Here is a 57,671-nt window from a genome sequence, read left to right as displayed (position 1 = left end):
AGGGAGTATAGCAGTTGCTTGAAAGCTTCGATTGCGGGCGTGAGTTCCTCGCCTGTAATGTCAGGGTTAGCCATCGCCGCCTTCAAGGCTGCTGTTGCTGTTTCGGCTTCGGCTTTGAGGTCGTCGCCCAGCAATTGCGCGTTGGTTTTCAAAGTGACACCACAATTATAGACCAGGGTGTCGGCTTGATTTTTGAGTTCGACGACTTGAGCGCGCTTGATGTCCTCGTCGGCATAAAGTTCGGCTTCTTGCCGCATTCGCTCGACTTCGGTTTCGGTCAATCCTCCTGTATTGGAGATTTGGATGCTTTGTTCTTTGCCGGTTCCCTTGTCTTCTGCGGCTACTTTGAGAATGCCGTTGGCATCGATTTCAAAGGTAACTTCGATTTGAGGTACACCACGGGGGGCTGCGGGAATGCCTTTGAGCAGGAATTTGCCGAGACTTTTGTTGTCTTTAACTAATGCGCGCTCGCCTTGGAGGACGTGAATTTCTACGGAGGTTTGTCCGTCTGCGGCGGTGCTGTACATTTGCGATCGACTGGTGGGGATAGTTGTATTGCGATCGATCACTTTTGTGAACACACCGCCCAAGGTTTCGAGTCCCAAGGAAAGTGGCGTCACGTCTAGCAGCAGCAAATCTTTGACTTCGCCGCCCAACACTCCGGCTTGAATTGCCGCGCCTACGGCTACAGCTTCGTCGGGATTCACCGATTTATCGGGAGAAGCGCCGCCAAAATACTTGCTAATTGCCTCTTGAACTGCCGGAATTCGGGTTGAGCCTCCGACTAAAATAATCCTGTCTATATCTTTAGGGGTAAGACTTGCGTCTTTGAGGGCTTGAGTCACCGGATCTATCGTCGCCTGCACCAAATGACCGACAAGTTTTTCAAACTGAGCCTTGGAGAGATCCATTTCCAAGTGCTTCGGCCCTTTTTCATCAGAAGAGATGAAGGGCAAATTAATGGATGTGGATTGCGAGAGAGAGAGTTCAATTTTCGCCTTTTCCGCAGCTTCTCGGAGGCGCTGCAAGGCCATTTTGTCTATTGAGAGGTCACTGCCTTCTTGAGTTCGGAAAGCTTCTACCAGCCACTGAACTATGCAGTCGTCAAAGTCATCTCCTCCGAGATGGTTGTTACCTGCGGTGGCGTTGACTTCAAAAATTCCGTCTCCCAGTTGCAGGATCGAAACGTCGAAAGTACCACCGCCGAGGTCAAAGACCAAGATTTTTTGTTCGATATTTTGCTTGTCCAGCCCGTAGGAAAGGGCGGCCGCCGTCGGTTCATTGACAATCCGCAGGACTTCTAAACCTGCGATCGTACCTGCGTCTTTAGTAGCTTGGCGCTGAGCATCTGTGAAGTATGCCGGCACTGTAATTACGGCTTGGGTAACAGCTTGTCCCAAATAAGCTTCAGCATCTTGCTTGAGCTTTTGGAGTACCATTGCCGAGATTTCTTGAGGGGTGTGAACCTTGTTCCGAATTTGGACGTTAACGGTGTCGTCTTTGCCTTTGATGCAGGTATAGGGAGTGCGGGATCGTTCTTCTTCCGTGTCGTCCCACCTGCGCCCGATAAATCGTTTGATACTGTAAACAGTATTTACAGCATTAGTTACAGCTTGCCGCTTGGCTAGTTGACCGACTAAGCGATCGCCCCCCTTGCCAAATCCTACAATGCTCGGAGTTGTGCGGCCGCCCTCAGAATTGGCGATCACGACTGGTTTACCGCCCTCCAATACAGCTACACAACTGTTGGTCGTGCCTAAGTCAATTCCAATAATTTTTCCCATAGCGCCTCATAAAACTTTGTGGGATGTTTGGAAACTTCCAACTACAAATTGGGGGATCAAAAACGACTCAGCTTGTTTTAACAAGCATCACCTGACTAGATTTTTAGGAAACCAACTTGATATCTTAATCCAATATCAAAGACGGGCAAGTCGATTTTAGATTTTAGATTTTAGATTGACTCCCAAAGATGAATCTGGGATCTTAAACTTTGGTCTAAAATTTTGGGAGCATCCACGACTTAAGTCGGGGGTTTGTACCCATTTTTGGACGGGTTAAAGCATTTTTCAGAATTTGTTGAGAAAGCGCTGACCAGAAAGAATTGGTTTAAAGCCGGAACCCTGATCGGGAGAAATTAAAATCAGACTATTCATTACTCCAATCCTCTTCCTTCTAGGTAAAGGTCGCTGTCCCAGGTCAACTGTCAACTGTCAACTGAATGACCTGCTTTTAGTCCTGAATTAAGAAGTTGGTCAGTCTGCCACCTTGGGGCCCCCGAATTCTCTTCGGGGGTCAGTGACTTCTCAGAATGCAGTAGCTTGTATCCCGATTAACTTTCCGAACTATCGGGATTTTCATCTGAGGCTACCACAGATATCCCAGGCGCTGCAACTTTCACTTTGGCGTGCCGCAAGACGCGATCGCCCAGAATGTACCCGCGTTCTAGTTCTTGGATGATTGTGCCTTCCTCATGTTCGTCTGTGGGCTCGCTGAGGAGAGCTTCGTGGAGGTTGGGATCAAACTGTTCACCTTCGGGGCGCATCGGAGAAACCCCGATTTGTTTGAGGCCATCTACCATTTGCTTGTAAACGCTTTGGTAGCTTTTGTGAATGTTCATCTCACCGTCGTTTTGTGGCTTGATGTGCGATCGAGCGCGCTCGAAATTGTCGATCACCGGCAACAGGGCTTTGATCGTGATACACCTTGCCTGTAAATCTAACTCTTCTTTTTCCTTTTGGGTGCGCCTGCGGAAGTTGTCAAAATCTGCTGCTAGGCGGAGATTTTGATTTTTCAGGTCTTCTAGTTGAGCGGATGTGGCTTGCAACTGAGTTTTTAAAGCCTCTTTTTCATCGGTTACAGAGGCTAGTTCCCTCTGCCACGACTCAGCCGCGTCTGCTGTCGGGCTGTTGGTGGAACTGCCTGTAACAGTATCCCCGGATGCGTTTGCTCTCTTGCGATCGGGCTGAGCGCTTTGATAAGCTTGAGCAAGTTCGAGCTCCCAATCGGCAGATCCGTTCGAGTTTGCTGGTGCCGGCGGAGTTTCGCTTGCCATTGGCGAACCCTCTGGGGTTTCCCCAGTTGAGTTAGGATCTAGATCTTGCTGTTTTTCCTCGTCAATCATAAAAGCTGCGCGACAGAACCCTATCAATTCTAGCAGATACAGTTAACCGGGTAAATCTAGAAAACTAGAATTTACTGTTTATGGCACTATCTCATTCAGAGGATATTTCCTGCCTTTGTGGAGGAATGCCTCAAAGCTTTCAATAAAATATTAAAATGGTCGTTTATATCTATACCGATAGTATGAGCCAGCAAAAAGCTTTGGTTGGCTGCTTGTTGGGGACTAAATATATCGGCAGAGCTTTCCGGCTCGCACTTCTAAAAAATGCTTTTTATCAAACTGAGATACTCTCTGATTCTGATGCAAGCGTCAAGGATTTAATTCATACTAAAGTCGCTTGAAGTCTTGATTTTGGGTAATTCAAATCAGACAAATTAGCGGGTCTTGCGGACTTACTAATCAGTTAGGACACCAGCGTAGAATTATATTAATATTTCCAGACTCAAAAGTAGAGCTGCTCAAAATCTGCGCGCTCGGACTCCGGCTGGACGATCGGGCTGTGCGCGATCGCACATAATTAATCAAAATATATCTCAAAAGACCGATCGACGCTTTAGTCAAAGCTATGATCATCAAAGATCGCATAGCGGATCTTTAACCTAGTGATGCACCGCGCCAGCAGGGGCACTGTAATTTGACCAAACAATTTGCGAATATAGAACGATCGTGGAAAGGCGACACACCCCTACGGTGCAAATCCCCAAGTGATGTGCCATGAGGCTATAACGAGAGTATCTCGCAGGTCGATCGGCTAAGTAGGCAACGATCGCACTCAACGAACAAGATCTGATTTCAAGCATCCGCAACTCCCTCCAACGTCTCGTCAATTTGTAGACGAAAATTAGAGGAGACTACGAGCTTACACTTGACATATAGGGATCGAGCCAGAACATGATAGCTCATCCATAAGCAAAGAAGACGGGGGTTAAAAGCCCGCGTTAGTTTTCCTCTCAGTTCCCACCTATTGAGTGTTTTTATGACTAACACACCCCAGGGGTTTCGCTCCACCACATCGCTAGTTGCTGTAAGCAAATTTACTCCGGCTCTCAACAAGATGATTCAGTCGGGTTACGTCAACGGAGACCAACTGAATCAAGCTCAAATTGAAAGCCGGAAGTCGGGCAAGCGGTTGACGGAGGTATTAGAAGCACTTACCGGCCAGCAGTTGCCCCCAGAATTGCTGCGGCTTTACAAGAAGCAGCAGATGTTTGAACGGAAGATAGTCTACGGGGTGGAAGCGTATGACCCAGAAATGAGCGAAATGTCGAACGAGCAACTCGGAATTATGCTCGATGGGCTGAAAATTTCGATCGACATTTGTCACCAAGGTCGTTTTTTACCCGTAGCGAAGACTGAAACTGAGCCTCCAGCGGTTTTAGTGGCAATGGTAGACCCCGACAACCTCAACGCCATAGAAGATTTGCGGCGGATTTTACAGCCTCACGGCTTGGCTTTGCAGCGACGGGTGATTACGCCAGACGACTATCAGGACATAACTTCGACCTATCAAGACGATCAAGTTAAGGTAGCAGCCAAAATAGCAGAAGCCGAAAAGCAGAGAAAGCTGGAGTTAGGGGACGGAGATTTTGGCGAACTCTCGCTGGAAGAGGTGAGTTCCGACCAAGAAGACTTAGCGAACACCATAGACGATGCTGGGGCGGCTCCGGTAATTAAGGCTGTCAACATCATTTTGGCTAAAGCTTTGTCGGAAAAGGTGTCTGACATCCACGTAGAACCTCAAGAAGAGTTTATGCGGATACGGATGCGGAAGGATGGGGTGCTGCAAGAGTATTTCCGGTTTCCCAAGCAGGTAGTGCAAGCGATTACGGCTCGTTTCAAGATTATTGCCAACCTAGACATTGCCGAACGCCGACAAGCTCAAGATGGTCGCATCCGCCGGATGTTTGAGGGACGCACGGTGGATTTCCGGGTGAACAGCTTGCCTTCGCGGTACGGAGAAAAAATCGTGCTGCGGATTTTGGACAGTTCCAGCACTCAGTTGGGTTTGGGTTTGTTGATCTCGGATCAAGAAACTCTGGCTTTGGTGCGAGAGACTGCTAGCCGTCCGTTTGGACTGATTTTGGTGACGGGGCCGACGGGTTCTGGTAAGTCAACTTCTCTGTACTCGATTCTGGCGGAACGGAATGATCCGGGAGTTAATATCAGTACGGCGGAAGACCCGATCGAATATGCTTTGCCAGGAATTACCCAATGTCAAGTAATTCGGGAAAAAGACTTGAGTTTTTCCAACCTGCTGCGGGCGTTTTTGCGGCAAGATCCTGACGTGATTCTGGTGGGAGAAACCCGGGACAGGGAAACGGCCAAAACAGCTTTGGAAGCTGCCTTGACAGGACACTTAGTGCTGACTACGCTGCACACGAATGACGCGGCTGGGGCGATCGCCCGTTTGGACGAAATGGGCGTAGAACCATTCATGGTGTCGGCCGCTTTGTTGGGTGTGTTAGCTCAGCGTCTGATGCGGCGCGTTTGCGACCAATGCTGCATTCCTTACCAGCCTACCGCTCAAGAACTCGGTCGCTATGGTCTGTCGGCTTCTCAAGAAATTGATCTGACTGTTAATAAAGCCAACACCATACCGGTGGAGGAAAGGAAGGAACTAGCAGAACGCGAGCAACTTTGTCGCAAGTGCGGCGGCTTAGGCTACAAAGGACGGGTAGGGGTTTACGAGTTCCTGAAAAATACTGAGCGGCTTCAAACTCTGATCACTCAAGGGGCTCCCACAGAGCAACTTAAGGAAGCAGCAGTAGAAGAAGGGATGAAAACGTTGTTGGCTTACAGCTTGCAGTTGGTGCGGGAAGGCGCGACTACCTTTGAAGAAGTCGAGCGGGTGACGTTTACTGACTCCGGGCTGGAGGCGGAACTGAAAGCCAAACGCAAGCAGGGACTTACCTGCAAAACTTGTCGGGCGGAATTGAAGCCGGAGATGCTGGATTGTCCGTATTGCTTGACACCGCGCTTTTTGGATTGATTGAGCAGTTGACAGTTGACAGTTGACAGTTGACAGTTGACGGTTGACAGTTGACGGTTGACTGCTAACTGTTAAATGTATCTGAGTTAGATTGGTCAATAACTATCAACTCGATCAAGAAGAGGTATCTATGGGTCTGATGATTGAAGACGTACTGGAGTCCCTGGTAGAGCAAGGGGGTTCGGACATACACATCCAGGCGGGCGCGCCTATCTTCTTCCGCGTCAGCGGGAAACTAACTCCTCAGCCGCAATACGGCGACATTCTGGCTGCCGAGGAAGTGCAGATCCTAATTTTCCAAATGCTCAACAATATGCAGCGCAAGCACTTGGAAATGGAGTGGGAACTCGACTGCGCCTACGGGGTGAAGGGATTGGCTCGGTTCCGGGTGAATGTCTACCGGGAGCGGGGTTGCTGGGCGGCTTGTATGCGGGCTCTGGCTTCTAAGATTCCTAACGCAGATGCTTTAGGTGTGCCGCAGGTTTTGCGGGATCTGACGGAGAGACCCAGAGGTATGCTGTTGGTGACGGGACAAACGGGTTCCGGGAAAACTACTACGATGGCGGCTTTGTTGGATCTGGTCAACCGGACGCGGTCAGAACATATTCTGACAGTTGAAGACCCGATCGAATATGTGTTTCCGAATATCAAGAGTTTGTTTCACCAGCGTCAAAAGGGCGAAGATACTAAGAGCTTTTCTAATGCGCTGAGAGCTGCTCTACGGGAAGATCCTGACGTGATTCTAGTGGGGGAAATGCGCGACTTGGAAACGATCGGTCTGGCAATTTCGGCTGCGGAAACGGGTCACATGGTCATGGGAACGCTGCACACGAATTCTGCGGGTGCAACGGTCGATCGGATTTTGGACGTGTTCCCGCCCATTCAACAACCCCAGGTTCGCGCCCAGGTGTCGAACTCTTTGGTGGGAATTGCCAGCCAAAATTTGGTCATGAAAATTGGGGGTGGCCGCTGCTGCGCTATGGAAATCATGCTGAATACTCCAGCTATGGCTAACTTGATCCGGGAGGGTAAAACTCCAATGATTTACTCCCAAATCCAAATGGGAGCGAAGTTGGGTATGAGGACGATGGAAATGGCTCTAGCTGAACTTTACAAGACCGGTAAAATCACTTGGGAATCGGGAATGGGCAAGGCTTCTAAGCCTGATGAACTCGAACGCTTGATCGGCCCGGCACCTGTTGGTGGTGGCGGTAAGGGAGGGGCTCATTAATTCGGTCAGCAGTCATTAGTCATGAGTTCGCAAAAATAGTTCATGACTGATGATTGATGACTGATGACAACTAACTTTTAATAAATTTTCAGAGGCAATATATGGCTACCAACGTTATCCGTCAAAAACCGAAAGGTGGCTTTGATTTCAGTGCGATTCAAGAGCAACTAGAGTATAACCTTACCAGTCTTACGGTTAAGGATATGGCTATTTTTGCTCGTCAGTTTGCGGCTATGTTTAATGCCGGGGTGGCGATCGTGAGATGCCTTTCCGTGCTGCATGAGCAGTGTTCTAATGCTAAGTTGAAGCGAGCGCTCAGGAGCATGAATGCTGACGTGCAGGAGGGTATCAACTTGGCAGAGGCGATGGCGAAGTTTCCTGATGTTTTTGACCAACTGTTTATCAGTATGGTGGCGGCGGGAGAGGTCGGCGGTGTGCTAGATGAAACCCTAGATCGTCTGGCTCTGATGATGGAAAAAAATCACAAGACGGAGGCTGAAATTAATTCGGCGATGTCTTATCCGAAGACTGTGTTCTCCATCGCGATCGTGATTTTTTTCGCAATGACCATATTCTTGCTGCCAACTTTCGCTAAAATCTTTAAGGATATTGGTGCAGATTTGCCTGCTTTTACGCTGTTTATGTTGGCAATTAGTGCATTTTGTACGGCTTGGCCTCCGATCCAACAAATAACTGTTATTGGGGTGATTATAGCGCTCAAATTTGCCTTTGATATGTACTACAAAACTCCAATGGGCCACCTGCAAATTGATCGGATTGCGATGAAGTTACCGATTTTTGGAGATTTGATCGAAAAATCTGCTGTGGCTCGGTTTTGCGTGATATTTGGGTCGCTGACGCGATCGGGCGTGCCGATTCTCAATTCTTTGGAAATTGTGCGAGATGTGGCGGGGAATCAGGCGATATCGAATGCGATCGAATATGCCAGACAGGAAATTCAAAGTGGCGGCATGATCAGTATTGCTTTGCAAGAACAGCAAGTTTTCCCGTCTTTGGCAATTCAAATGATGGCAATTGGTGAGGAGACTGGGGAACTTGACAAGATGCTGATGAAAGTTGGCGCTTTCTATGAAACGGAAGTTGAAGAAGCAGTCAAAGGGCTTACCAGTATGCTAGAACCTCTGATGATTGTTGTCGTCGGTGGTATCGTAGGTTCGATTTTGTTGTCGATGTATCTGCCGATGTTCGCAGTGTTTCAGAAGCTGTAAGAAATCAGTTGTCAGTTGACAGTTGTCAGTTGACAGTTGACAGTTGTCAGTTGACAGTTGACAGTTGTCAGTTGACAGTTGTCAGTTGACAGTTGTCAGTTGTTAGTTGACAGTTGACAGTTGTCAGTTGTCAGTTGTCATTGGCTTTGTTTGAGTTGTTCATAATGTTCAGTCAGTGATATGGTTTTGGCTAATTTTTCAATAATAATCAATGACCAATTGTTTCCAACTAATGACTAATTGCCAATTACAAGTTGCCAATTACAAGTTGCCAATTACAACTATCAACTGTCAACCGTCAACTGTCAACTAACAACTGTCAACTGACTAATTAATTATTAATTGATTTAAAATGTCTGTCAAACAATTACATTACGAGGCTTTACTAGCTCAGTACAGCGAATTTTCGGCAGCGATCGCCCTGCTGAAAAAATATCGGCTGTACATGGAGATGATTCCGAGTATTCGCCGCGCTAACGAAAGTTTAATTACCATTCCATTGCCCATTGCGCGCTTGCGGGAGGGGGTCTCCTATGCTGGAAGCGGGGGGACTAGCATATCGCCCGGACAGGCAGTTTGTTTGCCCTGCGATTTGGTGATTTTGATGTGCGATCCAGAGTGGAAAGTTAAAATTGGGGTGGAAATTTTGGTTTTTATTCACCGCCCTGGTGAAGATTTTTCTGATTTGTTGGGCCGCTGGCGACAGTGCCAGGTTTGGCTGGATAAAAGTTACGAGTGGGTGATGCCGTACCGCTATAAGCATATTTTCAGCGATGAAGCTGAGGCTGTTCATCCGCTATTTGTTTTGTTTGACGAAACGTCCGATCGCATTCAGCGCGGTTTGATGGCTGCTGGTTTGCCATTTGTTGTTGAAAGTTTTGATTTGGCGGTTGAGGAAGCAGAGGATGAAGAGTTTATGGGTAGGCGAGAATTGGGGAATATGGGTGAAGAAAGTTATGAGTTGTAGGCTGGTGGTGCGATCAATAATCAGGTCTGTTTTTTCAGTTGACAGCTTTTCAGTTGACAGTTGACAGCTTTTCAGTTGACAGCCACCTCTACCTGGAAGTCCGAGGATTGGAGTAATGAATAGTCGGATTTTAATTTCTCCTCGATCAGGATTCCGGCTTTAAACCAATTCTTTCTGGTAATGGTAAAGGGTAATTGGTAATCAGTGTGTTATATTTTGTTAATTAAATTTGATTTGAATATTTAATTAACAAAATTAACCGCAGAGAACGCAGAGGGCGCAGAGGGGAGAGAAAGAGTAAATTAGAAATTTATTTAGATGAGTACAATTTTTTATTAAACAGGAGCTATTGAGATGAGGTTGTTAAAATCTTGGCGTTTAGTTTTATTAGCTCTAGTTTTTGGGATGGCTGTAATTCTATCAAATTGCAGCACTAATTCAAACACGGTTAGCAATAATTCTCCAACTCCGACAACTCCCGCCGCGGTTCCACCGGGCGCTTTAGTGTACGGTGCGGGCGGGCCGCCTGTCAATCTGGAACCGGGAAATATTACTGATGGTAATTCGGTGATTGCGATCGACCAAATCTACAATCGCTTAACTGATTTCAAACCGGGAACGGTGGAACTCGCACCGAGTCTGGCGACTGAATGGTCGAGTTCGACGGATGGCAAAACTTGGACTTTTAAATTGCGATCGGGTGTCAAGTTTCACGATGGCACGGATTTTGACGCGGATGCTGTTAAGTTTAATGTCGATCGCTGGTGGGATGCCAAAAATCCTCAAGGTTATCGAGATTCGGGGAAAACTTATCAAATTTGGAAAGAATTTTTTGCTGGATTTAAGGGCGATAAAGATTCCCTGGTAAAGGATGTTACCGTTGTGGATAAGTCTACGATTAAGTTTGTGTTAAATCGGCCTTTTGCTGCCTTTCCTTCAGCGATTGGGTCGGGTTATTTTGGGATTGCGAGTCCGGTGGCGGTGAAAAAAGCGGGTGCTAAATACGGTACTCCGGGGTCGCTGGCGGTGGGTACGGGGCCTTTTGTGTTTAAGGAATGGCGATCGGGCGATCGCATTATTTTAGAAAAAAATCCCAATTATTGGAAAGCAGGAACACCGAAAGTAAATCAGTTGGTACTTCGTTTTGTTGACGATCCGGCGGCGAGACTGGCTCAATTGCGGGCCGGTCAACTTGATTTTACTGTGGATTTAACGCCGGATCAATTGAAAGAAGTGCAGGCGGATGCTAATTTAGAAACTGTTTTGCGACCTTCTTTTAATGTGGGTTATTTAGCGTTAAATCCGAGTTACGCGCCTTTGTCGAAACCGGAGGTGCGGCGGGCGATCGCCCAAACAATCAACAAACAAGCCATCGTCAAGGCTTTCTGGGGAGAACTTGGCAAATATGACTCGCAATTTGTTCCGCCGGCGGTGAATTTGGCGCAGTCTGACAAAGTTAAAGATTACGAATTTAACCCGCAGCAAGCTAAAGCAATCCTGGCGAAAGCCGGTTATCCGAACGGTTTTGATTTGGATTTGTGGTATATGCCGGTCAGCCGTCCCTATTTTCCCACGCCGAAGCCGATTGCTGAGGCTTTGGCGGCGGATTTGAGCGCGATCGGGATTCGGGTAAAGTTGCTGACGAAGGATTGGTCTGCTTATTTGGCCGATCGACTAAAACCTCCAGGATTTCAATCTTTTATGATGGGTTGGACTGGAGATTATGGCGATCCAGACAATTTTTATTATCCTCACTTCGGGCCTGGTTCCACAGCGGATTTAGGAAATTGGAAAAATCCCAAAGTTTTGGAACTTTTGGATCGGGGGAGGGCGAGTGGGGATAAAGCAGCTAGGGCGAAAATTTATGCAGAAGTTAGCGAGATTTTGCATGGGGAAGCTGTGCGTTTGCCGATCGTACATTCGCAGCCACTTTTAGGGAAACGCAAGAATATTCAAGGTTGGATTCCGAGTCCTTTGGGATCTGAGTCTTTTGAGGATGTTAGTAAGTCTTGAGAATTCCTGCATAGATAAGACGGCGGTTGAAACCGCGCCTACACAGACAAAACCCGCCTCCGCGGGTTGAAGACAATAATGGAGATGAAAATGCGACAAAATACGATATCATCAGTTGCGAATTACTACTTATAAAAATGGCTAAATATATTCTTAAACGTTTGCTGGGAATATTGCCAGTTTTGTTCGGAATCACGCTGCTGGTATTTGCTTTTTTGCATTTGATACCGGGAGACCCGGCGACTGTACTTTTGGGAGAACGGGGAACTCCCGAACAAGTAGAAATTTTGAGAGCTAGGTTGGGTTTAAATCAGCCTTTACCTTTGCAATATTTGGCTTTTTTAGGGAGTTTGCTCCGCTTTGACTTGGGAAATAGCATTATTAGCGGAATTCCGATAGTTGATGAAATTAAAATTCGCTGGCCGGCTACTTTAGAACTTTCGGTGGCGGCGATATTGGTGGCAGTTTTTATCGGAATTCCGGCGGGAATTTTGGCTGCTGTTCGGAAAAATAGCTGGCTCGATAATCTAACCATGAGCGGTTCCTTAATAGGCGTATCTTTGCCGGTGTATTGGTTGGGTTTGATGTTGATTTATTTGTTTGCTGTTTATCTAAAATGGCTACCTCCCAGCGGCAGAATTAGTGTAGATTTGGGGTTTAGTTTTAAGTCGATTACTGGTGTTTATGTTTTGGATTCTTTGCTGAGGTGGGATTTGGTGGCTTTCCGGGATGCGATCGCCCATCTCATCCTCCCAGCCTTGACTTTAGGAACAATCCCTCTGGCGATTATCGCTCGCATCACCCGTGCTGCTATGCTGGAAGTGATGCAGCAAGATTATATCCGCACGGCGCGGGCTAAGGGTTTGCCGGAATTTTGGGTGATTTTGAGACACGCTTTAAAAAATGCGTTTTTGCCGATCGTCACAACTATTGGTTTACAGTTTGGCACGCTTTTAAGCGGCGCGATTCTGACAGAAACGATTTTCTCGTGGCCGGGAATTGGTTCCTGGATTTACAGCGGTATTCTGGCGCGGGATTACCCAATTGTTCAAGGTGGAGTAATTTTTGTGGCTGTGACTTTTGTACTAATTAATCTGGCGGTTGATATTTCCTATGCTTTTTTTGATCCGAGGATTCAGTACCGTTAATTAAAGTAGATCAGATTCGGCGATTAAAATCGCATCTACACAAACAAAGATCGGATTCGGCGATTGAAATCGCATCTACACAAACAAAGTCCGCCTGCGCGGACTGAAAGAGTAGGTATAAATTAAACAGAAAATGCTTGTTTAACATCCGGCTGTAGCAGGTAGTAAATGCTAGCGATCGCAAAACCAAGAGATAGAAAATTGACTGCTGCACCTGCGCTACCAAACATTTTGGCAATTTGCGTGACGACGGCGATTACATGGATCATTAATGTTCCAGTCCAAGCCCATTTTTTTAGTTGAAACAAACCCCATGTTAAGATTAAGGAAATAATTCCGATAATTATCGCGATCGCCGAAAAAATTGCAATGAACCCGCCGATGACAGTGCCAACTTTGGCACCGAATCCCACCGCGCCGAGACCGCCCAAAACGCCTGCAAAAAGTAAGATGAACAAGCCGTCAAGGAGACTGAAGATGCCACTAATTAACTGTAAGATTGCCAGAACTGTAACGCTTTGAGGACGATTCATTTTTGGGCTTTTCCATTTTTAACGGATTTGCAAAATATTTTAACCTGTTGTGGGCACAGAGCCGATCGATATTCAGGATTTGACCACCTTGCGATCGCCAAACCGGGTTTATGAGAGTCAGCGTCTTAATATTGTGTGGTTTTATGCCCAAAGTGCGATCGCCCAAACAACTCACAACCTAGTTGAGTAGGTGTCGCCGCCCCAGGTAAGCCTCTGCTGAGAGTGAGTTTCGCGCGATCAAAGTTTGGGCCCACCACTTTAGGCTGAAAAAACTTAACATTATTTAATAATTGGCAAAGATTAGCTATAATTGTTGATAGGTGCAGGTTGGGGAACTTTTTTTAAATCACCCGATCGGATGAGTCTCAAAGACGATGCCAAGCATCAAAAAAAATTTTACTTTTAAGTTAATCCTGAGATTTAAATTAGGTAAGTCGGTATGATCGTTAGCCCCAAAAAAGAAACTGCTCAGGTTAAGGTGGAAGATACTCAGACAGCAGACACCAAGGCCCCAGAGACTAAAATTGCAGATAATAAAACCGCCCAAAAGCAGTCTCCGAAGAAACCGGCGCGGAAGATGTCGCGGTGGGCTATTGGTTTAGCCGCCGCCGGGTTGCTAGCTGTACCGACTACCATATATATAGCAAAAAGTCGATCGCAACCGAAAGTAGATGCGATCGCCGCGATGACAGTGCCGGTAGAAGCCCAAAACCTCACAGTGCGAATCACATCTAGCGGTACGGTGCAGCCGGTACAGCGCGTGAATCTCAGCCCCAAAGGCTCAGGGCGCATCGCAGAATTATTTGTCGAACAGGGCGATAAAGTTGAAGCAGGACAAATCGTGGCCCGCATGGAAAGCCGCGATGTAGAAGCTCAACTGGCTCAAGCTAAAGCCCGCGAGGCCAGCGTGCGAGCCAAACTTGCCAAAATCGAAGCCGGAAATCGATCGGAAGACATCGCCAGCGCCAGAGCGCGCTTAGAGCAAGCCGAAGCCTCTCTCGCTCAACTCCAAGCCGGCAGTCGCGTAGAAGAAGTTGCAGGAGCCAGAGCCCGCTTGCAGCAAACTCAAGCTAACTTGCAGCAACTGCGGGCCGGCAGTCGTGTAGAAGAAGTAAACCAAGGGCGAGCTCGTTTAGCCCAAGCTCAAGCTCGTTTAGCAGACGCTCAAACCGGCAGTGTTAAACAAGAAATTGCCCAAGCACAAACGCAAATTGAATCGAGCAAAGCCCAAGCTGAACTAACAGCTAAGCGGGTGGAACGTAACCGCTCGTTAGTACAAGAAGGTGCCCTTGCTCAAGATAAACTCGATGAATTGATCAAAGAAAATCGCACTGCTCAAGCTAAATTAACAGAATCCCAAAAACGCCTGCAACAACTGCAAGAAAGCCGGAAATCGCAAATCAAGCAACTGCAAGCTGCTGTGGATGTCGAACAGCAAGCATTCAAGCAGTTACAAAACGGTACGCGATCAGAAGGAATTACCAAAGCTGAGGCAGAAGTTGCCGAAGCTAAAAGCAAATTAGCACAATTTGAAAACGGCAACCGTCCCGAAGAAATTGCTAAAGCCGAAGCAGCAGTTGCTGAAGCAAAAAGCCAATTAGCTGTCCAAGAAAACGGCGCTCGCCCGGAAGAAATAGCTTCCGCGAAAGCTGATTTAGCCGAAGCTCAGGCTCAAGTCCGCTTTCAAGAAGTACAATTAGGAGATACAAAAGTTCGCGCTCCTTTTGCGGGAGTTATTACCCAAAGATACGCGATTGAAGGAGCTTTTGTAACTCCGGCAACTTCGGCATCGGAAGCGACTTCGGCAACTTCGACATCGATTGTCGCTTTGGCTAGAGATGTGGAAGTTTTGGCGAAAGTGCCGGAAGCAGATATCAGTCAAATTAAACCGGGTCAAATAGTTGAAATCGTGGCTGATGCTTATCCCGATAAAGTGTTTAAAGGTCGCGTTAAATTGATTGCACCGGAAGCTGTTAAGGAACGGGATGTGACTTTGTTTCAAGTGCGCGTGGCCATTGACTCTGGCAAGGATTTTTTGCAGTCGGGAATGAATGTTGATTTGAGATTTGTCGGTGAAAAGCTCAGTAATGCTTTGGTTGTCCCGACGGTGGCAATTGTGACGAATAAAGGTCAAACAGGTGTGCTAGTGCCAGATGAGAAGCAGCAGCCGAAGTTTCAGCCTGTGACTGTGGGTTCGACTATTGGTAACAAGATTCAGATTTTGGAAGGTGCTAAGGCGGGCGATCGGGTTTTTACTGAACTTCCTGCTGGTAAAAAGTTGGAGGATATTATTAAGAATCAGAAATAGTCATTAGTCATTAGTCATTAATTTGTAGGGTGTGCACTGCGCACCGGTTGACTAAGCTTATTCCAGACAATTTTCCTTGCTTTAAGCATGACTAATCCGAACGTGAAATAGCGGTTTAAGGCGTCTTATATGCCTCAGATTTAAGACATTGACTTTCTCTGGCATTGCGCACGCAAAATGATTAGGTGGTAAGTCCTGATTTTCTGAAATTTAGTCAACCCATGCTTATTGCTTACCCGACAAACTTAACTGGTGCGCATTGCGCACCCTACAAACTAATAAAATCGACCTATGGATATTTTTGAAAGTGTCAAAATGGCTGTCACAACTTTGACAGCAAATAAGTTACGCAGTAGCTTGACCATGTTAGGAATTATCATCGGTAATGCTTCTGTAATTTCGATGATTGGTATCGGTGAAGGTGCTCAGACGTTTATTGCGGGACAAGTTAACTCTCTGGGGTCAAATTTGCTGTTTATCATTCCCGGAAGTCCTGAAGCCCAAAGCCGCCCGGTGATTCCGCCTCAGACTTTGGTGTTGGAAGATGCAGAGGCGATCGCCTCTCAAGTTGCTTCTGTCCAAGAAGTTGCACCAACTCTCAACGACAGTCAACTTGTTACTTACCGCAATAAAAACGTTTCATCTTCCATTGTGGGAACTACTCCCGAATTTCTGACAGTCAGAAGCTTTGATGTTGGTCAAGGTCGATTTTTAAACAAATTAGATTTAGAAAGACAGGAAAATGTAGTTACTTTGGGATCCGAAGCTGCGGAACAATTGTTTGGCAATACACAGCCTATCGGTCAATATGTTCGCATCAAAAATTCGACTTTTCAGGTGATTGGAGTGATGCAGTCAAAGGGTTCGACTTTTGGCGACAATCAAGATATGAATGTTTATTTACCGCTGACAACGATGGCTAATCGGATTGTAGGCCGCTCGTCTCCCTACGGTACTAAGGTAACATTTATTTCTGTGTCTGTGAAAGATGAAAAGTTGATGCGGGCGGCGCAATTTCAGATTGAAAATTTGCTCAGATTGCGCCACAATATTACTAAGGAAGATGATTTTACTGTCCGAAATCAGAAGGATTTAATGAATACTTTGGGGAGTATAACTGGTGCTTTGACTCTGATGCTGGCTTTTGTGGCGGCGATTTCGCTGTTTGTGGGCGGCATTGGGATTATGAATATTATGCTGGTTTCTGTGACGGAACGTACTAAGGAAATTGGGCTGAGAAAGGCGATCGGTGCTTCGGGGCAGGATATCTTGATTCAGTTTATAATTGAGGCTGTGATTTTGTCTGCTGCTGGTGGTGCGATCGGTACTGGATTCGGTATCGGCGGTGTGCTTTTAGTGTCTGCTTTTACTCCTTTGCAAGCTAGCGTGTCTCCAGTGGCGATCGCCCTTGCGGTTGGCGTTTCTGGCAGCATTGGCTTATTTTTCGGCATTGTACCAGCAAAACAAGCTGCTAAATTAGACCCGATTGTCGCACTTAGAAGTGCTTAATTAGTTTGTTGACGGTTGACGGTTGACTGTTGACTGTTGACGGTTGACGGTTGACTGTTGACTGTTGACTGTTGACTGTTGACTGTTATAAAAATAACTCATAACCAATAACCAATAACCAATTTATGAATTTTATTGAAAGTGTTAAAATGGCTGGTCAAACACTGCTAGCAAACAAAACTCGCAGCAGTTTAACGATGATTGGCATGATTATCGGAAACGCTTCGGTAATTGCGATGATTGGTATTGGACAGGGAGCACAAAAATTTGTCAGCGGACAAGTTCAATCCCTGGGCACAAATGTATTGATCGTGAGGCCAGGAGTACCCAATGCTAGGCGAAGTTCGATCGCAAGTGCGCCTCAAACATTGATAGTAGAGGATGGTCAGGCGATCGCCTCTCAAGTCCCTTCCGTCCAAGGTGTCTCTGCAGAACTCAACAGTTCAGAGATTGTTCGCTACGGTAACAAAAATGTTTCGTCTCTAATTTTTGGTACGATTCCAGAATTTCTCACCGTCAGAAATTTTGAAATGGCTAAAGGGCGATTTTTGACTCAACTCGATGTTAAGCAAAACAATCAAGTTGTAGTGCTAGGTTCAGAATTGGCCGAGAAACTGTTTGACAATGCTAACCCCCTCGGCGAACAAGTGCGAGTCAAAAATGTCAGTATGAAAGTAATTGGAGTATTAGCGCCCAAAGGCACATCTTTTGGTACGAATTATGATAACTCGGCTGTTGTGCCGATCGCCACAATGGCCAACCGCATTGTCGGGCGCAAGTCTCCCTACGGTTTAGCTGTCACTTCGCTGTTTATTTCTATTCAAGATGAGTCGAAAATGGACGCGGCTCAATTTCAGGTAGAAAACTTGCTCAGACTGCGGCACAAAATTAGCACAGAAGATGACTTTACGGTCAGAAATCAGAAAGATTTAATGGCGACATTGGACTCGATTTCCGGGGCCCTGACACTGCTGTTAACTGCTGTTGCTAGCATTTCTTTGTTGGTTGGCGGGATTGGAATTATGAACATTATGCTAGTGTCTGTGAGCGAGCGGACTCAAGAAATCGGGCTGAGAAAGGCGATCGGGGCTTCCCAACAAGATATATTGTTTCAATTTATCGTCGAAGCTATAATTTTATCGGCTGCTGGAGGGATAGTAGGTACTTGCGTAGGTGTCGGCGGTATTTTGCTCGTAGGTAATTTTACGCCCTTGCAAGCTGGTATTTCCCCTATGGCGATCGCCCTTGCTGTCAGCGTGTCCGGCACAGTGGGCCTCTTCTTCGGCGTTGTCCCCGCGCGTCAAGCCTCCAAACTCGACCCGATCGCAGCATTAAGAAGTGCTTAACTAATAATCACACATATAATATACTTAAGTAAATACCGAGATCAGTAAATACCTAATGTTACAGTTTGATTCTAACCGCGATATATATATCTTTAAATATTAATAAAACCAGTGGGATTGTACATAGTGAGCAAAATTCATGTATGAGAAATTACAAATAAATCCGGAAACTTTATAAAAATGAGTGAAATATTAAAGATTCAATAAAGTTGTAGTCCGGGTATTTACGTAGTAAGCGGAAAGTCTAATAATATAAATGAGAAGCAAACAGACATGAGCACTTATCAATGCTATGATTCTTTGCTATAATTTAATGAAAAATATCACATAAATACCAATGGCTTCTATTACCAGTAGTCCTAAATTCGACTTTCTCGAAGGAACTTCAGCAGCAGACACAATTAGCGGCTTGGATGGCAACGACATAATTTATGCCAAGGGCGGAGATGACTTTCTTGAAGGCGATCGAGGTAAAGACAAAATCTGCGGCGACCAAGGCAACGATACAATTGTCGGCGGCGCAGACGAGGATATCATCTGGGGTGGCAAAGGCAACGACCTAATTTCGGGCGACTCTGGCAACGATACAATTGTCGGCGGCGCGGGTAGCGATACAATGGCCGGCGGCCCGGGCGATGACATTTTTGCGATCGCGAAATTGAACGGTGGCCCAACGGTAGCAACAGCCGACTACATCACCGACTTCGGCAGCGGCAACGATAAAATTCAATTGCTAGACGGCCTGACATTTAACGACTTAAACATCCAGCAAGGCACAGACGCCAACAGCAACAGCACGGTAATTCAAGATAAACTCACGGGGGAATATTTAGCAGTATTGCCAGGAGTTAACAGCAGCAGTGTCAACCGCGACAACTTCACAACTCAACTATCGGCAAATCCCGTCAGAGAGTGGAACGCAATAATTCTAGAAGCAGTGCAGACAAATAATACCGCGCCTCCGGCAGCCGCCCGCAACATGGCAATCATGCACGCAGCCATTTACGACTCGGTAAACTCGATTAGCAAAAAATACAGCCCTTACCGCGTCAGCATAGATGCACCAGCAGGCACATCAGAAGAAGCTGCCACAGCAGCAGCAGCCCACCGCGCCTTAGTCAACCTTTACCCAGCACAAGCAGGTAAATTCGACGCAGCATTGCAATCATCTTTAGCAACAATTCCCGACGGCAAAGCCAAAACAGACGGCATCGCCCTCGGACAACAAGTTGCCGACCAAATTATCAGTTGGCGCAGTACAGACGGCGCGGACAAAACAGTCACGTACCAGGGCAAAACAGACCCCGGCAGTTGGATACCGACTCCCCCAGCCTTTGCAGCGGCGTTGCTGCCCCAGTGGCCGAATGTGACTCCCTTTGCCATGACTAGCGGTTCCCAGTTCCGCCCGCCCGGTCCCCCCGCCCTCGACAGCGCCAAGTATGCAGAGGAGGTCAACTTCGTTAAAGAATTCGGCAAAGTTGACAGTCTGACGCGAACACCAGACCAAACAGCGATCGCCAAATTCTGGGCCAACGGCGCAGGGACGTTTACTCCCCCGGGCCACTGGAACCAAATCGCCCAAGAATCATCGGCCCTCGCCAGCACATCTTTGGAAGATAGCGCCCGCTTGTTCGCCCTGCTAAATATTGCTTCGGCAGATGCAGCTATTAGCTGCTGGGATGGCAAGTATGATTACAACTTCTGGCGGCCGATGACAGCTATTCAGCAAGCTGACAGAGACAACAATCCCAACACGACAGCCGACCCCCTGTGGACGCCGCTGCTGCCAACTCCGCCCTTCCCGGAGTATACGTCAGGACACAGTACCTTTAGCGGTGCAGCCGATGCGGTTATGAGCTCTGTATTTGGTTCGGATTTTGGGTTTGCCGATCGGGGAGACAAATCTATCAACAGTTTGCGAACCTTTGAAAACTTCAGCCAAGCGGCCGAGGAATCGGGGATGAGCCGCCTTTACGCAGGGATTCATTTCATGAGTTCTAACATGGACGGTTTGAGTTCCGGTAGAAATGTGGGGAATTATGTTGTCCAGAATTTCTTAGTTTAGGACAGTGGTGAGTCGATCGGGAAATGGAAAATGGAAAACTTGTTATTTTCTATTTTCTAAGTGGGTGCATCTCTAATTTTGCAAATAAAAGAAAAAAGCATTGCACACCTTACCGCTACAAGTAGCGCGTCAAGCCACGCTTTGCGTCCAAGACTTACTATTCGAGCAATTCTACAGTGCCGAGATATCCGTCTACCCGTACTTTTTGACCGTCTCGAAAGCGCGTTGTAGCTTCAGCAACATTCATGACTGCGGGAATTTTGTATTCGCGAGCGATAATTGCTCCGTGAGAGAGTTGGCCGCCAACTTCGGCGATAATTGCTGTTGCTCCTAATAATAGCGGTGCCCAACCTGCATCGGTGTAGGGTACGACAACGATCGCACTTTCGCCTAAATCTGTGGTGACACTCCGGCAAATCTTGACAAAACCTTCGACGCAGCCGATACTTGCGGGGATTCCCTGCACGATAGCGGTTGTTGATGTTGCGAGGTCGATCGCCCTTTTGGAAGAATTTGGCAGCAAATTGCCGTAGACTACAGGCGGAATCGGGCGATCGCGATCGGCTAACAGGCGATCGCGCCTTTGGCTAATCGTATCTTGAAAACAAACATTTGCAGCACTGCGAATCCACTGCTGAATCTCCCCAAATTCCAGATAAAAAATATCCCCAGGTTCCTCAAATACCTGCATTTCCAACCCGCAAGCTTCAATCTCCAGAAAAGTCCAGCGTAGGTGAGCCAACAAACGAGCGTAAACTTCGCTAATTTGGCTTTTAACTATAGCTCGCTCCTGACATTTATTTAAGCGCCATTTTTGAGCAAAAGTCAAGCTTAACTTACCCGTTGCTGCCAAATTAGCAACAGCAGGTTTTTGAGCCAGAGTTAACAGCAACTTTCGGTAAAATTCCGGCTGTTCCCGCCAAGTAGGAACAGCAATATCCGTTCCCACTTCGCTCAAATATCCGTAAGTATTAAGCCACTGTTCAAAGTCTGCTTGTAAAGCCGGAGTTTCAGCAAAAAATTGTGCTAACTGTGGGGTTGAAACAGTTTCGCCCAATTGCAAAATAGCAGTTGTTCGCAACTTTTCAGCCAACTGCTGTAAAGCTCGCACCGAAGCGATTTCAGGAGCAGTATTATTGTCAAGCCATTCATCGTCAACCTGAAAAATTGCTTTACGAATTGCCAGCCCGATCGGCCCTAAGATATTGTAGTAAGTAATCGGCTTCAGCCACTCCTGAATTTGCTCAGCTCTGGCCAACAATTCCGACAAATACTGATAATTGGGCATTGGGCATTGGGCATTGGGCATTGGGCATTGGGAATCGGGAATTGGGCATTGGGCATTGTTACTATTATCAACTGCCAACTGCCTACTATCAACTGACTTCTCCAGACTTTGGAGTGCGGGGATAAAAACAGAAGTGCGATCGCCCTCAAAATCTGCATTTAGCGCCCGCTCCCGCTGCAACAAACGCCACAAACCGGGCAAATTGGGCAAAATCTTCCCCAAAGGCGGCTTACCCATCTTCTGCCCTCTGAGCAAAAATTCCAAACCCTGCTCCGGCAATCCCATCATCCGAAAAATTTCGCCCAACAAAGTCGCGTTAAAATAGGCGTGGGAACCAAGCAAAGTTGCTGTTTCATTAAAATTTAGATTGGCAGCTCTTTCCCCTAAAACAACCTTAAATATTTCTCCCCAAACCCCGCAAGTCAGCGGCCGATTAATCGACCAAGTTAGCGGGCGAATTGCACCGGGAATCACTTCTGCCGCAATAGTCCGCGTCCAAAACGGCTGCAAATTAGTAATCGGGCGGCTTTGCAAAATCCAAACTTTTTCCCCATCCCAACTCCACTCAATATCCTGCGGGATGCCATGAAAAAAGGCTTCGATGGCTTGCGCTTGTTTGACTAATTCTGCGATATTTTTTTTATCAATAATTGAACTAAATTCTAGGGCGCTTAAATTTTGATCTAAAGTTTCAGGTTGACTAAAATCCACTTCCAAATGAACCGGAGTAAGTTGCCCGCCGACAACAGATGCAGCACCTGCCGGCAAAGCTTCAATAATGATTTGAGAACCGCCATCTAAAGGATTGCGGCTGAACATAACTCCGGCAATTTGGCTTTCAATGTAAGGCTGAATCAAGACAGCCATTTGAGTGTCGGGGAGTTGTCGCTGGCGGCGGTAAGCCACAGCTTCGGAAGTCCAATAAGACTGGCGGCAGCAATTAATGCCGTTGAGCAATTCTGCTTCAGTCAAAACAGGCCCGATGGTTTGATATTGTCCGGCGGCGGAACTAAAATCGCCATCTTCTCCCGCAGCAGAAGATCGCACAATTATGCGGTTGGGGATTTTAGCTTTGAGGTTTTGAATGACAGAATTACTGATTGAAGGGCGATCGGCATTTTCCTCATTCCCTCTTCCCTCTTCCTTCTTCCCTCTTCCTTCTTCCTTCTTCCCTCTTCCTTCTTCCTTCTTCCCTCTTCCTTCTTCCTTCTTCCTTCTTCCTTCTTCCTTCAAATATGGCAAAATCCAGCCCGAAGGAACATTAAAACCAGCGCGTTTTAGTTGAGACAACTTAGCAGCCTTATCGCCACAGATTGTAGCATCCAATGAGTCATCGAGAGAAAACAATTGTTCCGATTTAGATAAAGCCATATCATCACCCTGACGGATATTAATCGCTGCTAATAAAACTCCCAATCCGGCTGCTGCTAAAAATTCGGGCATTGATTGACGCCACACCCAAACCCAGAGAGGAGTGCACAGACAGCCGCAGCGGGAAGCAAATAGTCTCGCCCGATCGCCATTTTGCCACCACCGCCGTGCCAAAGCCCACACCAGCAGCCCCCAGATGCCCGACGAGACAGCCACCGGCGGCGAAAATACTAAAAGACCCCAAACTGCATTAGTGACACCTCCACCTCCGGCGATCGCATATCTAGCAGCGACTAGAGGAATCAACAGGGCGATCGCAATTTGCGGTGCATCCGGGAAGTAAAATCGGCCCGCCAAAACCGGTAAAATACCCCTGCCAACTTCCGCCAACACCGCAGCAATCCCCGCCAATTTCCCGCCGTGAATGAAAGCAGCCGAAACACCAACATTCCCCGTACCCAACCGCCTCAAATCACCGCCGCCCAACAGTCGCACCGCCCAGCTAGTAAGCGGCAAAGCACCGAGGGCAAAACTGGCAGCTAACAGCAATGCCATTGTCAACAGCGACATAAAATTAGCCCCAAAATTCCCATATCTAAGTATTATGGCCACAATTCACTCACTTTTTCAGCCTTCCGATATATTGCGCGATCGCTCAAACCACATAAAATGATTAAAGAAGTAGAGTAAATAAGGATTTAAACCTAATGGCAGAACCCAACTTAATTATTCCCATCTCAGTTCTTGGTGTTGGATTTGTAGCTGCGGTTAGTATCGGCTCCATTGCGTGGTACAACTCCAAGCGTCCCCCCGGCTGGGAATCCAAAGAACGGCCTGATTTTGTACCGAAAGTTGACAAAGACGATTTGATTGCTGATGTTTCTGATTCCAAAGGTAAGTAAAACAAAGTTTTTTTAGACAATACATAGCGACAGTTTCATTGCTGACCGATATGTAGCTAGAAACCCGGTTTCTACGAGTTTTGTGTTTGGTAACGAACAATCACGCAAGAAACCGGGTTTCTGAAGTTGCCAGTTTCAGTTTGACTTTTCGGGCGCTGCTAAAATCCCACCTACAAAAGTTTAGAAAAACAGGATTGTTAAAATTAGATACGCGCCAGCTTGTAGCCTGGGAATGAGAAAAAATGCCAAAAAAGCTCGATCGCCCGCTACAATAAATAAGAGCCGGCACCGCCTTTTGCAATGAATCCAGAATCAACTCTCGCCAGACTACAAGCTACACTTCCCGACGGAAAACTGCCTTCTAGCTACGGGGTTTACTTCAAAAACACCCTAGTAGCCCTGTGTCACGCCCTAGAAGACCACATCTTGCAAACCAGCGGGGGGGAGGACGATCTCGCACTCAAACCACTGGTATTGGTGACATTTCAGCAGGGAAAATGGTATTTGCAAGAAGCCGATCGCTACCTGGATATTGCTAATGCCTCGCGGCGCGTCGTCATCGGTGCAGTAGCCGACAGCGGCTTCGCTACCCACAAAACCGGTCAATTAGAAAATGTATCTTTAATAGAACTCGATGAGATCGATCCCATCATCCAAGAATGGAATTTAATCATCCTCGCCCCGACTTATAAAGCAATGGTGCTTTGTCGCGAACTTTCAGACGAGGAATATTTGCCAGAGGGCAAGCCAGAAGTTGATACAGAGCGAAAATTCTACGGTTTGTGGTCGTTTGACCAGTCTTTAGTGTCGGCGTCTGCAGAAATTTTTATAGAACAAACACGACATTATAATTCTTCCCTAGCCGACAGTTTGCTAGAAATTCACCATGAAATTCTCGCCACCAAAGGCCCGCCCTTAGCAGACATTAGCGGCGTAGTATCGCGGATTGTCACTTACCTACAAAGTTCTCAGCAGCAAATGGTAGCAATTAACCGCCAAACCCGCGATTTGTGGGAATTGGAAGGTCAAGCTTTGCGCGTCAGCCGCAATTTGAACGCCAACAAACTGCAAGCTTTTCTGCGGATGGCCCAGCGCGTGGACGAACGCGATAGTTCAAATCCCGCAGCTTCTTTGCAGGTAGCGGCGCTGTCAGAAACTTTGGGGCAATTGCTGGATTTACCGGCTTTGCAGTTGCGTCGTCTACGGTTGGCCGGATTGCTGTTTCGAGTCGGCTTGGTTTCGGCCCCAAATGAAGTATTCGATCGCACTCCCGATCAATTCGACCAATCAACTCTATCATTTTGGCGCGATCGCAGTTTCATCGGTTGCCAACTTTTGCAAGCAATGCCGGAGATAGCACCAGTAGCCGAAATTGTCAAGCACGAACTCGAAAAATGGGACGGCAGCGGCAGACCCGAAGGTTTGCGAGGCGAAGAAATACCTATAGCATCGCGGATTTTGGGATTGGTAGCTTATTATCAAGAACTGACTCAACCGCGGGGCGATCGTCAGGCTTTAAGTTTGAGCGCAGCTTTGGAACAGTGCCGCGAACAGTCTGGTACTCGTTTCGATCCGGCTTTGGTGGAAACTCTCAGTAACGTCGTCAGACTCACAGAAATGGGTTTGATGGAGTTACCGAGCCGCCCCAGCCAATTGCCGAATGTCTGGTTGGAAGAATCGGGCGATCGAACGACCGCCGCCGTCCCGGCATTATAGTATCACTGGACTGTTGACTGTTGACTGTTGACTGTTGACTGTTGACTGTTGACTGTTAACCAACAACTGACAACCCACAACTGACAACTGACTAATGACTAACGACCTCGAAGCCATACGCAAAGGCAAAATTCTCATGTTGGCCGGCAGAGATTTAGCCGGCACAGACTTAGCGGGAGCCAATCTCGCCGGCGCCGACTTGTCTCAAGCCAACTTAGCAGGAGCTAATCTCGCGGGCGCTAACTTGCAGCGGGCGGTACTGCGAGCAAACCTCCGCGGCGCTGACTTGAGTGGTGCAGATTTGCGGGGCGCAGATTTTCGGAATGCCGATTTGCGCGGAGCTTCTTTTGCTAATGCTTTAGTGCGCGAGGCAAGTTTTGGCGGTGCTTTTTTGACAGGCGCTTCGATCGGCAATTTGGATTTGAGCGGTGTCGATTTGCGCGGGGCAGATTTGCGGGGCGCAGCTTTGGCTAGGGCAATTTTGCAATCCGCCGATTTGAGCCATGCTAATTTGTCCGGTGCTGATTTGTCCGGCGCTGACTTGGAAGAAGCCATCTTGAATGGAGCCGTACTGCGCGGCGCTAACCTAACGGGGGCTAATTTGCTCTGTGCTGCGATCGAACAAACCCTTTGGGATGGAGCGTTGCTCGATCGCGCCTGTCTCCAAGGCACTCCCCTGAACCCTTAAATTTCAAAAATATTCCTTTCTAGGCATACCCAAAATAACATCACCTTATAAAGTGAATAAGCACAAGCTATTTTAACATTTCTTAATGGGAGGTTATAATGGCGACTGTAGATCAGCAAACGCATAAATGGTAGCAGCTTTGTTTAGCGGTACATCCTTTCAAGGTCAAAATGGCGATCGCCTTGTCAGCAAAGTAGCAGGAGCTGCGATCGCGGCCTTATTCAAAAGTTCGGAAAAGGCCGAAGCCAACATCCGAGTCGAACCAGTAGCCAAACTCTTGCAGGGAAGCATCGACGGTTTCGACTTCATTGGCAAAGGTATGTTGATGTACAACGGCCTTCGCATAGAAGTGATGGAACTCTACCTGCAAGCACTCTCCATTGATTTTGGGGCGATTTTTGCAGGAAGCGTGAAATTGCGGCAGCCTACCCAGGCAAATATGCGAGTAGTTTTAAGTCGATCGGATTTAACCACCTCATTCAACACACCTTTTGTAGTTGAAAAACTCCAGAAGCTGAAATACCAAGAGCAATCTCTGCACTTTCAAAACACAGAAGTCAGCTTCGGAACAGACAAATCAATTCGGCTTCAGTCTGAAATTGCCGTAGGCGATGCCAGCGAACCCGTCAACATAGATATTACAGCTCAATTGCAAGTAGAAGACCGACGCAAAATCCAATTTGTCAGCGTTACATACGGAGGCGACCAGCAAGCAGTAGACTTGGGTCAAGCTATAATTGCCCACGTAAATAACCTGCTAGACTTAGACAAATTTGCCTTAGAAGGCACTCAACTGCGAGTAGACCGCTGCCGAGTTCAAAACGACGAGCTAGTTTTTTACGGTTGGGCTGGCATCGAACAGTTCCCCAAAGGCAAGCGTTAAGCCTCAGCCTGCTCAGCTTTGCCCAACAATCTAGTTGGGAAAGAGAAAATTTTTTAGTTAGCAAACAACCCGCGGATGCGGGTTTTGCTTTGGATTTTAGATTGGAGGAAAAATTTCAGATCTAAAATCTAACATCTAACGTCGATCGACTCAAAATCAGCACTGAGGTTGATTCGATCTGGCAAATTATTTTGATACATTTAAACGATCGATTAAATCACCCCTCAAGAATAAAGATGCTCGGATTTTATTTGTTTTGTATCTACGTAGCAGTTTTGTCCGTGCTTGCTAGACCCAGCCACAGCGGGTCTGAGAAATGGTGGGTAGAAATTGTCACCGATTTGCCCCACTGTACCTACTATTTTGGCCCCTTCGACACCGAGAAAGAAGCTTCCAGCAATACTCCGGGCTACATCGAAGACTTGGAAAGCGAAGGAGCCAAAAGGGTTAGCATCCGCATCAAACGGTGTCAGCCTTCCGAGCTCACCATTTGTGATGAATTCTCAGAAGGTGTCGCTGCTTAAGAATTTTGATATTCCTGACCACAGAAACCGCGTTTTTTGACGAAAATACTCCGTCTATCGCGAGGGGTATCGGTTAAACAACCTGGTTTCTGAGCGTCAAGAGTGCGTAAGTTCTGTGTTAGTTTTTCATTAACTGAAGCCTCAACAATAATATTAAGCATCATCTTGTCCTAGTCCTTACCGTGCGGACTTTGTATTTGTAGTGGTGGTTTAAAAGTCGGCTTCTTCTCCACCAAAATGCTGATTGTAAGCAGAATTAACTGTCAAAAATTACCAGGGCTAAATCAGCACAGAGTACGATCCGATCGATCCCGTTGCGTTGATAAATTGAGATAGAACAGTAAAAACTACTTAAATCTTCCCAGAGGTAAATATGTTTGAGCTCTCTATGTTCGGTATGTTTTTCACTGCCTTTTGGGTGCTAACTCAACCTGCTAGCAGCACTCGACCTAGCGAATGGTGGGTAGAAGTTGATACAGATTCGCCAAAGCGTACCCATTACTTTGGCCCCTATGACAGCAGACAGGAAGCTTCTAACAGGTCGAACGGCTACATCCGAGACCTGGAGAACAAAGGAGCTAAAAAAATTAGCATCAACATCAAACAAGGTAGCCAACCTACTCAGCTAAGAGCTAGCGAAGAGTCTTGAGAAGTTGGGAAACTGCCAATTACGGGCGAATAAAATTTGACTTGTTAACAGGTTTTTTTTCAAATGAGATCGCGCTTTCATACAGGAGGGACACAGCATGGTTGTGTCCCTTTAAAATTTTTAAGAACTGGTATTATTTGCGCCCGGTAAATGCAAGTTTTTTCAAGGGAGCATTTGGTTGAGATTACTGCGAGGATTAAAAGTACGATTGGCTTTGATTTTCTCGTAAAACTCTCGTTCCTCAGCGGTGAGTTCTTTCGGCGGGACGATCGCAATTTTGACCAACAAATCAGTCCGTTCATCCTTCTTCGGTTTCGGCCATCCTTTCCCGCGCAACCGCAAAGACTGACCCGATCGCATCCCGGCTGGAAATTTTACAGTTATCATACCTTCAGGCGCCGGCACTTCAATCGAAGCTCCCAACACCGCTTCATCGGGAGTTATCGGCACTTCGCAGACCAAATTTTCTCCCTCAAACTGGAAGAAAGCGTGGGGTAAAACTTCTAACTTTAAGTACAAATCTCCCTGCTGCTTCGTGTACGGGTCAACTTGACCTTTGCCTTTTACCCGAATTTTGCTGCCAGTTTTCACTCCCGCAGGAATCGAAACTTCGCCCGTGGCGACTCGCTTGGAAGTTCCCCGAAATGCTTCCCCCAGAGTCAGGGAAATCGTCACCTCAGTGTCGCGAGTGCCCCCTGCGCTGCGGTTTTCGTACCCCGCAAAATCTTCAAATCCGCCAAAACCGGTCGGCCCGCCGGCGCTGGTGCGCTGGTTGCTATAATTCCACTTGCTGCTACGGCTACTACTACCACCCGCACCACTGGCCGCGCGCCCCAGCAAGGCATTGATAAATTCGTCAAAACTACCGTACTGGCTGAAGTCAACACCACCAAAGTCTACATTCGTGGCGCCCCCTCCTGGCCATCCGCTGGGAGTTGCAGCCGCTTGCTTCCAGTATTGACCGTATTGGTCGTATTTTTGGCGTTTTTCTGGGTCGGAAAGCACTTCGTAAGCTTCGTTTACTTCTTTAAAACGAGCTTCGGCTTCTTTGTTCCCTGGATTCATATCCGGGTGATATTTGCGGGCTAGTTTGCGGAAAGTTTTTTTAATTTCATCAGCGCTGGTGGTTTTGTTGAGTCCCAAAATAGCGTAATAGTCTTTAAAATCTGTTGCAGCCATTAAGTAATCCTCTCTTTATTAGTTATTAGTTGTTAGTTGTTAGTTGTTAGTTGTTAGTTGTTAGTTGCTAGTTGTTAGTTGTTAGTTGTTAGTTGTTAGTTGTTAGTTGTTAGTTGTTAGAAAGAATAAATCCCAAATTAGCAGGATGGCGAATTATAGCAACCGCACCCGACAGTAAGGACGTTCTCGCGTTGCACCTCTTCCTTCTTCCCTCTTCCCTCTTCCTTCTTCCTTCTTCCTTCTTCAAATTATAGGTTATCAAAGGTTTGGACTCGATCGAGTTCGGTTGTTGCTTTGCGGGACATCGCAATTTCCGCACCCCGCTGCTGTTGGAGATTTTGACGAGTTGTGCGTCTTCGCGATTTTGGTGTGGCTGCGAGATTAGATGAGAGTTGAGGCGGGCCGGAGAAAGCTGCTGCGGTTGTGCGATCGCCCGTTGGGTTGACTGGCCCTGGCGATCGATCTTTTTTTGGGGTGCGCGGTGCGATCGAACTTTTCTTCTCTAGCTTTTCACCCAATGCAAATCCTAGCACGTTCTCATCAGCAACTCCAGTCCAATCTGCTACCTAAATTTTGACTCAATTATACCCTAAAGTGCGCAGTAATTCAACAACCCTTCGAGATATCTTTTCCTCCCCAGACTGGTGCTATACTATTTATTTTGAAAGCCTCTGCATAGATTTATGTCACAAAAATATAACATAATCTCTCTGCTTTTTGTTAACTAGAACACACACTTTTAGAAAAATTAAGATAGGATGGTAGCTCAATAAGTTATTAACGTTACGAGAGTGCAGCTACCATGAATTATTTGCTAAGTTGGCCTTGCGGCTGCTGCGACGATTGGAAAGAAAATTCCGAGAGTTGTGTTGTACTCAGAAACGGGCAGCGCATTTGTCAGTCGTGCTACGATCGCAAATACAATAATCAGAAGCTATCGGCCCGACGCAGGCGATCGAACATATCTGTATCACCGCAGACCGTAACAGAGACTGTCCCTTATTAATGCGCCTGAGTTTGAATAAAGCCAAGTATTTCGACAGCCTTGCACCAGCAGTTGCCATTAATAAGCTGTTCTACATTTAAATTGTGTGTGAAAAATTAATAAAACTCTTGTGGTACGTTGCTCCGACGCCGTTCCAAATATACCATTCAAATGCGCGACAGCTTAATGAACTCAAAAAATAATTGCGTCATCAGTCATCAGTCATCAGTCATCAGTCATCGGTAATCTGCCACTAATTTAGTTATTTATCATCAGTCACTTGAAAAGCAGGTAACAGATTTTAACTTAAAAAACTAATGACTGACAACTAATGACGAATGACTAATAACTAAATGATAGTTCCATCAGGAATCGTGGCATTTTTCAGGACTACGACAATGCCGCTGCGGATATAAAAACCTTGGTTTTCGCGGTTAGCTTCTTCCACTCGGTCTTTATTAATGATTTGAACATTGCGGCCGATGCGGGCATTTTTATCCACAATCGCGCGGCGAATTGTAGTATCTGGGCCGATACCGAGGGGAACTCCGCCATTGTCTAAACTCGAATGCCGTTCAGCGTCTGGTTCGTAGAAGTCAGCACCCATAACCAGGGTATCTTGAATCGTACATCCAGCTTCAATGCGCGATCGAACTCCCAACACAGAATGGTCGATCCGGCACTGTTTGAGAATGCAGCCTTCAGCAATAATCGATTCCGTCACATGAGTATCTAAAAGCTTAGTCGGCGGCAAGAAACGCGGGCGAGTGTAAATCGGCGCATTTTCATCGTAGAAACTGAAAGGCGGCTGAGGCTGTTTTGTCAGCGCCAAGTTAGCATCATAAAAAGCCTCAATGGTTCCGATATCTTCCCAGTAATCGTCAAACAAATAAGCTTGAACGTTGTGGTCTTTTGCAGAATTCGGAATAATCTCTTTACCAAAATCCGTTTGGTTGGGAGATTCTTTCAGGAGTTTAATCAAAACTTCTTTTTTGAAGACGTAAATCCCCATCGAAGCAATGTAAGGACTTTCCTGAGCCTGCTGCGGTGTCAGTCCCAGTTTAGTCGTATCCACCTGCATTTGTTTGAGCGCATCACCTTTTGGCTTTTCGCTGAAAGAAGTAATGCGGCCGTTGTCGTCGATTTTTGTCAAACCAAAATCCGAGGCCCGCTTCTCGTCCATTGGCAAAACCGAGAGGGTGATATCGGCTTTGGTTTCGCGGTGTCTCTCCACAAACTTCTGGTAGTCCATGCGGTAGAGGTGGTCGCCTGAGAGAATCAAGTATTCGTCAACGTCCCACTGTTCTAGCAGCGAGAGATATTGGCGAACTGCGTCGGCTGTCCCTTGAAACCAGTTGGGGTTTTCCTGAGTTTGCTGGGCGGCGAGCACCTCGACAAATCCCTCGGTGAAGCCCGAAAACTGGTAGGTGCGAGAGATGTGGCGGTTGAGGGATGCCGAGTTGAACTGGGTGAGGACGTAGATTTTGACTATTTCGGAGTTGATGCAATTGCTGACAGGAATATCGATGAGGCGATATTTGCCTGCGAGGGGAACTGCGGGTTTGGCTCGCAGTTTGGTTAGGGGGTAAAGGCGGGTGCCGACACCGCCACCGAGGATGATGGCTAAGACTCTTTTCAAGGAACTTTCTCCCTAGGATCTATGAACTCTTCAAGTCCAGTGTCCGATGGTGAGGGCATCTTGACAAGGGGGGGGAAGGAGGAAGTTTTGAGTGATGAGTTCAGTCGCTGGTGCAGAAACCGGGTTGTTTAATCCAAATACTTCGTTCAAACCCTCGACAAGAGTTAAAAAACTCGGTTTATGAAAGTTGGCGTGCGTCCGGGACTGGTGTTATGAGTTTGAAGTTTTGAGTTAAAATACTCATCAATCAATAATCGATATTTTCACAAGTTGGGAGTTTTGGGTTAAAATACCCATCGGTAAATAAGGGCAGTTTAACGAAAGAATAAGGTTCGGGGTTTTGGCTGTAGATTACAAGTTTTATCTCGTTAATTCGGGCTTCTCGCCATTACTCCATTCAGGCTCGATCGCACTTATTGTTTTTGTTGTAGACCGATCGCACTTTGTCAAGAGCGCTCTTGTTATGCTTGAGTTTGATCCCGTTGTTTTTGCTGGCGTTCCTCTTCTCACAGGCGAGTCTAACTCCACAGCACTCAGGAATCGCCGCCCGTCGGGACGATCGAGTTATAGGGTAGAATCTGTTTTAAATTTTGGATAGACTGCAAATTTGTGTGATATTTGGCGATCGGTCGATCGACCAAACTTGACAAGCCGTGTCTATTCTCTACCAAAAGCTAGATCCGCTAGAAACCTCTGATACTGTAGCCTAAGCCGTAAAAGACAGGAAAATTGTATGCAAATCCAAACGCCAGACTGGGTTAAACACGCCGTATTCTACCAAATATTCCCCGATCGCTTCGCAAAAAGCAAACAGCCCCGCAAACGCCTGCTGCAAAACTTCATGTGGGAAGAATGGCACGAATCCCCCACCCTGCAAGGCTACAAGGGCGGCGACTTGTGGGGCGTTATGGAACAGCTAGACTACTTGCAAGATTTAGGCATTAATGCCATTTACTTTACCCCGATATTTCAGTCAGCCAGCAATCACCGCTACCACACCCACGACTACTATCAAGTAGATCCAATGTTGGGCGGGAATCCAGCATTTAAAGAGCTTCTAGACGCCGCCCACGCTCGCGACATCAAAATCGTCCTCGACGGCGTATTCAACCATGCCAGCCGCGGCTTTTTCTTCTTTCACGACATCCTGGAAAACGGGCCCCATTCTCCTTGGCTCGATTGGTTTCAAATTGAAGGCTGGCCGCTATCCGCCTACGACGGCAATTTTCCAGCTAATTATCTCGGTTGGGACGGCAATCGAGCGCTACCTGTATTCAATCACGACAATCCTGAAGTGCGAGAATATATCATGGAAATCGCCGAATATTGGATTAAATTCGGCGTTGACGGCTGGCGGCTGGATGTTCCTTTTGAAATTAAAACAGAGGGATTTTGGCAGGAATTTCGAGACAGAGTGAAAGCGGTTAATCCTGAAGCTTACATTGTCGGCGAAGTTTGGGAAGATGCCAGAGAATGGCTCGACGGCAGTCAATTTGACGGAGTGATGAATTATCTGTTTGCGGCCCCGACTATTGCTTTTGCAGCGGGCGATCGGGTAGATATGAACCAATTAGAAGGTCGCTCTTATTACCCCTATCCGGCGCTGTTTGCCAAGCAGTACGGGGAGAAGATTCAGGAAGTTTTGGAATTATATCCCTGGGAAATACAGCTAACTCAACTAAATTTGTTGGCCAGTCACGATACTGCGAGGTTGCTGTCAATTTCTGGAGACGATCGAGCTAGTGTAGAAATTGCGACTTTGCTGCTGTTAACTTATCCCGGAGCTCCCAGCATTTATTACGGTGATGAAGTTGGTTTACCCGGTGCTCTAGATCCTGATTCTCGCCGCAGTTTTCCCTTAAATGCTCACTGGGAACTTGATGTTTTAGACTATCACAAGCAGTTGATAGCTTTGCGCCACAAATACGCCGCCCTCCGCACTGGGACTTACAAGATTCTGTTTGCTGAAGGCACGGTTTACGTTTTTGCCCGAATTTTGGAGGATGAGGAAATAATTGTGGCGGTGAATGTCGCAACTCAAGAGGTAAAGGTGAGTTTTGAGACTCCCAGTTTGAAATCTCCTCACGATAAATTGCTGTTCGGTAAAGGCGAATTTGTTTGGAAAGGTGAAGGGGAAACTCGGCAGTTAGAATTGAGTCTGCCGGCGCGATCGGGTTTAATTATCGGTTCAGCTAATTAGTGCTTTACACATTTGAGACCAAAGAAACCGGGTTTTTGACCTAATCTGTGAGTGAAAACGAAATATTGAAGTAAAAAACCCGGTTTCTGACATTGGTGCAAGATTTCTGATTCATGAGATTGTTGGGCAAAGTGAAACGTAGGGTTCGTTCCTCCTGACATCTTGCACAACAAACAAAAACTGGAAATAGGATTAAACATTTAGGATAAAAACTTAGATATTTGGTCTTATTTCCGGTTTTTATAAGTTTATTGAAAATAGTGCAATATCTCAGTTCCTCTCAACCCAACCTACACAAACTGCCTCTTGTTGATGCTCCCACCACAAAGACAGGCATCAATGCAGTAAACTAGGTTATTGAAAAATATCTATTGTTTCTCAGGATATGTAATGCAGCGCCTAAAGATATTAGCGCAGTTCTCTCGGTTGAGACGCTGGTTTGCTCAGAATTTAGGGGTGAGCACCCTTCGCAAAGAACAAGTCTATTTGGACATTGCTCAATCGGTGACGCTGACAGATGCCAGCTATTGGATTCAAGTTTTATTTTCTGCTGGGATTGCTACCCTGGGACTGGTGTTGAATAGTCCGGCCGTCATCATTGGCGCGATGCTGATTTCACCTTTAATGGGGAGTATTTTGGCAAACGGGCTGGCTTTGGCTGCTGGGGATGCGATTTTGGCGCTACGGGCTCTTGTTAATTTAATTTTGAGCTGCGGGCTAGCTATTTCCTTTGCGGTTGTGTTGGTATTGATTTTGCCATTTCAGGAAATGACCGACGAAATTCTGGCGAGAACTCAGCCAAATTTGCTGGATTTAGTGATTGCGCTGTTTTCTGGGGCTGTGGGGGCGGTGGCTATTTGCAAGGAGGCTAAGGGGGTTGTTACGTCTATTCCGGGGGTTTCGATCGCAGTGGCGCTGATGCCGCCGCTTTGTGTTGTGGGTTATGGTATTGCAACGGCGGTGAGTGTGAGTCCTGGAAGCGGGTTGGCGGTGGCGCGAGGGGGAGGGCTGCTGTTTTTTACCAACTTAGTCGCTATTACGTTTATGGCGATGCTGGTGTTTTTGGTTCTGCACATTGATAGCTTTCCCGTGCGCGAGCGGGTGCGTTTGTGGCGGGAAAGCAATGGAGAAAGCATTTGGATGCAGTCGTTGGTCGCTCGAATTCCGGCGTCGGAACGATTGAAGCGCATCGGTAGTTTGCCAAGTCGCCTGCTGCTGATTTTGATGACTATTTCATTGACTTCGATTCCTCTGTATCAATCTTACAATCAACTTAGCGAAGAAATTTCTCGCAAGCAGCAAGAAAATCAACTGCGTAATAACGCTACAGACATTTGGCAAAAAAACTTTGGTAACTTTGCTGATGGTAAAGCGCGATCGTACATCAGTCAACTTTCGTTTCGAGAACAAAAGCGTAAATTGGTTGCTCAACTTCAGGTGGTTACTAGCAAGGTTTACACGGAAGCGGAACGAGAGCAATACAAGCAATTGCTGTCAGCGAAGCTCGGGAGGCCGTTGGAGTCAATTTCTCTGAATCTGATTCAAATTCCTATAGCTTCTAGCGAGCTGTTAGCAACAAAGGTTTCTGAAAAAACAATCAAGCCGGAGCCTCCTCCGACGGTTGCCCAATTGCAATCGAGTTTTTTGACCGCTGTGGAGTCTGCCCTCAATTCTCTGATTTTGCCTCTCCCGGCTCAATTGATCAGTTATCAGGCGATTACGAGCCCCGTGACGCCGTTAAGGATTCAGATTGCTTACTTTAGTCCGCGGGATCTCGATCGCGACGGACAAGCGCTGCTAGTGGAGGATATCCGCAGTCAATTAAATTACCCTACAGCGGAGGTCAATTTCAATCGGATTGCGCCGATCGCTGGAACGGTTACTTTTGCGTTAAATCAAGCTCAAATTGCGGCAAATCAAGTTCAATTGCTCGATCGACTGGGTAAGACTGTACAGCAAAATCCTAAATTGCAGATTGAAATGAGTTCCGGCCAAGCGCCCTCGGAAGCTGGAGCGCCGGCCCAAGGGCGATCGGTGGCGGTTCGCAATTATTTGCAAACAAAATGGCAAATTAAGCCCGATCGCTATATTACTAAAACTGCAAATGCAACTCAACCAATTGTCCAGTTGAAAACAGTTCTTAAAAAACCGCCCCAAAATTCCTCACCTTCTGTTGGGCAGGATGCAGTTGAAGGAGAAGTGACACGCTGACTATTTTTAACACCAGTGTCGAAAAGACGGAATGTGATTTCCCCAAAACCCATCTGTAGGGACACGGCAGTGCCGTGTCCCTACAGAAAATCATTTAGGATTGCTATATGCAATCCGATCATTACAAATAGGAAAATTTTAAAATGATAGAAACGAGTCTACAAGAAGTGGGAATTGAAGACAATTTGAAGCAATTTTTACTGGTGCTTTCAGTTTCTTTGAGTGTGGCAACTCTGCCACAAATTGTTAGTTGGTTGCGCCGAATTCCCTATACGCTGCTGCTAGTAATTGTGGGAGCTGGGCTAGCTTTGGTCGATGTGCGATTGGTGAATCTTTCGCCTGAATTGATTCTGTTGATTTTTCTGCCACCCCTGCTGTTTGAAGCTGCTTGGAATTTGAAGTGGTCGAGTTTAAAACAGGATTTAATTCCTATTTGTCTTTATGCTGTTTTCGGTGTGCTGATTTCGATTGTGGGTGTGGCAATTGGTTTGAATCAATTTGCCGGTCTTTCTTTGGGAACTGCGCTGATGATTGGGGCTACCCTTTCAGCTACCGATCCGGTTTCGGTGACGGCTTTGTTTCGGGAGTTGGGGGTTGAGAAGCGTCTCAGCACTTTGATGGAAGGCGAAAGTTTGTTTAATGACGGAATGGCGGTTGTGGCGTTTGGATTTCTGGCTGCTTTTGCTCAGGGCACTGCTAAGTTATCGCCGGGGCCGATTTTGCTGGAGTTGATAACGGTTGTGGGGATTGGGCTGGGGGTTGGCGGGCTGATCGGGTTTGCGATTTCTTATTTGACGCAGCGGTTCGATTTGCCTTTGGTGGAGCAGTCTCTGACGTTGGTTTCGGCCTATGGTACTTATTTGATTGCGGAGGATTTGGGCGGTTCGGGGGTGATTGGGGTGGTCACGACGGGGCTAATTTTGGGCAATTTTGGTTCTCGCATCGGGATGAATCCTCGCACTCGGATTATTGTGAGTGAGTTTTGGGAATTTTTAGCTTTTTTTGTGAATTCGATTGTGTTTTTGCTGATTGGGGATCAGATTCGGTTTGGGAGTTTGGGCGAAAATTTGGATGCGATCGCGGTGACGATTGTGGCGGTGATTGTAACGCGGGCGATCGCCATTTACGGACTGGGGAGTCTCAGCAACCGTTTTGCGGCATCCGCCATTCCGCTGCAGGAGCAAACGGTGCTGTGGTGGGGAGGGCTACGGGGTGCGGTGTCGGTGGCTTTGGCTTTGAGCGTACCTGAAGGTTTACCGGGCCGGGAGGTGGTGATTGCGACGGTTTTTGGGACGGTGTTGTTTACTTTATTGGTGCAGGGATTGACTATTCAGCCTGTTCTGGCAAAACTGGATCTGCTGGGGGATGGGCCGATGCGCGGGGAGTATTTGGAGGCGATCGCCCGTCGGGCGGCTTTGGGTAGGGTGTTGCAACGGTTGGCTGAGATGGAGGAACAGCCGGGGGTCGATCGGGAGTTTTATGAGTATCAAGAATCGCTGGTTAAGGGGGAGCTCATGAGGATTGAGGCGGAGGTCGATCGGCTTCAAGATGAATATCCCGATCTCAGCACGTTTATTGCTGAGCAAATTCGAGCGGAGTTGCTGGCGATCGAGGCTGACACCTATGCTGAGTTTGTGCGATCGGGTCGCTTAAATCAAGAACTGTCTCTATTTTTGGGAGTTGAGAATATAGGGGAGTAATTAGCGAATCGCTCAAGTTATTTAATTGCCATTCCTAACAGTGTTAAGGGAACTGAACGGGTAACTGAATCAGTTCAAGCCGTTATAATGCAAAAGTAATCTGAGTATCAAGTACAAAAGTGCGCTGGCTGGGTATTCCTCAAGCACTGCCGCGCCGTTAATCCTTCTGATGGTTGCACTCATGGGCTTTGTCATCAATAGACCTCTTGCAATTCCCTTATATCTCTCCAATGATTCTTGTAAAACGGGCATCCAGCTTGTTCAAAAACTTGCTTTGCGGTGAGGTGTATTAGAAGCGTAGCATCGCGGAATATTAGGAGTCCATTGAAATCGGTAAAATATGTTAAATTTTCGGCAATTTTCATCTGTTCGTTACCAAATACTGGGAATCATCACAGCCTTGGCGCTGACATTAATTTTGCTAGCCGGGCCCGTTCAAGCCGCTCGGACGGCGACATCTATTGTGGTAGATGGTCGCCCGCTTTTTAGCGTCAGCGATGCTGACTCATTAACAGCCGTCGAACGTGCCGATTTGCTCAATTTGCGACTCAAACAAATTGAGCAATCTCAAGAAACAGTTGAAGTCACAACAGAAGTTCGCAATCAATACCCCACCATTCTGGTTAATGGCAAATACTTGCTGACAGTGACTCAATCGGATCTGCAAGAAACTCGCACGCTTACCGAACAAGCTAATCTTTGGGCTGAACAACTCCGTCAAGCTTTGCAGCAAGCTCAAGAAGAAAAAAGCGCCGAATTTATCAAAAATATGCTGCTGCTGACAATGGCGATTGTAGTGCTGGCGATCGCCCTTCACAAAGGATTGGGATGGCTGTGGCGATCGGTAAAACAAGCAATTATCCAGCGATTTGTAGAGCCATCAACAGCAGAAGCTGCGGTTGCTGACTCCCCCAAATCTTTGAACTTATTATTGATCTTGACTTTGCTTGCAGCTAGGACTGCGCTTTGGATTGCCACCGTCCTTTACATTACCAATTTGTTTCCAATAAGTCGGAGTTGGAGTTACACTCTGACCAGCGGTTTAATAACCAGTTTCATTTCTCGATCGCTCTCTGTAGGGCGCAACAATTACTCCGTCACTGATCTGTTGTTTTTAGCTGCTCTCATCCTAGGATGGGTCGCCCTGAGCGGTACTATTTCAAATTTCTTTAAACTGCGAATTTTGCAAGTCACCCGCATCAGTCGAGGGAGTCAAGAAGCTGTTGCTGTGATTTCCAAATACTTGCTGATTGTTCTGGGAACGATCGTTTTGGTGCAAGTATGGGGAATCGATTTGAGTTCTCTAACAATAATCTTTAGTGCGTTGGGAGTTGGTATCGGTTTTGGGTTGCAGGACATCGCTAAAAACTTTGGTAGCGGTCTGATTTTGCTGTTTGAACGTCCGATTCGGGTAGGCGATTTTGTGAGTGTAGGTAAAATTGAAGGCACTGTTGTCCGAATTGGCGCTCGCAGTACAGTGCTTCGCAACCTCGATCAAGTTTCCATTATTTTGCCAAATTCCCGTTTCTTAGAGGATGAGGTAACTAACTGGAACTACGAGAATGCTGTTTCGCGGATCAGAATTCCGGTTAATGTTGCCTACGGCTGTGATATCAGTGAAGTTAAGGCAGCGCTGCTCAAAGCTCCGAAGGGGCATTCTGATGTATTGAATACTCCAGAACCGATTGTTTGTTTCTTGGGTTTTGGTGAGAGTTCCTTTAATTTTGAACTCCGGGTGTGGATTGCTGAACCAATGGTACAGTATCGCGTCAAAAGTGATTTATTGTTCCGTATTGAAGAACTGTTTCGAGAGCGTGAAATCGAAATTCCGTTTCCTCAACGAGATCTGCACCTCCGCTCTGGGAGCATCCCTTTGACTTTATCACCGCAACTAGAGGCAACCTTACGAAACACTTTACTCAAGTCGGAAAATAACTCAGTTGCCCCTAAATAACTTAAACTAAATTATTCCTTCTTGCTTCTTTTTTCTTCCTAATGACTAATGACTAATGACTAGATTCGCGAGATTTTAAGCTCGCACTAATAGCAACTGTCAACTGTCAACTGTCAACTATTTATTATAATACAGTTAGTTTGACCATGACAACAACAATTAATGCGCTATTTATGTTCGCACAACTGCCTTTAAATAATGGCGATCGCTTTTTGCAAGTTATCCTGATTTTTCTAGCCGGAGGGATTGGGGGATTAGCTGGAATGATAGCGATCCCAACCTTGAGATTAATATTAGCTTGGTTTGCCCCAAGCTTATTGACAAAAACTTATATTGGTGTATTGCTTGCATCTAGAAACCTAATTTTAATATTATTAACTCTGTCGGCGATGGAAGTCATGTTAGTTGTAATCCCTCACACTCAATGGCTAAAATTGATGGAGTTTTGTTTTAGTGCCGGCATCACTTTCTCTGCCGGTTGGCTAGTGTCAAGTTTATTTCGAGAAGTTTTTAATAGCACAATTTTAGGCGCAACCTTTGACTCCAACCCTAAAGTAAGAGGCGAGTCTATCTTTTTAATTCGCTATCTGGGAGATTTTGCGATCGCTGTAATAATAATTTTAGTCTTTTGCATTAGCCATAATATCAATGTTGGAGGCATACTTGCTAGCTTGGGGATTGGAGGTGTTGCTATTGCCTTTGCTGCTCAGAAGACTTTAGAACAATTTTTAGGAGGAATTGTATTAACTCTCGATCGCCCTTTTCAAGTTGGAGACTATATTGGTTTATCCGACGGGCCTATGGGCAAACAAGGCACTTTTGGACGAGTAGAAAGTATTGGTTTAAGGTCAACAAAAATTCGTACCTCTGGTAAAGGTACTCTCACAGTTATTCCTAATAATTACCTGACAGAAGTTACCATAGAGAACTATACAAGCGCCAAGAAAGTCATGTCGATTATGATGCTAGAGTTTCCCGAACAGGTATCTGCTCAGGAGCAAGCACTAATCCGCCAAACCGTGATGGAGAGCACGATGGACATTTTTGGTTTAGACTGGCGCAGCACGGAGGTTTCTTTCAGTAACAACCAAGCCCAAATTTCTTTTTTCATTTTGGGTTCTAATGAATTATCTATGGACTTGAGGCGGCAATTGCTGGATCTAACTACCCAACAAATCACCAAACAACTCCAAAAACATCATATTTCTTTTACCATTAACCAACCAACGATTTATGTGGATGCTCCAATTCCTATTTAAGCGACCAATGAAGCTAATCTTCTTATTTGTAATGGCTTTGTTTTTGGCGACTTTTCCGATGAGTTTTTCTCTAAGTGCTGACGGCCCTCATTCTCCTGTAGTAGTTGATGGCATTCCGCTATTTTATTTGCAACCTGTCGATCGGTTTTCAGCATTAGATCGTACCGAATTTGCCAATAATTTACTGGCTGATGCGATCTCTAATGAGAAAGTCATAAATTTCGATGTGCGTAACGATCCTAATACAAGCGCTACCTCAATTTCTTTAAACAAGAATTACCTGTTGACAGTTACAGCCAACGATGTTTTACCAAACTTTTCTTTGTCTCAACAAGCTAAGGAATGGGAAAATATTCTAGAAAAGGCGGTCGCTAAGGCTAAAAAAGAACGAACTTCACAATACATTTTACAGCGAAGTTTATGGATTTTAATTGGCATAGGAATTATTATAATATTGCGCTTTTTGTTGGTAATTGTCGCCAAAATAGCTAAGTGGGAAACTGGTATTTTTACAAAGGTTTTTTTTGGTTTGGCCTGGTTAGCGATCGTCCTAGTGAGTTCGGAATGGTTCCCGGTATTGCGAAGTATTCGTTATCAGATTGTTTCCCCATTTTCTCAGCCCCAGTGGCTGATATTTTTAGGAGCATTAGGAGGGTCTTTTGTATTTAGTCAATACGCTCCAGCCTTACTGAGATTTGCCATCAAAAAGCTAGATATCCAATCAGCAGAAAATATTTATCTGGAAATTGTTCAACCGAGCGATCGCCTTGTGCAATTTTCAGTCCTCTGTATTTGTATCAGTTGGTCTCTGAACTTACTGGAAACATTAGTACCAGTTGTGTATGGGCTGCTCAAACCGATTGCTAATTTATTTGTAGTTGGCTGTTTGTATTGGTTATCCACAAAACTTACTAGCCGCTACCTGCGTACCTATGGATTGAAGTTTGGGGGGAAATTTAATCCCAGTAGCGATGATGCAATTTTAGTATTTGAGACTGTGTTTAATGTCTTTATCTTTATTGTAGCACTGGTGGCATTTGCCCGCAGCGTAAACTTTGACTTGATTGGTTTGGTTGCTAGTTTGGGGTTAGTTGGTTTAGCCGTCGCCTTTGCTGCCCAAAAAATTCTTGAACAACTCATTGCTACTTTAGTATTGTATTTAGATCGCCCTTTTGTTACTGGTGACTATATCCGTCTACCCGCTGGAGATTTGGGGAAAGTAGAAAGTATTGGCTTGCGATCGACAAAAATTCGTTCCCTCGGTACGGGTACAATTATTGTGATGCCCAACTCTATCTTAGTCAGTGTAGAAATTGAAAACGTTACTCTTGCCAAAAAAATTATGGTGTTACTGTATATGGACTTTGCAAGTGCTTTAGGAGAACGAGAATATGCCCTAGTGCAGCAAGCTATCATGGAAAAAATTGCTTTTTTATCAGGAATCGATCCTAACAGCACAAATATTGCTCTCGCCGATGGATCGGGAAAAAGATTAAGGGTGAGTTTGGCAATTTTAGGCTCTCAGGATAATGCGATCGAGGTGCGTAAACGCCTACTAGAGTTAGCAAGTGCTGAAATTGCTAAATCTCTTGCAGTCCACGGTATTGTGTTTACGATGGAAAATCCTACGGTTTATGTGCAGTCCCCTGCTACTATTTGAAGACAACGCTGCCCTTACGGAAAAACTGCTTTAAAATTTCTCCGGGATTTCTGTCCCAAGTGTCGATATGTTGGTAAATTAAGCCGTACTCATCCATTTTGTAGGTAGAGTAGCCGTTAAAGAAAATCTGAGCTTTCCAGGGTACGCGCAGTGTCCCGTGCACAGTCCAATTTGCCACAATAGTATCAGGGGCTGTCTGGCTTACGTCGTGGAGGTCGAAGTAAATCTCGTTAAAAAATAGCTGGCCGTGAAATCGCAAAGTCCAAAAGATAATGCGGTAGTTGATTTTTCCTTTAAATTTGTTGACTGGATCTTGAAAATAGATGGCTTTTGTGTAGATGTCGTAGGAGATGTCTTTCTCAAACAGCGTCGGGAGATCCGCTTTCAGGGTGTCTACTACTTGTTCTACCTGCATTTGATATTCGATCGCGCTCAAGCTACCACCTTGTGACAATATTGTGTGTAAGTTTAAATGAATAATCGCGATCGATCGCTGGAGTATCGCAGATTTGAGATTTCATCCAGTTCTGATTTTAACTCTAGCGGTATTGTCCGAGCCCACCTTTCTGCTGACCCGGACTTGGGACATCGAAACCTTGGCACAGATTTGAATGAACACCCCCACTCCTCTGACATTCTCGCAGAAATCAACAGCGGCAAGCTGTTGATGGTAGATAGCCGTCGCCGGAACGGTCTAATTTTGATTAAACGCTTTCACGCAGAGTTTGCCGGGCCGGGGGCTGCGGTTGGCGGTGCTTTTGATGTTGACTCTGTGCGGGCGATTCCGGTGGGCGATTTTTGTTTGGTTTGTCCTCAATCTCCCGAAGAAAAACAGAAAGCTTTTGAAATTCGGTGGCATTGGGTGCGGTTAACGGAACAGTTAACGCGAAAGCCTGTAGCTTTGGAACGCGCACAAATGCTTTTGACTCAGTTTGAACAATATTTTGATGGGGAAACAGTGGCACAAATTCCCGATGAAGCTTTGGCACTTTTAGTAGGCGTATTTCCCCAAACCATTCGGGCGGCGCGACAAGGAAATGATGAGTTATAAATTGGTGTAGATACCTTATGCGGCGCGCTGCTACAAGCTCCACTCGGCATTTTGCAAAACGACTCGATAGCCATCTGGGTCTTCAAAAGTCACTCCATTTTTGTCCCAGTAGGGATTGTATGAGTTTACAGGCTCAAATCCAATTGCTTTCATTCGCTCAACAGCCTGCTGCCATTCTTGTTGGTTAGGAAGGTAAAAGACAATAATATTGTCTTGAGTTGGAGCGCCACCTACAATATGTCCCCGTTGATGGATGAATTCAAGGTGGTGGCTTTCTCCTGGCATCCCAACCATTACTCCGTCAAAACCTTCATGGTTTTCAAAACTATCGAGGATTTGCAGCCCTAAACCCTCTGTGTAGAAATGAACAACTTGATCAAGGCAATCAGTTGGACGAGCAACCCGTAAAACCTTTCCTTTAAGCATATATATCTTCTCCAAAGTTATTTTTGTGTTAAGCAAAAACTGGATACCGAATATTATGAGTTGTCAAAAATTTCTGCAATGCGATCGCAAGTTCGCTGATTTTCATCTGGACTCCCTACCGTAATTCGCAAACCTCCGCCTGTGTGCCGAATCAAAGTACCTCTAGCTTTTAGCTGCTGCATGATTTGTTGGTGTGCCTTTTCTGCCGATTCGCCCTCAACCGATTTCACCCGCAGATAAACGAAGTTCGCCGCACTTGGCCAAACTTGCAATTTTTGATACTGAGTTAGGGCTGCAATTAATTTGGCTCTTTCTGCAATGATTTCGGGAATTACTGCTAGCAATAACTGCCGCTGCGCTAGGGCAAACTCGGCCGCGGTTTGCGAGAAAGTGGGAAGGTTGTAGGGGAGGCGGATTTTTTCTAAGGTGGCTGTGAGTTCGGGATGGGCGATCGCATATCCGACTCTCATTGATGCTAGTCTAAATGCTTTGGAAAATGTTCGCAAAATTATCCAATTCGGGTGTTGGTGCAATCTGTCTGCTAAGGTATTTTGGCTGAATTCAAAATAAGCTTCGTCAATTACTACTAAAATATCTTCGGGCAAACTTGACAACCATTCTATTTCATTGGTTGTTAAAGCATTGGCTGTGGGGGAATTGGGATGGACGACAAAGACGGCGCGCACGGGAGGATTTTGATTTTGGGCGTTAGCGCAGCCCTCGGAGAGGATCGCCCTTTTAGCCGCCTCAATATCAATTTCAAAATTATCCTCTTGTCGCGCAACACTGACAACGGGAATGCCGAGGGTTTGGGCGATAATTCCATACATCGAAAAGGTGGGATTGGCAACTAAAATTGAGCCTTGGCCACCCAGACAGGTTGCAATTAAGAGCGATCGAATTAGTTCGTCGGAACCGTTGCCGACAGAAATATTGTCGGCTGTAATGGCGGTTTTTGGCTGTGTAACGCCCTCTGGGCAGATATTTTGAGATGATTCGTTGACGTATTGGGCGATCGCCTGTTTGAGTGCTGCATGGCCTCCGTCGGGATAGCGATTTGTCTCAATTAACTGCTGGTAAGTCCAAGCTAGCTTTTGTTTTAATTCCTCTGGCAAATCATAGGGGCATTCGTTGGTGTCTAGGCGATCGAGTACAGTTTCCGAGTGGGCTGATTCTCCTGACGCGCCGCCCGGATGGGGAGTGTAGGCGGCAAGTTGGGCTAAGTCTTGGCGGATAAAAGGCAGCATAGTATGATTTTATGTTGGAGATTGTAGATTGTCTAATTACAATTTAGTTTGACACTATTAGGGTTATTAGTCATTAGTCTCTAATATCTAGTTGGTAAACTCTTCATTCTCACAAATAAATATAGCCTTTTTCAGAAAGATGAGGTACGCGAACGGCATAGGGCATAGGGCATAGGGCATACCTCACTTTTTCGAGAACCGCTATAAATAACTGATGACTAATGACTAATGACTAATGACTAATGACTAATGACTAATGACCAATGACTAATGACCAATGACTAATGACTATGTTAATCGCGCCACAAAGCGATGCCGCCCAACAAACCGCTCACATTCGGCACTATGTTAACCAGTGATGGTAACTGTACAACAATCTTTTTTGTATTGCCACCGCCGATGTAAAGGCGATCGTAATTAAAGAGATTTTGCAAAGACACGAGGGCTTTTTCCAGACGGCGATTCCATCTTTTCGCGCCGATTGCATCTAATGCCGATCGCCCTAATTGCTGTTCGTAAGTTTCCCCTTTGCGAAACGGGTGATGTCCTAATTCTAGATTTGGCACCAAAATACCATCGACAAATAAGGAAGAACCGAAACCGGTGCCGAGGGTAATTACTAATTCTACGCCCGTCCCAGCGATCGATCCCAATCCTTGAATATCGGCATCATTCGCCACTCGCACAGGTTTTCCCAAGCGATCTTTGAGGGTAGTTGCTAGGTCAAAATCTATCCAAGACGGATCTAAATTTACTGCGGTTTTGATGACACCGTGACGCACAACGCCGGGAAAACCCAGGGATACTCGGTCAAATTCGCCTTGTGCGCTGGCTAAAGAGGCGATCGCCTCTAGTACCGGTTCCGGTTTCGGCGGTTGAGGCGTTTCTAAACGGCTGCGTTCCGTCAGAGGTTCACCTTCAGCGTCCAAAACCATAACTTTGATGCCGCTTCCGCCAATGTCAACGGCTAAGGTGCGAGTCGATGAATCTTGTTCAGTCATTTGATTGTTGAGACTTGCAAGTTGGTCAAATTTTAATTTTTGAATTGGCAAAACTTTTGCATCGCTTCCCAAATTTCCCCTAGGACATTTCCCAAAGAATGATCGTCTTCTAATTCGATTAATTGCACCCAGGGACGGTCAGCGGCAAAACTTCTGCTAGCTTGAATCGGTATGATTGTATCATGCTTGCCGTGAAGAATTAACGTAGGGACTGACCGCATTAATTTTTCTTCAGGGTATTGAGCCATATCTGCCACAAACTGATAATTCAGCGGCAGATAACGCTGTTCGCCATAATGATAAACTGGTAAATACTCCTCGGACTGCCACTTTTCTAACTTTTGCTGTCCCAACAGCGGCAGCCAGTGAGAGAGAAATTGAAAAGCCGGCGCTAACAAAACTATTCGTTTTACCGATAATTGTCGCTGGGCCAACCAAGCCGCTGTCAAGCCGCCAAAACTTGACCCAATGATTGTAACTCCCCCTGGATTATTTACATTTTCTGCCGGAGATGGGGAGGATTGGGTTTGCCAAAATTCTGTTTCTATTTGGTTTAATTGGCGGGTGAGGGTGAGGCTGGAAAAATCGTTTTGATTGAGATCGGGAGTTTTGAGATCGATTCCTAGGGAAGAAAAGTGCGATCGGAAATATTTAGCCTTAGCTGAATCTGGACTTGAAGCAAATCCGTGTAAATAAATGTAAGTTGAATCGTTTTGTAGATTCATCCAGAAAATTTTATGAAATTTACCAACTAATTATTTTAACTTAAATTAGTAAGGTACGCAATTCTTTTGTAGGGTGTGCACCGCGCACCGGTCGCTATAGCTAGCGCGTCAAACCACTTTTCGCCTAAGTCCTATTGATCTCTAGCTGCTTACAGCCAATCCTCCTGTGTGCAGTGCCCACCCTACAATTAACTTAAATTAGTAAGGTGTCCAGTGCGTACAGGAGGATTATTAAGGTGTGCAATGCACACCCTAGGATTAACTCAAAATTACTTGTATTTTACTGCGGTTTTTGGCTGTTTTGCCTCCGGGTTTTAGCAGCTTCCCTGCGCTGCTGCATCATTTGAGATAGTTGGCTGCGCTGTTCGGGGGTGAGCACTTCTCGCATTCCTAGCATACTTTCAAATTGCGCTTCTTCTAACTGCTGTCTCAATCCCATGATTTGACGGTTTTTATCGCGCATTTGGCTGGCATTTGATGTCGCACTAGACATCATTGTTTCCAATTCTTGTCTGGCTTGGCGGACGGCTTGCATTCGCTGGGAAACTTGGTCTTTGTAGCGATCGCGCACAGCCTGCATTTTCTGCTTTTGGTCAGCGCTTAAATTGAGTTGCTCGAACAGCCCGCCTTTCTTGCCAGCGGGTCGATTGGGAGGCTGGTTTTGGGCAATTGTTTCTGCTTTGGCGGGGGCAGAAACGGCTGTCGCAGCGGCTGTAGTGCCGAGGGTTAACATTAAAACTGCTAGGGCAGAAATTCGGCGAATAGACATGAAAATTACCTCTTTGAGATTAGTTATTTGTTGGCTGTTCGCTGTCAGGGGTGACAGCGTAATTAAACAAGTCAGTTGGCGAGCGTTCCAGCAAGTTGTCCGCTGAAGGCTCCTTCAATACAGCCTCCCAGTTATTGACCAGAAATGCTTCTAGGTGTGCTGCCTCATCCTTCTGATGTTGTGCGGTAACTAAGACGCGATAACCCGATCCAAAAACTAGCAGACTTGCAGCGATCGCAGTAGGAAAAGCCCATTTGGGAAAACGGAGGATTTTTGACTTTTTAGTAGTCTCGCTCGCTCGCGCTTCTCCTAGATGATTTGACTCTACCGTCGCCTCATTCCTGTCTATGGCTGCTAAAAGTTTTAGCTCAAAATCTGGGGCAGATTCCGGAACATCTGGGCGATATTGCTTTAAAAAATTAACTAATTTGTCGTCACTATTTCCGTCCTTCATAGTTCGTGAACTCCCTGTTTTTGCAAAAATTGCCGCATAGCATTTCTGGCATAAAACACGCGAGATTTGACAGTCCCTGATGGCAGTCCCAAAATTTGGGATACTTCTTTTTGCGGGATATCTTCTAGGTCGTGCAACACCAAAACGCTGCGGTGTTCAAAGCTCAATTGATCCAGTCCCTGCTGCACTAAATCTTGATAGTGTAACTGCATCAAGTCGGATGTGTGATTGTTAACAATAACTCGATCCATTGTTTCTTGATTTTTGAGCTTGGAGTCAAAAGAATGCTGTTTAGCAAATGCTTGTCTTTGGTCGGAAGCCACATTCCATGTAATTCGATAAAGCCAAGTAGCAAAATTTTCCTGTTGCTTGAGTTTGGGTAATCCTTTCCAAACCCGCAGGAATACTTCTTGTGCTAAATCGTCTAGCAGTGACGGCCCACAAAGTTGGTAAAGGGTTGACCTGACTTTGTGTTGGTAGCGTTGGTAAAGATAGCGAAAGGAAGTACGATCGCCCTTTAAGCATTTATCAACTAAGTCGGAGTCGGAACAGTCATCGGTTAAAACATTGGCTGACACACCTAACACCTGTGAAGTATCCCTCACCTGTTCGTTATCTGAAGTGTTTAGACAGGACGATCTCGAAAAAGGTTCAAATTATTTAAAATTCTTTTTTAATGAGGTGGCAGGTAGATCAGACAGGTAGATCGGACGTACGGTTGAAACCGCGCCTATACAGACAAAACCCGGATGGTGCGCGGGTTGAAGATCGTCTTCAGTCCGCGTCGGCGGACATTGTTTGTGTAGACGCGGTTTCAACCGCCGTCTTTTCTTTACCGCAGAGTCACAAACTCTTCAGCAGTCGATGGGTGAATGCCAATAGTCACGTCGAAATCTTTCTTCGTCGCTCCCATATTAACGGCGATCGCCATTCCTTGAATAATCTCGCCCGCGTCTTTCCCCACCATGTGTACGCCCAAAACGCGATCGGTATTAGTCTCAACAATTAACTTGACAAAAGTCTTCTCATCTGCACCTGTCAAAGAGTGAAACATTGGTCGAAACTTGGCTGTGTAGCACTTAATAGAGTCGCCAAATTTAGCTTTTGCTTGCTCTTCGCTTAAGCCGACTGTAGCAGCTTCCGGCTGGGAAAATACCGCTGATGCCACATTTTCGTGACTGATTGCTCTCGGATTGTTGCCAAATTCCGTATCAGCAAAAGCGCGTCCTTCGGCGATCGCAATTGGCGTTAAATTAATCCGATTGGTGCAATCTCCGACGGCAAAAATGTGCGGTTGACTGGTGCGGCTGTCTTTAGTAACTACGATCGCACCTTTCTCGGTTTCAACTCCCGCATTTTCCAAACCCAATTTTTCCAAGTTGGGCGATCGTCCAGTAGCGCACAAAAGTGCATCAACTGTCAAGGTTTCTTCGGATTCTCCCGACAAAGTTAATTTTAAGCCTTCCGGGGTTTTTTCAATTTTGGCGATCGAGCTTCCCGTCACAAAATTAATCCCGTGCTTAACCATTCCTTCCTGCACGTTAGTGCGAAGTTCTCCATCAAAGTCGTTCAAAATTAAATCACGTCGGATGATTTGAGTTACTTGACTTCCCAAACCGTTCATAATGCAGGCAAATTCAACGCCGATGTAACCTCCTCCCCAAATTGCCAACCGTTTCGGCTGCTCTTTTATCAAGAAGATTTCGCGGGAAGTAATCGCGTGTTCGATACCAGGAATATCGACTCTGTGAGCTTCGCCACCGACTGCAATTAAGATTTTAGCGGCGGTGTATTTTTTATCACCAACTTCGACGGTGTGGGCATCGATAAATTTGGCGTATCCTGAGATTAATTCCACTCCGGCTTTTTCAAGAAAGCTGATGTGCAGTTTGCTCAGCCGCCGCACTTCTGTGTCTACGCTGGTGACGAGTTTTTCCCAATCGAAACTGCTTTCTACTGGACTCCAACCGTAGCCGATCGCATCTTCGTACAGGTGCGAAAATGTAGAGGCGTAAACCATCAGTTTTTTGGGGACACAGCCGCGAATTACGCAGGTGCCGCCTACCAAGTCATTTTCGGCGATCGCCACCTTCGCCCCGTAGGATGCCGCCCGCTTGGAACTAGCCAATCCGCCGGAGCCCGCACCTATCACAAACAAGTCGTAGTCGTATGTCATAATTCTCGTTAGTTTCCTATCTCTATTTTACCAATTTTACGCTTTACTTTTCTTAATGATATCTCAAAATTTTTTTGTTTTTTTTGGGGTCAACTACTTTACTTCTTCCGTTTGACATGGTATTATTAAATAATAGAAATCTGTGCGTTAATTTTAAAATCGCTCACACTCCCATTATTAGAGTATAGCACAAGCAATCGCCAAAAAACATATAAAAATGTAACTATTTTTGGGCGGCCGCCGATGAGGGAATTGAGAAAATTGGTAATTGCTTTAACCGAAAAGACCGCCAGGGGTTTAAACCCCTGTCTAATAGCCAAAGTCCTCGGTCGAGGACTAATGAGGGAAGGATGAATTCTTTAGTTTTATTAAAGGACGTTTGGATAGGACTGATAAGTTCTTCAGTCCTCTTGAGAGGACTTTCGCTATGAGGCAGGGGTTTAAACCCCTGCCGGACTGTGGGTTAAACGCAGAACCGACTGCGAGTTTAACATTTTGGTTGACAACAATCGCACTGGAATTACCCTAAAGTTTTTTGAGCTTCACAAATCATTGATAATTGCTATATTATAAACATAAATTTATTTTTAGGCTAGCTTTATGATCGAGTGGCTGGTACTCTGGGGAGCAACGGAAGCAGCAGGCATTATCGTCAAACCCATCTTAGAAGAATTAGTCAAAGACGGCGCGAAGGATTTTGCTAAAGATTTTTTTAAAGATTCCCTAAAAAACGTCATATTTGGCGAAAAAGACCCGCGACAAATCGCTACGGGCAAAGCGCTGAAAAAGTTTTTGGAGTTAGTGCAACAGCAGTTGAAAATCAGCGGACTTTCCCCAGAACAGATTAAGCTGTATATTAAAGATGTTAAAAAGTTTATCAGCAACAAGTCAGTTAAGGAAATTTTGGGTAAGGGCTTTGAGAGCGATCGCGAATCCCTCGATGCAGAAATTCTCGAAACAACCTGGACTCAACTAGATTTAGCTGCTTTACCCGCCAGATTTAAGTGGCAAATTATCGCCAATCAGTATCTCGCCGAAGTTCAAGAAATTCTCTTTGACTCAAAAGATTTGCGGGATATCTTGAATGCTCAAAATCTGGATAGCATTCAGAAAAATACTCAAGAGATAGCTGGGATTATCCCCGATTTTGACTTGAGGCAATATCAAGAGGCTTTGTGCGAACGTTACAGCAATCTGGATTTAAGCAGCGTCGATAGCAATACCTACGATTATCGAGAAAAGCTGAAAGTTTGGCAAATTTTTATTGTGCAAGATGTGCGCTTAATTTACGAGTCATTTCTGCCACAAGCTTACGAAATTCCCAAGGAACATCAACGGCGGTTGCAAGATTGCGATCGATTAGACGCGATCGAACTTGAAAATTTAGAGAAATATCGACACGGTTATTTATCTCAGCCAATCGTCTCGGTGTTAGATGTGATCAATGACAAGTCAAATTATCCCTACATTGTGATTTTAGGCGATCCGGGTTCGGGCAAATCTACTCTGTTACAATATTTAGCATTAACCTGGGCGCGATCGCCTTTAAATAGCGTAACATCTCTCCCGATTCCGCTGCTAATAGAATTGCGGATTTACATTCGCAACGTGGAATTAGGACATTGCCAGAATTTTCTGGAATTTTGCCATAAAAATTCCGGTTTTATTTGTGACTTAAATCAGCATCAATTGCAGGAAAAGCTTAAAGCTGGCGACGCTGTGGTGATGTTCGACGGGTTAGATGAAATTTTCGATTCCGGGAAACGAGAAGATGTAATTACGGCGATTCATCGATTTACCAATCAGTATCCGCGCGTGCGAGTGATTGTCACGTCTCGGATTATTGGTTACAAACCTCAACGGTTGCAAGATGCGGAGTTTCATCACTTTATTCTCCAAGACTTGAATCCGGCACAGATTCAGGATTTTGTGCACCGCTGGCATGAGTTGACTTTTACGGATGCTAGGGAAAAAGTGCGAATTTGCGATCGGATGAAAAGAGCGCTAGAGTATTCATCAACGATTCAAGATTTAGCGGGAAATCCGTTATTGTTAACGATTATGGCGATTTTGAATCGCAGTCAAGAATTGCCGAGAGACAGGGCAGAACTTTACAATCAAGCTTCGCGGGTATTGCTCTATCAATGGGATGTGGAAAGGTCTTTAGTAGAGGATAGCAGGCTCGATCCAAAAACGATCGATGCTAAAGATAAGCAAGAAATGTTGCGGCGAGTTGCTTGGAAAATGCAGGCAGCACCTGAAGGGTTGTCTGGCAATATTATTAGTGCGGAAGATTTGGAGGATATTCTGACAGCATATCTGAAGAATAAAGATTTTGACCAACCGAGAAACCGGGCGAAGTTAATCATTCATCAACTGCGAACGCGCAACTTTATTTTATGTTTTTTGGGTGCGGATACTTACGGGTTTATACATCGAACTTTCTTGGAATATTTCTGTGCGTCGCAAGTGGTAGAGAGATTTGAGAAGACGCGAGAACTTTCTTTAGATGAGTTGAAAACAGAGGTTTTTGGCCCGCATTGGCATGATGAATCTTGGCAGGAAGTTTTGTGCTTGATTGCAGGATTGATTGATGGACGGTTTACAGGGAAATTGATTGAGTTTTTGATTGAACAGTCTGAGGAATTTGAAAATTGTCAGAGCCTGTTTTTGGCTGCAAAGTGTTTGAACGAGGTGAGAAATAGAAAAATTATTGCTGGGATTGATAGTGAATTTCTTGAACGTTTAAAAGAGTTAACGAAGTGCCCTCTCAGCGAGCATAGCATAGGTTTTCATGTAAATGGCAAAGAAATTGAACTAATTAGGGAAATTCATACTCAAGCAGTAAGTGCGATCGCCTTGACTTGGAAAGATGACCCTAAAACCTTACTTTGGCTCAAACAACTGGCTCAATCTGATGGTGAAAATTGGGGTGTACGATATGCCGCAATCCAAGCATTAGCATGGGGATGGAAAGATGATTCCGAAATCTTACCTTTCCTCAAACAAATGGCTCAATCTCAAGATGACAATTGGGCCGTGCGACAAGCAGCAGTCCAAGAATTAGTACGTGGCTGGAAAAATGACTCAGAAACTTTACCCACTCTCAAACAAATAGCTCAATCTGATAATGATGATTACCTTGTGCGGCGTTTAGCAGTCCAAGAACTAGCATACGGATGGAAAGATGATCCTGAGACATTACCTATCATCAAACAAGTAGCTAAATTTCGCGGTGGTTGCGTTGTGCAAAGTGCAGCAGTCAAAGAATTAGTGAGATGGTGGAAAGATGACTGCGAAACATTACCTATTATTAAACAACTAGCTCAATATGGTGAGGATTCAAATGTGAGAGAAGCAGCAATTCAAGAATTAGCACGGGAGTGGCAAGATGACCAGGAAATCTTAGATATTCTCAAACAACGCGCTCAATATGATGATGATTCGGATGTCCGAGAAGTAGCAGTCCAAAAATTAGCACGTGGGTGGAAAGATGACCATGAAATCTTACCTATTCTCAAAAAATGCGCTCAATATGATAATGATTCAAATGTACGAATTGCCGCATTTTTAGAATTAGTACGTGGGTGGAAAGATGATCATGAAATCTTACCTATCCTTAAACAATGCGCTCAATATGATGATGATTGGACTGTGCGATATACAGCAGTCCAAGAATTACCACGGGGGTGGAAAGATGACCCAAAAACATTAGAAATACTTCGCGATCGATTTGTCAACGATCCAGATGAAAAAGTCCGCAAGTTTGCCGAGATACAATTGGCAAAACTAGACAAGCTGTGATATAAACAAAAAAAGGAGAAACAAGTTATGACTGTAGCCACTAAGATCCCCCAAGCTTATGCAGAAATAGTTGAGTTTTTTGCTGCTGGCGCTACTCCCGAAAGCATTCTCAACTTTCAACTATCCGAAGAAGCAAAAGAGCATATCGCCGACCTAATTTATGCACACAATAACGAAGGTTTAACCACCGATGAAAAAACCGAATTAGACAACTATCTAATCCTAGAACATCTGATAACTCTTATCAAAGCAGTCGCTCACAAACACGTCGTCAAAGAGTAAGTTTTTTATGCCTCGTCCTTACATTAATGCCGAACTTAGGCGTTTAGTTGCTCTCCGTGCCGATCGCATTTGCGAATACTGCCTCATTGCAGAGACAGACAGAGCATCAGGCTGTCAAGTTGACCACATCATCAGCGTCAAACATGGTGGAGAAACAACAGCCGATAACCTCGCCTATGCTTGTGTTTTCTGCAACCTCCAGAAAGGAACAGATTTAGGATCAATTGTTTGGCGCACTGGAGAATTGGTGCGTTTTTTTAACCCGCGTAGAGATTTTTGGGGAGAACATTTTCGCTTAGACAAAGCTGCGATTCAACCACAAACAGATATTGGAGAAGTAACAGCACGAATTCTAGAATTTAATCACAATGAGCGGATTAGAGAGCGACAAATCTTCATAGACTTTGGTGCATATCCGTCACCAGCCGCGCAACAACGGATGACCCAGTAAATCAAGAAACATCACCCAATAATAGTATAATTAAGATCGGATAGTTTTCGGAGACAACCACTATGCAAGTCACGACCGAACAAATTATTTATCCATCCAGCGACGGCCAACCAATGGCAGATAGTACGACTCAATTTGATTTAATGGTCAAAATTCAAGAGGGTTGCGAGTCGCTGTTTAAAAAAGATCCAAACGTATTTGTAGCAGCAGATTTACTGTGGTATCCGGTTGAGGGAAGAAATGACATCTTTCAAGCACCGGATACAATGGTAATCTTTGGCAGACCCAAAGGTGACAGACTTTCCTATCTACAATTTCGCGAAGATAATATTGCTCCTCAATTCGTGTTTGAGATTCGCTCTTACAAAGACACTCAAACAAAAATGGACGAGAAATTTTCATTTTATAATCGCTATGGAGTTGAAGAATATTACGTTTATGAGCTAGATGAAGATGAAAAAAAATTGAGCGGTTGGCAAAGAATGGAAGGAAATTTAGAAGTAATCGAGCAGATGCGGGGATGGGTAAGTCCGAGATTGGGAATTCGATTTGAGTTGGGCGAAGATGGGTTAGAAGTTTATAAACCTAATGGACAAAAGTTTCTTTCCCATTTAGAATTGATGGAAAAGATAGAATTAAACCGTCAGCGCAGAAAACAAGCAGATCAAATATACGAACAAGCATCTCAAAAAGCTGAACAATCAGCTCAAAAAGCCGAACAAGTATCTCAGAGAATAGAACGTTTAGCAGCAAAACTACGCGAATTAAACATCGATCCCGATCGCATTTAAGCGACAAATTGTTTAATCTAGGACTTATTCATTAAGACCAAAGAAACCGGGTTTTTTATCGTTTTTGCGGGCTATAACGAATTGTTTTCGCGAAAAAACCCGGTTTCCGACCCGCGCGTGCGTAAGTCCTATAAGCGTCCAAACGATCGCCCTTCCACCCACCAAAACCTCTCAGAAGTGTTAACTTAGTAGTACATTGTGTCGATCGCACATAAAAACAAATGCCTGAACTACAAACCCAGACCCACCAAGACCTCCACCTCCAAGACACCTCAAAACCCGTCATCGTCGGCCTGCAAGACGTAACAAAAGTGTACGGCATCGGCGACCTAGAAGTGCGCGCCCTAAACGGCGTAAGTTTGACAGTCACGCAAGGAGAATATTGCTCGATTATGGGCGCATCGGGTTCTGGCAAATCTACAGCCATGAATATTATCGGTTGTCTCGATCGACCTACGAGCGGCAGTTACTACCTAGACGGCGTAGATGTCGCCCAAATGCCCGAAGCAGAATTAGCCGGAATTCGCAATTTAAAATTAGGTTTTGTTTTCCAACAATTTCACCTGCTAGCTCAATTAACAGCCTTAGAAAATGTCATGTTACCGATGGTTTATGCAGGCATTCCCGCAGCCGAAAGACGCGAACGCGGCGTAGACGCTTTAACGAAAGTAGGCCTGCAAAGTCGGCTTCAAAATAAACCTAATCAACTATCAGGAGGACAGCAGCAGCGGGTAGCCATCGCCCGGGCTATTGTCAACCGTCCGGTGTTGTTGCTTGCAGATGAACCGACTGGTGCATTGGATACTAAAACTACCCAAGAAGTAATGGATATTTTTACAGAATTTAATGAAGCCGGTATGACTGTTGTGATGGTGACTCACGAACCGGAAGTAGCGCGCCAAACTCGCCGGGTTGTCTGGTTCCGCGATGGTCAAGTTATTCATAATAATCTGAATCCGGCAGAACTTTCACACGCGGTATTTTAATGCCAATTTCAAAATTTTTGCTATAAGTGTCAATCTGATAGCAATCCTTAAAAGTAGCTGTTTCCCGCGCCGGACACGGTAGTGCCGTTTCGCTACAGATGCTCTCTACTTGTTACCATCCTGGATCATTGAAACCCGTTAACCAATGACTAATCACTACTCAATACTTCTCGGTTAAGCCCTATCGTCAAGTAAACTGGTGTTGATTCGTGGATCAGCGAGGGTAAAATTGATGGCA

Annotated in this window: 49 protein-coding genes (1 of these 49 running past the window's edge); 30 read left to right on the top strand and 19 right to left on the bottom strand. The window is 45.8% G+C overall.

Annotated elements, in window-relative coordinates; genetic code table 11:
* Both dnaK and grpE read right to left on the bottom strand, forming a co-directional pair.
* Window positions 1-1,784, bottom strand: the 5' portion of a protein-coding gene (dnaK, locus tag QUB66_RS10385) for a molecular chaperone DnaK (RefSeq protein ID WP_332969690.1). It extends 361 nt beyond the left edge of the window; only the first 1,784 of its 2,145 coding nucleotides appear in the window; it begins with the start codon at window positions 1,782-1,784; its stop codon lies beyond the left edge, outside the window.
* Between the two features lie 548 nt (window positions 1,785-2,332).
* Window positions 2,333-3,124 (bottom strand): nucleotide exchange factor GrpE, encoded by a 792-nt coding sequence (grpE, locus tag QUB66_RS10380; RefSeq protein ID WP_265235654.1) that lies wholly within the window; start codon window positions 3,122-3,124, stop codon window positions 2,333-2,335.
* Window positions 3,125-3,279: 155 nt separating this feature from the next.
* Here grpE and QUB66_RS10375 point away from each other — a divergent pair, with 155 nt between their 5' ends.
* Window positions 3,280-3,465: a hypothetical protein gene (locus QUB66_RS10375; RefSeq protein ID WP_332969689.1), complete on the top strand. Its 186-nt coding sequence runs from the start codon at window positions 3,280-3,282 to the stop codon at window positions 3,463-3,465.
* 258 nt (window positions 3,466-3,723) lie between these two features.
* On the opposite strand, the gene QUB66_RS10370 is transcribed toward QUB66_RS10375, so the two are convergent.
* Window positions 3,724-3,924, bottom strand: coding sequence for a hypothetical protein (locus tag QUB66_RS10370; RefSeq protein WP_332969687.1), 201 nt, complete (start codon window positions 3,922-3,924; stop codon window positions 3,724-3,726).
* A gap of 176 nt (window positions 3,925-4,100) precedes the next feature.
* Between QUB66_RS10370 and QUB66_RS10365 the strand changes: the two genes are divergently transcribed.
* From QUB66_RS10365 to QUB66_RS10340, 6 genes are all read left to right on the top strand, one after another.
* Complete coding sequence (locus QUB66_RS10365; RefSeq protein WP_332969686.1) at window positions 4,101-6,113, top strand: GspE/PulE family protein; 2,013 nt, start codon at window positions 4,101-4,103, stop codon at window positions 6,111-6,113.
* Between the two features lie 130 nt (window positions 6,114-6,243).
* Entirely contained in the window at window positions 6,244-7,344 is a 1,101-nt protein-coding gene (locus QUB66_RS10360) for a type IV pilus twitching motility protein PilT (RefSeq protein WP_265235650.1), read from the top strand.
* A 101-nt stretch (window positions 7,345-7,445) separates the two neighbouring features.
* On the top strand, window positions 7,446-8,573 hold the full coding sequence (locus QUB66_RS10355; protein ID WP_332969685.1) for a type II secretion system F family protein: 1,128 nt from the start codon (window positions 7,446-7,448) through the stop codon (window positions 8,571-8,573).
* Between the two features lie 352 nt (window positions 8,574-8,925).
* The gene (locus tag QUB66_RS10350) at window positions 8,926-9,540 is read left to right on the top strand and encodes a hypothetical protein (protein ID WP_265235648.1); all 615 of its coding nucleotides are present in this window, start codon (window positions 8,926-8,928) and stop codon (window positions 9,538-9,540) included.
* Window positions 9,541-9,894: 354 nt separating this feature from the next.
* Complete coding sequence (locus QUB66_RS10345; RefSeq protein WP_332969684.1) at window positions 9,895-11,553, top strand: ABC transporter substrate-binding protein; 1,659 nt, start codon at window positions 9,895-9,897, stop codon at window positions 11,551-11,553.
* Window positions 11,554-11,690: 137 nt separating this feature from the next.
* Window positions 11,691-12,701, top strand: coding sequence for an ABC transporter permease (locus QUB66_RS10340; RefSeq protein ID WP_332969683.1), 1,011 nt, complete (start codon window positions 11,691-11,693; stop codon window positions 12,699-12,701).
* A gap of 122 nt (window positions 12,702-12,823) precedes the next feature.
* On the opposite strand, the gene QUB66_RS10335 is transcribed toward QUB66_RS10340, so the two are convergent.
* The gene (locus QUB66_RS10335) at window positions 12,824-13,234 is read right to left on the bottom strand and encodes a hypothetical protein (protein ID WP_332969682.1); all 411 of its coding nucleotides are present in this window, start codon (window positions 13,232-13,234) and stop codon (window positions 12,824-12,826) included.
* Between the two features lie 49 nt (window positions 13,235-13,283).
* Between QUB66_RS10335 and QUB66_RS10330 the strand changes: the two genes are divergently transcribed.
* The 5 genes from QUB66_RS10330 (at window position 13,284) to QUB66_RS10310 (ending at window position 20,462) form a co-directional block, all read left to right on the top strand.
* Window positions 13,284-13,424, top strand: a complete 141-nt coding sequence (locus QUB66_RS10330; protein WP_332969681.1) for a hypothetical protein — start codon at window positions 13,284-13,286, stop codon at window positions 13,422-13,424.
* Window positions 13,425-13,673: 249 nt separating this feature from the next.
* Entirely contained in the window at window positions 13,674-15,542 is a 1,869-nt protein-coding gene (locus QUB66_RS10325; RefSeq protein ID WP_332969680.1) for an efflux RND transporter periplasmic adaptor subunit, read from the top strand.
* Window positions 15,543-15,833: 291 nt separating this feature from the next.
* Window positions 15,834-17,051 (top strand): ABC transporter permease, encoded by a 1,218-nt coding sequence (locus QUB66_RS10320; protein ID WP_332969679.1) that lies wholly within the window; start codon window positions 15,834-15,836, stop codon window positions 17,049-17,051.
* Between the two features lie 125 nt (window positions 17,052-17,176).
* Window positions 17,177-18,397, top strand: a complete 1,221-nt coding sequence (locus QUB66_RS10315; protein WP_332969678.1) for an ABC transporter permease — start codon at window positions 17,177-17,179, stop codon at window positions 18,395-18,397.
* 337 nt (window positions 18,398-18,734) lie between these two features.
* The gene (locus tag QUB66_RS10310) at window positions 18,735-20,462 is read left to right on the top strand and encodes a chemotaxis protein CheB (protein WP_332969677.1); all 1,728 of its coding nucleotides are present in this window, start codon (window positions 18,735-18,737) and stop codon (window positions 20,460-20,462) included.
* Window positions 20,463-20,619: 157 nt separating this feature from the next.
* Here the strand turns inward: QUB66_RS10310 and QUB66_RS10305 are convergent, their stop codons facing one another.
* Complete coding sequence (locus QUB66_RS10305) at window positions 20,620-23,691, bottom strand: glycerol-3-phosphate acyltransferase (RefSeq protein WP_332969676.1); 3,072 nt, start codon at window positions 23,689-23,691, stop codon at window positions 20,620-20,622.
* A 137-nt stretch (window positions 23,692-23,828) separates the two neighbouring features.
* Here QUB66_RS10305 and psb35 point away from each other — a divergent pair, with 137 nt between their 5' ends.
* The 6 genes from psb35 to QUB66_RS10275 all read left to right on the top strand — a co-directional run bounded on the left by psb35 (window position 23,829) and on the right by QUB66_RS10275 (window position 28,483).
* Complete coding sequence (gene psb35, locus QUB66_RS10300; protein WP_265237737.1) at window positions 23,829-24,023, top strand: photosystem II assembly protein Psb35; 195 nt, start codon at window positions 23,829-23,831, stop codon at window positions 24,021-24,023.
* Between the two features lie 300 nt (window positions 24,024-24,323).
* The gene (locus QUB66_RS10295) at window positions 24,324-25,739 is read left to right on the top strand and encodes an HD domain-containing phosphohydrolase (RefSeq protein ID WP_332969675.1); all 1,416 of its coding nucleotides are present in this window, start codon (window positions 24,324-24,326) and stop codon (window positions 25,737-25,739) included.
* A gap of 94 nt (window positions 25,740-25,833) precedes the next feature.
* On the top strand, window positions 25,834-26,427 hold the full coding sequence (locus QUB66_RS10290; RefSeq protein WP_265237733.1) for a pentapeptide repeat-containing protein: 594 nt from the start codon (window positions 25,834-25,836) through the stop codon (window positions 26,425-26,427).
* Between the two features lie 127 nt (window positions 26,428-26,554).
* Window positions 26,555-27,310, top strand: coding sequence for an LmeA family phospholipid-binding protein (locus tag QUB66_RS10285; RefSeq protein ID WP_265237731.1), 756 nt, complete (start codon window positions 26,555-26,557; stop codon window positions 27,308-27,310).
* A gap of 236 nt (window positions 27,311-27,546) precedes the next feature.
* Window positions 27,547-27,834, top strand: a complete 288-nt coding sequence (locus QUB66_RS10280; RefSeq protein WP_265237729.1) for a DUF1816 domain-containing protein — start codon at window positions 27,547-27,549, stop codon at window positions 27,832-27,834.
* A 373-nt stretch (window positions 27,835-28,207) separates the two neighbouring features.
* On the top strand, window positions 28,208-28,483 hold the full coding sequence (locus tag QUB66_RS10275) for a DUF1816 domain-containing protein (RefSeq protein WP_332969674.1): 276 nt from the start codon (window positions 28,208-28,210) through the stop codon (window positions 28,481-28,483).
* Window positions 28,484-28,645: 162 nt separating this feature from the next.
* Here the strand turns inward: QUB66_RS10275 and QUB66_RS10270 are convergent, their stop codons facing one another.
* The 5 genes from QUB66_RS10270 to QUB66_RS10250 form a co-directional block, all read right to left on the bottom strand.
* Window positions 28,646-29,662, bottom strand: a complete 1,017-nt coding sequence (locus QUB66_RS10270) for a J domain-containing protein (protein WP_265237725.1) — start codon at window positions 29,660-29,662, stop codon at window positions 28,646-28,648.
* A 109-nt stretch (window positions 29,663-29,771) separates the two neighbouring features.
* Window positions 29,772-29,924, bottom strand: a complete 153-nt coding sequence (locus tag QUB66_RS10265) for a hypothetical protein (protein WP_265237724.1) — start codon at window positions 29,922-29,924, stop codon at window positions 29,772-29,774.
* Entirely contained in the window at window positions 29,911-30,195 is a 285-nt protein-coding gene (locus QUB66_RS10260) for a hypothetical protein (protein WP_265237723.1), read from the bottom strand. The genes QUB66_RS10265 and QUB66_RS10260 overlap by 14 nt, the downstream gene beginning before the upstream one ends.
* A gap of 801 nt (window positions 30,196-30,996) precedes the next feature.
* Window positions 30,997-32,286, bottom strand: coding sequence for a glucose-1-phosphate adenylyltransferase (locus tag QUB66_RS10255; RefSeq protein ID WP_332969673.1), 1,290 nt, complete (start codon window positions 32,284-32,286; stop codon window positions 30,997-30,999).
* A gap of 533 nt (window positions 32,287-32,819) precedes the next feature.
* Window positions 32,820-32,957, bottom strand: coding sequence for a hypothetical protein (locus QUB66_RS10250; RefSeq protein WP_332969671.1), 138 nt, complete (start codon window positions 32,955-32,957; stop codon window positions 32,820-32,822).
* A 62-nt stretch (window positions 32,958-33,019) separates the two neighbouring features.
* Here QUB66_RS10250 and QUB66_RS10245 point away from each other — a divergent pair, with 62 nt between their 5' ends.
* The 6 genes from QUB66_RS10245 to QUB66_RS10220 all read left to right on the top strand — a co-directional run bounded on the left by QUB66_RS10245 (window position 33,020) and on the right by QUB66_RS10220 (window position 43,270).
* Window positions 33,020-34,486, top strand: coding sequence for a glycoside hydrolase family 13 protein (locus tag QUB66_RS10245; protein WP_332969670.1), 1,467 nt, complete (start codon window positions 33,020-33,022; stop codon window positions 34,484-34,486).
* A gap of 390 nt (window positions 34,487-34,876) precedes the next feature.
* Window positions 34,877-36,697: a DUF389 domain-containing protein gene (locus tag QUB66_RS10240; RefSeq protein ID WP_332969669.1), complete on the top strand. Its 1,821-nt coding sequence runs from the start codon at window positions 34,877-34,879 to the stop codon at window positions 36,695-36,697.
* Between the two features lie 143 nt (window positions 36,698-36,840).
* Window positions 36,841-38,397 (top strand): cation:proton antiporter, encoded by a 1,557-nt coding sequence (locus tag QUB66_RS10235; protein ID WP_332969668.1) that lies wholly within the window; start codon window positions 36,841-36,843, stop codon window positions 38,395-38,397.
* A 340-nt stretch (window positions 38,398-38,737) separates the two neighbouring features.
* On the top strand, window positions 38,738-40,351 hold the full coding sequence (locus QUB66_RS10230) for a mechanosensitive ion channel family protein (protein ID WP_332969667.1): 1,614 nt from the start codon (window positions 38,738-38,740) through the stop codon (window positions 40,349-40,351).
* A 146-nt stretch (window positions 40,352-40,497) separates the two neighbouring features.
* Window positions 40,498-41,610 carry a mechanosensitive ion channel family protein gene (locus QUB66_RS10225; RefSeq protein ID WP_265237713.1) on the top strand — a complete coding sequence of 371 codons (1,113 nt, stop codon included), beginning with the start codon at window positions 40,498-40,500 and terminating at the stop codon, window positions 41,608-41,610.
* A gap of 7 nt (window positions 41,611-41,617) precedes the next feature.
* Window positions 41,618-43,270 carry a mechanosensitive ion channel family protein gene (locus tag QUB66_RS10220; protein ID WP_332969666.1) on the top strand — a complete coding sequence of 551 codons (1,653 nt, stop codon included), beginning with the start codon at window positions 41,618-41,620 and terminating at the stop codon, window positions 43,268-43,270.
* On the opposite strand, the gene QUB66_RS10215 is transcribed toward QUB66_RS10220, so the two are convergent.
* Complete coding sequence (locus QUB66_RS10215) at window positions 43,263-43,685, bottom strand: DUF2358 domain-containing protein (RefSeq protein ID WP_332969692.1); 423 nt, start codon at window positions 43,683-43,685, stop codon at window positions 43,263-43,265. The two genes, QUB66_RS10220 and QUB66_RS10215, sit on opposite strands and share 8 nt — an antisense overlap.
* 57 nt (window positions 43,686-43,742) lie before the next feature.
* Here QUB66_RS10215 and QUB66_RS10210 point away from each other — a divergent pair, with 57 nt between their 5' ends.
* Window positions 43,743-44,321, top strand: a complete 579-nt coding sequence (locus QUB66_RS10210; RefSeq protein WP_332969665.1) for a hypothetical protein — start codon at window positions 43,743-43,745, stop codon at window positions 44,319-44,321.
* A 30-nt stretch (window positions 44,322-44,351) separates the two neighbouring features.
* On the opposite strand, the gene QUB66_RS10205 is transcribed toward QUB66_RS10210, so the two are convergent.
* From QUB66_RS10205 to gor, 8 genes are all read right to left on the bottom strand, one after another.
* The gene (locus tag QUB66_RS10205; RefSeq protein ID WP_265237708.1) at window positions 44,352-44,747 is read right to left on the bottom strand and encodes a VOC family protein; all 396 of its coding nucleotides are present in this window, start codon (window positions 44,745-44,747) and stop codon (window positions 44,352-44,354) included.
* A gap of 53 nt (window positions 44,748-44,800) precedes the next feature.
* Entirely contained in the window at window positions 44,801-45,994 is a 1,194-nt protein-coding gene (locus QUB66_RS10200; protein WP_332969664.1) for a histidinol-phosphate transaminase, read from the bottom strand.
* A 293-nt stretch (window positions 45,995-46,287) separates the two neighbouring features.
* Window positions 46,288-46,995: an ROK family protein gene (locus QUB66_RS10195; RefSeq protein ID WP_265237704.1), complete on the bottom strand. Its 708-nt coding sequence runs from the start codon at window positions 46,993-46,995 to the stop codon at window positions 46,288-46,290.
* Between the two features lie 32 nt (window positions 46,996-47,027).
* Window positions 47,028-47,720, bottom strand: a complete 693-nt coding sequence (locus QUB66_RS10190; protein WP_332969663.1) for a YqiA/YcfP family alpha/beta fold hydrolase — start codon at window positions 47,718-47,720, stop codon at window positions 47,028-47,030.
* A gap of 280 nt (window positions 47,721-48,000) precedes the next feature.
* Window positions 48,001-48,489: a Spy/CpxP family protein refolding chaperone gene (locus tag QUB66_RS10185; RefSeq protein ID WP_265237700.1), complete on the bottom strand. Its 489-nt coding sequence runs from the start codon at window positions 48,487-48,489 to the stop codon at window positions 48,001-48,003.
* Between the two features lie 19 nt (window positions 48,490-48,508).
* Window positions 48,509-48,943, bottom strand: a complete 435-nt coding sequence (locus QUB66_RS10180) for a hypothetical protein (protein ID WP_332969662.1) — start codon at window positions 48,941-48,943, stop codon at window positions 48,509-48,511.
* Complete coding sequence (locus QUB66_RS10175) at window positions 48,940-49,530, bottom strand: sigma-70 family RNA polymerase sigma factor (RefSeq protein WP_332969691.1); 591 nt, start codon at window positions 49,528-49,530, stop codon at window positions 48,940-48,942. The genes QUB66_RS10180 and QUB66_RS10175 overlap by 4 nt, the downstream gene beginning before the upstream one ends.
* Window positions 49,531-49,775: 245 nt before the next feature.
* Window positions 49,776-51,119: a glutathione-disulfide reductase gene (gene gor / locus QUB66_RS10170; protein ID WP_332969661.1), complete on the bottom strand. Its 1,344-nt coding sequence runs from the start codon at window positions 51,117-51,119 to the stop codon at window positions 49,776-49,778.
* A gap of 600 nt (window positions 51,120-51,719) precedes the next feature.
* On the opposite strand from gor, the gene QUB66_RS10165 reads away from it, so the two are divergent.
* The 5 genes from QUB66_RS10165 (at window position 51,720) to QUB66_RS10145 (ending at window position 57,433) form a co-directional block, all read left to right on the top strand.
* Window positions 51,720-54,923: an NACHT domain-containing protein gene (locus tag QUB66_RS10165; protein ID WP_332969660.1), complete on the top strand. Its 3,204-nt coding sequence runs from the start codon at window positions 51,720-51,722 to the stop codon at window positions 54,921-54,923.
* A gap of 27 nt (window positions 54,924-54,950) precedes the next feature.
* A complete protein-coding gene (locus tag QUB66_RS10160; RefSeq protein WP_332969659.1) occupies window positions 54,951-55,205 on the top strand; it encodes a hypothetical protein in 255 nt (84 codons plus the stop codon).
* 7 nt (window positions 55,206-55,212) lie between these two features.
* Window positions 55,213-55,656, top strand: coding sequence for an HNH endonuclease (locus tag QUB66_RS10155; RefSeq protein ID WP_265237688.1), 444 nt, complete (start codon window positions 55,213-55,215; stop codon window positions 55,654-55,656).
* 62 nt (window positions 55,657-55,718) lie between these two features.
* Complete coding sequence (locus QUB66_RS10150) at window positions 55,719-56,447, top strand: Uma2 family endonuclease (protein ID WP_332969657.1); 729 nt, start codon at window positions 55,719-55,721, stop codon at window positions 56,445-56,447.
* Between the two features lie 221 nt (window positions 56,448-56,668).
* Window positions 56,669-57,433, top strand: coding sequence for an ABC transporter ATP-binding protein (locus QUB66_RS10145; RefSeq protein WP_332969655.1), 765 nt, complete (start codon window positions 56,669-56,671; stop codon window positions 57,431-57,433).
* Window positions 57,434-57,671 lie beyond the last annotated feature (238 nt).

The sequence above is a fragment of the Microcoleus sp. A2-C3 genome (assembly GCF_036706065.1).
Lineage (GTDB): Bacteria > Cyanobacteriota > Cyanobacteriia > Cyanobacteriales > Microcoleaceae > Microcoleus.
This window is presented reverse-complemented; position numbering and strand designations above follow the sequence as displayed.

Coding starts and splice junctions, on each gene's coding strand:
- grpE (WP_265235654.1), bottom strand. CDS start 3,124: ATGATTGACGAGGAAAAACAGCAAGATCTAGATCCTAACTCAACTGGG.
- QUB66_RS10375 (WP_332969689.1), top strand. CDS start 3,280: ATGGTCGTTTATATCTATACCGATAGTATGAGCCAGCAAAAAGCTTTG.
- QUB66_RS10370 (WP_332969687.1), bottom strand. CDS start 3,924: ATGCTTGAAATCAGATCTTGTTCGTTGAGTGCGATCGTTGCCTACTTA.
- QUB66_RS10365 (WP_332969686.1), top strand. CDS start 4,101: ATGACTAACACACCCCAGGGGTTTCGCTCCACCACATCGCTAGTTGCT.
- QUB66_RS10360 (WP_265235650.1), top strand. CDS start 6,244: ATGGGTCTGATGATTGAAGACGTACTGGAGTCCCTGGTAGAGCAAGGG.
- QUB66_RS10355 (WP_332969685.1), top strand. CDS start 7,446: ATGGCTACCAACGTTATCCGTCAAAAACCGAAAGGTGGCTTTGATTTC.
- QUB66_RS10350 (WP_265235648.1), top strand. CDS start 8,926: ATGTCTGTCAAACAATTACATTACGAGGCTTTACTAGCTCAGTACAGC.
- QUB66_RS10345 (WP_332969684.1), top strand. CDS start 9,895: ATGAGGTTGTTAAAATCTTGGCGTTTAGTTTTATTAGCTCTAGTTTTT.
- QUB66_RS10340 (WP_332969683.1), top strand. CDS start 11,691: ATGGCTAAATATATTCTTAAACGTTTGCTGGGAATATTGCCAGTTTTG.
- QUB66_RS10335 (WP_332969682.1), bottom strand. CDS start 13,234: ATGAATCGTCCTCAAAGCGTTACAGTTCTGGCAATCTTACAGTTAATT.
- QUB66_RS10325 (WP_332969680.1), top strand. CDS start 13,674: ATGATCGTTAGCCCCAAAAAAGAAACTGCTCAGGTTAAGGTGGAAGAT.
- QUB66_RS10320 (WP_332969679.1), top strand. CDS start 15,834: ATGGATATTTTTGAAAGTGTCAAAATGGCTGTCACAACTTTGACAGCA.
- QUB66_RS10315 (WP_332969678.1), top strand. CDS start 17,177: ATGAATTTTATTGAAAGTGTTAAAATGGCTGGTCAAACACTGCTAGCA.
- QUB66_RS10310 (WP_332969677.1), top strand. CDS start 18,735: ATGGCTTCTATTACCAGTAGTCCTAAATTCGACTTTCTCGAAGGAACT.
- QUB66_RS10305 (WP_332969676.1), bottom strand. CDS start 23,691: ATGTCGCTGTTGACAATGGCATTGCTGTTAGCTGCCAGTTTTGCCCTC.
- psb35 (WP_265237737.1), top strand. CDS start 23,829: ATGGCAGAACCCAACTTAATTATTCCCATCTCAGTTCTTGGTGTTGGA.
- QUB66_RS10295 (WP_332969675.1), top strand. CDS start 24,324: ATGAATCCAGAATCAACTCTCGCCAGACTACAAGCTACACTTCCCGAC.
- QUB66_RS10290 (WP_265237733.1), top strand. CDS start 25,834: ATGACTAACGACCTCGAAGCCATACGCAAAGGCAAAATTCTCATGTTG.
- QUB66_RS10285 (WP_265237731.1), top strand. CDS start 26,555: ATGGTAGCAGCTTTGTTTAGCGGTACATCCTTTCAAGGTCAAAATGGC.
- QUB66_RS10280 (WP_265237729.1), top strand. CDS start 27,547: ATGCTCGGATTTTATTTGTTTTGTATCTACGTAGCAGTTTTGTCCGTG.
- QUB66_RS10275 (WP_332969674.1), top strand. CDS start 28,208: ATGTTTGAGCTCTCTATGTTCGGTATGTTTTTCACTGCCTTTTGGGTG.
- QUB66_RS10270 (WP_265237725.1), bottom strand. CDS start 29,662: ATGGCTGCAACAGATTTTAAAGACTATTACGCTATTTTGGGACTCAAC.
- QUB66_RS10245 (WP_332969670.1), top strand. CDS start 33,020: ATGCAAATCCAAACGCCAGACTGGGTTAAACACGCCGTATTCTACCAA.
- QUB66_RS10240 (WP_332969669.1), top strand. CDS start 34,877: ATGCAGCGCCTAAAGATATTAGCGCAGTTCTCTCGGTTGAGACGCTGG.
- QUB66_RS10235 (WP_332969668.1), top strand. CDS start 36,841: ATGATAGAAACGAGTCTACAAGAAGTGGGAATTGAAGACAATTTGAAG.
- QUB66_RS10230 (WP_332969667.1), top strand. CDS start 38,738: ATGTTAAATTTTCGGCAATTTTCATCTGTTCGTTACCAAATACTGGGA.
- QUB66_RS10225 (WP_265237713.1), top strand. CDS start 40,498: ATGACAACAACAATTAATGCGCTATTTATGTTCGCACAACTGCCTTTA.
- QUB66_RS10220 (WP_332969666.1), top strand. CDS start 41,618: ATGAAGCTAATCTTCTTATTTGTAATGGCTTTGTTTTTGGCGACTTTT.
- QUB66_RS10215 (WP_332969692.1), bottom strand. CDS start 43,685: ATGCAGGTAGAACAAGTAGTAGACACCCTGAAAGCGGATCTCCCGACG.
- QUB66_RS10210 (WP_332969665.1), top strand. CDS start 43,743: ATGAATAATCGCGATCGATCGCTGGAGTATCGCAGATTTGAGATTTCA.
- QUB66_RS10205 (WP_265237708.1), bottom strand. CDS start 44,747: ATGCTTAAAGGAAAGGTTTTACGGGTTGCTCGTCCAACTGATTGCCTT.
- QUB66_RS10200 (WP_332969664.1), bottom strand. CDS start 45,994: ATGCTGCCTTTTATCCGCCAAGACTTAGCCCAACTTGCCGCCTACACT.
- QUB66_RS10195 (WP_265237704.1), bottom strand. CDS start 46,995: ATGACTGAACAAGATTCATCGACTCGCACCTTAGCCGTTGACATTGGC.
- QUB66_RS10190 (WP_332969663.1), bottom strand. CDS start 47,720: ATGAATCTACAAAACGATTCAACTTACATTTATTTACACGGATTTGCT.
- QUB66_RS10185 (WP_265237700.1), bottom strand. CDS start 48,489: ATGTCTATTCGCCGAATTTCTGCCCTAGCAGTTTTAATGTTAACCCTC.
- QUB66_RS10180 (WP_332969662.1), bottom strand. CDS start 48,943: ATGAAGGACGGAAATAGTGACGACAAATTAGTTAATTTTTTAAAGCAA.
- gor (WP_332969661.1), bottom strand. CDS start 51,119: ATGACATACGACTACGACTTGTTTGTGATAGGTGCGGGCTCCGGCGGA.
- QUB66_RS10165 (WP_332969660.1), top strand. CDS start 51,720: ATGATCGAGTGGCTGGTACTCTGGGGAGCAACGGAAGCAGCAGGCATT.
- QUB66_RS10160 (WP_332969659.1), top strand. CDS start 54,951: ATGACTGTAGCCACTAAGATCCCCCAAGCTTATGCAGAAATAGTTGAG.
- QUB66_RS10155 (WP_265237688.1), top strand. CDS start 55,213: ATGCCTCGTCCTTACATTAATGCCGAACTTAGGCGTTTAGTTGCTCTC.
- QUB66_RS10150 (WP_332969657.1), top strand. CDS start 55,719: ATGCAAGTCACGACCGAACAAATTATTTATCCATCCAGCGACGGCCAA.
- QUB66_RS10145 (WP_332969655.1), top strand. CDS start 56,669: ATGCCTGAACTACAAACCCAGACCCACCAAGACCTCCACCTCCAAGAC.